Origin of the sequence: Klebsiella sp. CN_Kp091, from assembly GCF_040065095.1 — a bacterium.
Classification (GTDB): Bacteria; Pseudomonadota; Gammaproteobacteria; order Enterobacterales; family Enterobacteriaceae; genus Klebsiella; species Klebsiella aerogenes.
In genome coordinates this window covers 229421-285879 of record NZ_JBEAIO010000005.1, presented here as the reverse complement: position 1 = coordinate 285879, position 56459 = coordinate 229421, and the positions used below count along the sequence as shown (strand labels likewise).

Sequence of the window (56459 nt, the reverse complement as noted above, 5' to 3'; positions counted from 1 at the left end):
CGCCGGTTTTCGCCACGTCGGCGATATTCATCAGCAACCGCGGCGCCATCTGGAAGGGGTTGAAGCCGGCGTCAGGCTCCTGAATGACCTCGCCAGCGATGCGCAGGGTAGCGTCGCCAACATCAATGTTATCGCCGGTTTTTAGATTCAGCAGCGCCATCAGCCTTGGGGCCAGCAGGACGCTGCCGCGCTGCGGTTTTAATCCCGCCGGAGCGGTCTCCAGCGTGCCGTACAGCGGGTAGCTATCATCAACCGCCTTCACGTCCGCCAGCTGCGGGGTATCTACAGCGAAAGTCATGGTGGCGAAGCTCAGCTGTTCGCCCACGGTTAACCCTAGCGTACGCGCCTCGGCGATCCACTCGGCGGGCACTTCGCGCGAACTGCGCAGAGTGCGATCCCCGGCCATAAAATCGCGGCTTTGCTGGCTCAACCCTTTTTCCATACGGTCGCTGATTGAGCCCAGCGCCAGCACGCAGGCCACCGCCATGCTTAATGCCAGCCAGACGATGAGCAGCGAAGGCGAGCGCCATTCGCGCCAGAACCAGCGGGCTATCATACTTCCTCCTGCAACTTGCCATCCACCAGGCGTAAGCGACGATCGCAGCGCGCCGCCAGTAGCGGATCGTGGGTCACCAGAATCAGCGTGGTGCCGTGTTCGCGGTTAAGCGAGAACAGCAGATCGGCGATTTTATCGCCGGTATGACGGTCAAGATTGCCGGTCGGCTCATCGGCAAACAGCAGCGCCGGACGGCCGTTAAAGGCGCGGGCCAGCGCCACCCGCTGCTGCTCGCCGCCGGAAAGCTGGGCCGGCAAATGGTGCAGGCGTTTGCCAAGCCCCAGCTGTTCAAGCAGCGCGCGCGCATCGCCACGGCTCTGGCTATCGCTGGCGCCGCGCAGCAATGCCGGCAGCTCGACGTTCTCAAGGGCGTTTAACGTCGGAATCAACATAAACGATTGAAAGACAAAACCTACGTGCTTTGCGCGTAGCGTCGCCCTCGCCTCTTCATCCATCTGATGCAGCGGTTGCCCCAAAAGAGACACTTCGCCGCTGCTCCCATCATCAAGCCCGGCGAGAATGGCCAGCAACGTGGATTTCCCGGAACCAGACTCGCCAATCAGGGCGATGGTTTGCCCTGGTTTGACAACCAGCTCAACTCCGGTAAGGATGGACAACTGATGCTCTCCCTGACCGACGGATTTCTTAAGATGATGAACTTCAAGTATGTTTTCCGCTGGCATTTGCCTTTCCTGTTTATGGTTCTGTTTACCTGTCGCGCGATGGCGGCGGATACGCTGTTAGTGCTTGGCGATAGCCTGAGCGCCGGCTATCGAATGGCGGCCAATACGGCCTGGCCTGCTCTGCTCAACGACAAGTGGCAGGCCAAAACGACAGTGATCAATGCCAGTATCAGCGGCGACACCTCGCAGCAGGGACTGGCGCGCCTGCCGGCGCTACTGAAGCAGCACCAGCCGCGCTGGGTGCTGGTGGAGCTGGGCGGCAACGACGGGCTGCGCGGTTTCCCGCCGCAGCAAACGGAGCAGACGCTGCGCACCGTTATTCAGGATATCAAAGCGGCGAAGGCCCAGCCGCTGCTGATGCAAATACGCCTGCCCGCTAACTATGGGCGCCGTTATAATGAAGCCTTTAGCGCGATTTATCCGCAACTGGCCAAAGAGTTCGATATTCCTCTGCTGCCCTTTTTTATGGAGGAGGTTTATCTCAAGCCACAATGGATGCAGGACGACGGCATTCATCCTAATCGCGATGCGCAACCGTTTATTGCCGACTGGATGGCAACCCGGTTGGCTCCCTTAGTTAATCATGACTCCTGAACGCCGGGAGTCATTCACAGGTAAAGTTATGCAAAAATCGGTTTTAGTTACAGGATGTTCCAGCGGAATTGGCCTCGAAAGCGCCCTTGATTTAAAGCGCCAGGGCTTCCGCGTACTGGCCGCCTGCCGTAAGGGGGAGGATGTCGCTCGTATGCAGGAACTGGGTCTGACCGGTATTTTGTTGGATCTTGATGACCCGCAAAGCGTCGAAAATGCCGCCGCCGAAGTCATCGCGCTGACCGATAACCGCCTGTATGGCCTGTTCAATAATGCAGGCTACGGCGTCTATGGCCCGCTCACCACCATCAGCCGTCAGCAGATGGAACAGCAGTTTTCCGCCAACTTTTTTGGCGCCCATCAGCTCACCATGCTGTTGCTGCCCGCCATGCAGCCGCACGGCGAAGGCCGCATCGTGATGACCTCTTCGGTGATGGGCCTGATTTCCAGCCCCGGTCGCGGCGCCTATGCCGCCAGTAAATACGCGCTGGAGGCGTGGTCCGATGCGCTGCGTATGGAACTCCGCCACAGCGGCATAAAAGTCAGCCTGATTGAGCCTGGGCCAATCCGCACCCGCTTTACCAACAATGTTAACCAGACCGGCGACAAGACGGTAGAAAATCCCGGTATTGCCGCGCGCTTTACGCTCGGCCCGGAGGCGGTGGTGGAAAAAGTGCGTCATGCCTTCGTCAGCGACAAACCGAAACTGCGCTATCCGGTGACGCTGGTCACCCACGCAGTAGGCTGGTTAAAACGCCTGCTACCGGCCCGTGCGATGGACAAAATTATCCAGGGCTGAGTTGAAGCGCTGAATGTCGCCCCCATCTAAAACAGAAATCGACCAACGAGATAAGCTCATGTCCGAACAGAATATTGTCAATATTACCGAAGCTAATCTGCAGCAGACGCTGCAGCAATCCATGAATGCGCCGGTGCTGTTTTACTTCTGGTCCGCCCGCAGCCAGCACTGCGAACAGCTGACGCCGGTGCTTGAGCGCCTGGCCGCCCAATACCACGGTCAGTTTACGCTGGCGAAAGTAGATTGCGACGCGGAGCAGATGCTGGCCTCGCAGTTTGGTCTGCGCGCGATCCCAACGGTGTATCTGTTCCAGAACGGCCAGCCGGTAGATGGTTTTGAAGGCCCGCAGCCGGAAGAGGCTATCCGCGCCCTGCTGGATAAAGTGCTGCCGCGCGAAGAAGAATTGAAAGCGCAGGAAGCGCTGGCGCTGATGCAGGAAGAAAAATACGCCGACGCGCTGCCGCTGCTGAAAGACGCCTGGCAGTTGTCTAACCAGGATAGCCAGATTGGCCTGCTGCTGGCGGAAACGCTAATTGCCCTGCAGCGTTCCGATGAAGCTGAAAGCGTGCTGAAAACTGTGCCGCTGCAGGATCAGGACACCCGTTATCAGGGGCTGGTGGCACAGATTGAACTGCTTAAGCAGGCCGCTGATACCCCGGAAATCCAGCAACTTCAGCAGCAGGTCGAGCAGAACCCGGACGACGCGGCGCTGGCGTCTCAGTTGGCGTTGCAGCTGCACCAGGTCGGGCGCAACGAAGAAGCGCTGGCGCTGCTCTTCACGCATCTGCAAAAAGATTTAGGCGCCGGCGATGGCCAGGTGCGCAAAATGCTGCAAGAGATCCTCGCGGCGCTCGGCACCGGCGACGCCCTGGCGGCGAAGTACCGCCGCCAGCTGTATTCACTGCTGTATTAATCAGAGGCGCTGACCCGGATAGCGCTACGCTTATCCGGGCTACAGATTACGCCGTGGTAGCCCGGGTAAGGCGTAAGCCGTAACCCGGGAATACTTACGGGCGCTTTTTCAACTGCGTCACCACCAATTGATGGCGGGCATTGAAGAACTTCCGGTAGGTCAGATAACCGGCAATAATCGTCGACAGGCTGGCGGTCGATAGCAACATAAACGTGACCATAATCTGATACTTAATCGCCTTCACCGGGTCAATCCCGGCGAAAATCAGTCCCGACATCATGCCCGGTAAACTCACCAGCCCGACCGTTTTCGCCGAATCTACCGTGGGAATCAACGAAGCGCGTATGCTGTCGCGAATCAGCCGCGCGGAGGCCATCTTCGGCGTCGCGCCGAGGCTTAGCTTCTCCTGAATCTGCTGCTGCTCACTGTTAAAACGCTGGCCCATATTGTTGTAGCACAGTCCTACCGCCACCATAGCGTTACCGGCCACCATGCCGGCAATCGGAATAACCTGCATCGGCACAAAGGCGATCGACCCCGAGAAGACCAGTACCGCCAACGTTAGTCCAGCGCCGGTGGTAATAGCGATAAACGATGAAACAAAAGCTTTGTCGATATATTTACTGCGCTTCTTCGCATTCCACGCCGCGTTGAAGCAGATAAACAGCACCATCAATAGCGTCAACACCGCATGGTTGACGTTAAAGATATATTTCAGCACGTAGCCGACGATAATTAATTGCACTATCGCCCGGCAAATACTCCAGATGATATCTTTTTCCAGCGCTAGCTTTTCCCGATAGCTGACGACGATCGCTACCAGCACCAGCACCATCGAGAGCGCCAGTGATTCGTTAGTAATATTATGCCCGTTCATTTTTCACCTCCTGCATTTTCCCGCCGGCAGGCTGTAGCGTAATAACTTCATCAGCATGGGCAATTTCGTTCTGGTCGTGAGTGACCCACAGAATGGCCATCCCTTTTTCCGTCGCGTAGCGATGAATAATCTCGTTAACGTTGCGCTTATTACTTTCATCCAGCGCGCTGGTAATTTCATCAAGCAGCAAAACCTGCGGTAGAAACTGCAAATTACGAATGAGCGAGACCCGCTGCTTTTCACCGCCGGAAAGCTCATTAATGGATTTCTCCAACGTATTATCCGCCAGCCCGAATCGTTCGAGGTCGGCAATCAGCGCTTTAGGATCCGGCTGTTTGTTGCGGATCTGCCATGGGAAGACCAGGTTGTCATAGACCGAATCGCCGAATAGCGCCGGGGTTTGCGCGCAGTAAGAGACCTGCTGGCGATAGTTTTCTGGCGTCAGCGTAGTGATATCTTTGTCATTGAAAAAAATCACTCCGCTGGTCGGGCTCAGCAGCGAGGCGATAATTTTCAGCAGCGTACTTTTGCCGCATCCGGATGGCCCGGTAATCAACTTAAATTCCCCGGCCGCAATCCGGAGATCGATATTATTCAGGATGACCGCGTCGTCGGTTTTAAAACCAACGCCCTCGAGACGTAAAATCGCGTTATTTTCCTTCATTATATGTCCAGTTTATTTCCTCAAACCCAGACAGTTTACTCCAGTTTTCTTTCACCGGAACAAGGAGAAAGTTATACTCTGTTTAAACATGCGCCATTTCGCTGCGGCGCCCATCAGGCAACAAGACAGGAGGTTTTTGATGCTGATTTTTATCCCCGTTCTTATTTTTGTCGCACTGGTCATTGTGGGGGCGGCAGTAAAAATCGTGCCGCAGGGATATCAATGGACCGTCGAACGCTTTGGCCGCTACACGCAGACGCTGCAGCCGGGCTTAAGTTTAGTGGTGCCGTTTATGGACCGCATCGGCCGTAAAGTGAACATGATGGAGCAGGTGCTGGATATCCCTTCACAGGAGGTCATCTCCCGCGATAACGCCAACGTCACCATTGACGCCGTGTGCTTCATTCAGGTTATCGATGCGCCAAAAGCCGCCTATGAAGTCAGCAATCTTGAGCTGGCGATCGTCAATCTGACGATGACCAATATTCGTACCGTGCTCGGCTCGATGGAGCTGGATGAAATGCTCTCCCAGCGCGATAGCATTAACACCCGCCTGCTGCATATCGTCGACGACGCCACCAATCCTTGGGGGGTAAAAATCACCCGCGTCGAAATCCGCGACGTTCGTCCGCCTGCGGAACTTATCTCCTCAATGAACGCCCAGATGAAAGCCGAGCGAACCAAACGCGCCTACATCCTGGAGGCTGAAGGGGTGCGCCAGGCGGAAATTCTCAAAGCCGAAGGCGAAAAGCAGTCGCAAATCCTCAAAGCCGAAGGTGAACGTCAGTCAGCCTTCCTGCAGGCGGAAGCCCGCGAACGTTCCGCCGAAGCGGAAGCCCGCGCCACCCAGATGGTGTCATCGGCGATTGCCTCAGGGGACATTCAGGCGATTAACTACTTCGTGGCGCAGAAATATACCGACGCGCTGCAGCAGATTGGCGCCGCCAACAACAGCAAAGTGGTACTGATGCCGCTGGATGCCAGCAGCCTGATGGGCTCGATAGCCGGGATCGGCGAACTGTTGAAAGAGAGCAGCGCCGAGCGGAAAAAATCATGATCGCCCTGATCCTCGCCCATCCGCATATTTTCTGGCTGACTCTCGGCGGGCTATTGCTGGCGGCAGAGATGCTCGGAAGCAATGGCTACCTGCTGTGGAGCGGCGTAGCTGGCGTCGTCACCGGCCTGCTGACCTGGGCTATTCCGTTCAGTTGGGAATGGCAAGGGACGCTGTTTGCCGTTCTTACCCTGCTGGCGGCCTGGCTGTGGTCAAAATGGCTGCGTAAACGTATGAGGCAGCAGCGCCCCGCCGACGCGCAGCTTAACCAGCGCGGCCAGCAGCTGGTTGGCCGTCGTTTCACTCTCGACAACGCGCTGGAAAACGGTCGTGGCCACGTCCGCGTCGGCGATAGCTCCTGGCCGGTGATTGCCGATGAGGACCTCGCGGTGGGCAGCAAGGTTGAAGTGGTCGCCATCGAAGGAATTACCTTGCGGGTAAGAGCCGCCGTCCGTTAAGCCTGCGCTTTGCGGTGACAGCAGCCGGAGAGGTTATCCATTATTGGGCAATCCGCGCTGTCATCGCCTGGGCAGGCGTCCGCCAGCGCCAGCAGATGCGCGCGCATGTTTTGCAACTCGCGGATATGGTTCTCAATATCCGCGACTTTCTCCAGCGTTCTTTTTTTCACATCGGCGCTGTGCCGTGACGGATCGTTGAATAACGCCACCAGCTCGCGGCACTCTTCCAGATTAAATCCCACCTGCCGCGCCTGGCGCAGCAGCGTCAGTTCATCCAGATGCTTCTGACTATAGGTACGGTAGCCGTTATCGCTACGCAGCGGCGCCGTCACCAGCCCTTTCTCTTCGTAAAAACGAATCGCTTTGCTGGTTAAGCCGGTTTTTTTCGCCACATCGCTAATATTCATTTTTCCCCCTTGACCTTCCCCTTGCTGGAAGGTTTAACCTTCTTAATACTCGATGAAAGAGTGTGTTCGGTCAATCATTAACCGGAAATTATTCAGGAGTTATTTATGTCTAACACTATCGACCTGACGCTTGATGGCCTCTCTTGCGGCCACTGCGTTAAACGCGTGAAAGAGAGCCTCGAACAACGTCCCGACGTTGAACAGGCTGATGTCACTGTTACCGAAGCCCACGTCACGGGCAGCGCCAGCGCTGAAGCCCTGATTGAGACCATCAAACAAGCCGGATACGGCGCGGAGCTCAGCCACCCAAAGGCTAAACCGCTGGCAGAATCATCAATCCCGTCGGAAGCACTGACAGCGGCCACTCCCGAGCTTCCGGCAGCCCATGACGAGGATGACAGTCAACAGCTGCTGATCAACGGCATGAGCTGCGCCAGTTGCGTTTCCCGAGTACAAAACGCGCTTGCCGCGGTGCCGGGAGTCTCACAGGCGCGGGTAAACCTGGCGGAACGCACGGCGCTGGTAATGGGCAGTGCGTCCGCCGCCGAATTAGTGCAGGCGGTGGAAAAAGCCGGCTACGGCGCGGAGGCTATCGAAGACGATCTCGAACGCCGCGAACGACAGCAGGAAACCGCCATCGCCACCATGAAACGTTTTCGCTGGCAGGCGATTGTCGCCCTGCTGGTCGGCGTACCGGTTATGGTCTGGGGCATGATCGGCGATAACATGATGGTCAGCGACGACAATCGATCGCTGTGGCTGGTCATCGGCCTTATCACCCTCGCGGTGATGGTCTTCGCAGGCGGTCACTTCTACCGCAGCGCCTGGAAAAGCCTGAAAAACGGCACCGCCACCATGGATACGCTGGTCGCCCTGGGGACTGGTGTCGCCTGGCTATATTCAATGAGCGTCAACCTGTGGCCGCAGTGGTTTCCGATGGAAGCGCGCCACCTGTATTACGAAGCCAGCGCAATGATCATTGGTCTTATCAACCTCGGCCATATGCTGGAAGCCCGCGCGCGCCAGCGCTCCTCGAAAGCGCTGGAAAAACTGCTCGACCTGACGCCGCCTTCGGCACGCGTCGTGACGCCTGAAGGCGAGAAAGATCTGCCGCTCGCGGAAGTTGAGGCGGGTATGACGCTGCGCCTGACCACTGGCGATCGCGTTCCGGTTGACGGCGTGATAAGCCAGGGCGAAGCCTGGTTTGATGAAGCCATGCTTACCGGCGAACCGGTACCGCAGCAAAAAGGCGATGGCGACGCCATTCATGCCGGTACCGTGGTGCAGGACGGCAGCGTGCTGTTTACCGCCAGCGCCGTCGGCAGCCAGACCACGCTGGCGCGGATTATTCGCATGGTGCGCCAGGCGCAAAGTAGCAAACCGGAAATCGGCCAACTGGCGGATAAAATCTCGGCGGTATTTGTTCCGGCAGTGGTAGCCATTGCGCTGATTAGCGCCGCTATCTGGTACTTCTTCGGCCCGGCGCCGCAAATCGTCTATACCCTGGTCATTGCCACCACGGTACTGATTATCGCCTGTCCATGCGCGTTAGGCCTGGCAACACCGATGTCGATTATTTCCGGCGTCGGCCGGGCGGCAGAATATGGCGTTCTGGTGCGTGACGCCGATGCTCTGCAGCGCGCCAGCGAACTCGATACGCTGGTGTTTGATAAAACCGGCACCCTGACCGAAGGCAAGCCGCAGGTGGTGGCCGTGAAAACCTTTGCAGGGGTTGATGAAACAACCGCGGTGCGTCTTGCCGCCGCGCTCGAGCAGGGTTCGAGCCATCCGCTGGCGCGGGCGATCCTTGATAAAGCCGCCGACAGCACTTTACCGGAGGTAAGCGGCTTCCGTACCCTGCGCGGGCTCGGCGTCAGCGGTGAAGCGGAAGGCCATCGACTGCTGCTCGGCAACCAGGCGCTGCTTAACGAGCAGCATATCGCCACCGCCGAGCTGGAAAGCGAGATGACGACACAGGCCTCGCGCGGCGCCACGCCGGTACTGCTGGCGATCGATGGTCAGGCCGCCGCGCTGTTCGCCATCCGCGACCCGCTACGTGAAGATAGCATCGACGCGCTGGCGCGCCTGCATCATCAGGGCTACCGGCTGGTGATGCTGACCGGGGATAACCCTACTACCGCCAATGCCATCGCCAAAGAAGCGGGCATTGATGAAGTGATAGCCGGCGTGCTGCCGGACGGCAAAGCCGATGCCATTAAACGTCTGCAGAGCGAAGGACACAAAGTGGCGATGGTCGGCGACGGTATTAACGATGCCCCGGCACTGGCGCAGGCGGATGTCGGTATCGCCATGGGCGGCGGCAGCGATGTCGCCATTGAAACCGCGGCGATCACTCTGATGCGCCATAGTCTTAACGGCGTGGCCGATGCTTTAGCGATTTCGAAGGCGACGTTACGCAATATGAAACAGAACCTGCTGGGCGCATTTGTTTATAACTCGTTAGGCATCCCGATTGCCGCTGGGATCCTCTGGCCGCTGACCGGTACCCTGCTGAACCCGGTGGTCGCCGGCGCGGCAATGGCGCTGTCGTCAATCACCGTGGTGAGTAACGCTAACCGCCTGCTGCGCTTTAAACCGAAAGAATAGGCACAGCCACAGGAAAACGGGCGCTGAGGTTACTCAGCGCCCGTTTATTTATTGGCGGCAATAAAAACCCGCGGGAAAGATGACGGCCACCACCAGATGCGCTAGCATGAATGCCTCACACTTCGGAGCGCGTATGGGCCTGTTAAACCGAATAAAAATGCTGTGGCGAGCCGCCGTCGGCTCGTCTTATTCCTGGCCTGCAATGGATATCGTCCTGCCCGGCGACCGTTATTTACACCTCGTCGGCAGCATCCATATGGGCACCCGCGACATGGCGCCGCCGCCGGCTAAGCTACTGAAAAAGATACGTCAGGCCGACGCCTTAATCGTCGAAGCAGATATCACCGGTAATGAAACGCCTTTCAGTAATCTCCCCTCTTATCCCCCGCTAGCTGAACGTCTGAGCGAAACACAATTAGCAGAATTACGCTCACGCGCCGGCGAACTGGGTTTGTCGGTCGATCTTTTCGATAGCCAGCCGCTATGGCAGGTGGCGATGGTGCTACAAGCCACCCAGGCGCAAAAGCTGGGGTTACGACCCGATTACGGCATTGATTATCAGTTGCTGATGGCTGCCCGCGAGAGCAACATAAGGGTAATGGAGCTGGAAGGCGCCGATAGCCAGATCGCGCTGTTACGCAATCTACCTGACGGCGGTAAGGCGCTGCTGGAAGATACGCTGAGCCACTGGCGCACCAACGCCCGTTTACTGCAGGTCATGATCGGCTGGTGGCTGGAACAACCGCCGTCGCGCGGCGCGGAAACGCTGCCGACGACCTTCAGCCAGTCTTTATATGATGTACTGATGCATCAGCGCAACATAGCCTGGCGCGACACGCTGCTTGCCCTGCCGCCGGGGAGTTACGTCGTCGCCGTCGGCGCGCTGCATCTGTATGGTGAAGGGAACCTGCCGGATATGTTGACGTAAAAAAATGGCCAATATTGCTATTGGCCCGTCAAAGAGGAATTTCATCATTATTATTATCCCGGGATATACATCCCGGATCGTCTGATTGTCGCTCAAAGTGACCATCACTGCCAATACTATTGCGCAAGATGGTACTATTTTTTATACAACCCTCACGCGTATGCTGGTCATACGTTAGGTCGGTTGGTAAGAAGGATTACTATGACTCCCGCCGTTAAATTACTCGAAAAAAACAAAATTACCTTTCAGATCCACAGCTACGAACACGATCCTCAAGAGACCAATTTTGGCGATGAAGTGGTTCGCAAGCTGGGGCTCAATGCGGATCAGGTTTACAAGACGCTATTAGTGGCCGTTAACGGCGATATGAAACATCTGGCGGTCGCCGTCACCCCGGTTGCCGGTCAACTGGATTTGAAAAAAGTGGCCAAAGCGCTGGGCGCCAAGAAGGTAGATATGGCCGACCCAATGGTCGCACAGCGGATCACCGGATATCTGGTCGGCGGCATCAGCCCGCTGGGGCAGAAAAAGCGTCTGCCGACGGTGATTGATGCCCCGGCGCAGGAATTTGCCACCATCTATATTTCCGGCGGCAAACGCGGGCTGGATATTGAACTGGCGGCAAGCGATCTGGCGAAGCTTCTGGACGCGAAGTTCGCCGATATCGCCCGCCGCGATTAAGCACACCGTCCCGGATAGCGGCGCACGCGCCCTATCCGGGCCCCGCTAAGCGATGGCTTACTGCCAGCTGACCTCGCCCTTCGGCTCGTAGGCCACCGCATCCAGCGGCGAGTTCTTCTCGATGTACTCTTTCAGCACCTCGGCATCGATAAAACCGGTATTTACGTATCCCGGTTTATTATCGATGTGCGGGTAGCCGTCACCGCCGGTGGCGTTAAAGCTCAGCGTCGCCATACGGTAAGTTTTCGCCGGATCAACCGGTTCACCTTTGATTTTCAGATCGTTAAGCTTGCCGTCTTTGGCAACGAAACTGACGTTGGCGAACTGCGGATAAGCGCCGGAATCCGGCTTCATCTGCGCGACGGCGGTCAGGTACTCAGTCACCTCTTTACCGCTCATATCGACGTAAGTCAGCACGTTGCCGAACGGCTGCACTTTCATCACGTCTTTATAGGTAATATCACCCGCTTCGATAGAGTCGCGAATACCGCCGCCGCTCATCACCGCGAAATCAGCATTGCTGCGCGCCATCTGCGCCGCCAGCAGCAGACGCCCCATATTGGTTTGTACGAAGCGAACTTTGCTGCGATCGCCTTCAAGATGGCCGTTGACGCTGCCTATTTTCACCTGTAACTGCGCCTTGCCTTTATTCTGGAACGGCGTTAACAGCGAGAGCATCTGAGGGTTTTCAGCAATTTGCGGCGTATACAATACGCGCTCGCTCTGACCGTTATCCCAGGTCACTTTCTTCTTCAGGTTGACCGGGATTAGCTGATAGTGCACCAGCTTCATCTCACCGTTGCGGAATTCAAAATCGGCGCGGCCGACATATTTTCCCCACTCGTGAGCCTGCACGATCCAGATGCCATTCTGGCGATCCGGCGCGCACGGGGTTCCGGGGACATAATCGACCTGCTTTTTATTCTCCGACGCCATGCATACCGGATCCTGCGAGTGGCCGCCGACGATCATCGCCAGCGATCCCGCAGGTAGGCTCCGCGCCATTTCAACGTCGCCCGGCGCGTTAGAGCCGTGATTGCCGTTGTCATAGTGGCCCATGTGGGTGGTCGCCAGAATCACGTCCGGCTTTTCATTTTGCTGTAATTCCTGGATAACCAGCTTGGCTTCTGCCGCCGGATTACGGAATTCGATATCGGTGAAATATTCCGGGTTGCCGATTTTCGCCGTATCATCGGTGGTTAAGCCAATCACCGCAATCTTCAGCCCGCCGCGCTTAAACAGCGCCCAAGGTTTAAACAGGCGTTCGCCGGTGCTTTTCTGATAGATATTGGCCGACAGGAACGGGAACTTCGACCACTTCTCCTGCTGGCGCAGCACGCTGAGTGGGTTATCAAACTCATGGTTGCCGACCGCCATGGCATCGTAACCTATCAGGTTCATGCCGCGAAAATCAGGTTCTGCATCCTGTAAATCGGATTCCGGCACCCCGGTATTGATATCGCCGCCGGACAGCAGCAGGACGCTACCGCCTTCGGCCGCCACCTCTTTGCGGATACCGTCCACCAGCGTCTTCTGCGCCGCAAGGCCATATTCGCCATAATCGTTGCGCCAGAAATGACCGTGGTGGTCGTTGGTGTGCAGGATGGTGATTTTATAGGTTTTGCCCTGCTCATAGGCCTGCGCTGACAGGCTTCCCAGCGATAAGGCGGCGAATAACGCCAGCGCCACGCCGCGTTTTAAATAATGCATGTTTCACTCCCTGACTTAATAACAAGTGCCGAAAGTATAGCGAGTCAGTCGCTTTGACAAATATGTTTTCAGAATTGCGACTTCCTTCAAACCTTAGGGACAGGTATGTTAGTCGGATAATAATTCAACCTGCATTCTCTACAACAAATAGAACTCGCTGAAGTGAACCTATGACAACCAACCAATCCGCTCAGTCCTTACCCGGTACCGGCGCGCCGCCGCAAAAAGCGCGCACCTCATTTGGCATCCTGGGGGCAATCAGCCTCTCCCATCTGCTAAACGACATGATCCAGTCGCTCATCCTGGCGATTTATCCGCTGCTGCAGGCGGAATTCTCGTTAACTTTCGTGCAGATCGGCATGATCACCCTCACCTTCCAGCTGACGTCATCGCTTTTCCAGCCGGTGATTGGCTACATCACCGATAAACGCTCGATGCCGTGGTCATTACCGGTGGGGATGTGTTTCACCCTCTGCGGCTTAATTCTGTTAGCGCTGGCCGGCAGCTTCGGCATGGTGCTGCTGGCCGCTGCGCTTGTCGGCACCGGCTCTTCGGTCTTCCATCCGGAATCCTCACGCGTGGCGCGGATGGCTTCCGGCGGCCGTCACGGTCTGGCGCAATCACTATTCCAGGTTGGCGGCAACTTCGGCAGCTCGCTGGGGCCGCTGCTGGCGGCGGTGATCATCGCTCCCTACGGCAAAGGCAACGTCGCCTGGTTCGTGCTGGCCGCGCTGCTGGCGATCGTCGTGCTGTCGCAAATCAGCCGCTGGTACGCCGCGCAACACCGGATGAATAAAGGCAAACCGAAGCCGGTTATCGTTAATCCGCTGCCGCGTAACAAGGTCATCCTTGCCGTCTGCATCCTGTTAATGCTGATTTTCTCCAAATACTTCTACATGGCGAGCATCAGTAGCTATTACACCTTTTATCTTATGCATAAGTTCGGATTATCGGTGCAAAACGCCCAACTTCACTTGTTCGCCTTCCTGTTTGCAGTAGCCGCAGGTACGGTGATTGGCGGGCCTATTGGCGATAAGATAGGTCGTAAATATGTGATTTGGGGCTCTATCCTCGGTGTGGCGCCATTTACCCTTATTTTACCGTACGCATCGCTGGAATGGACCGGGATCCTGACGGTGATAATTGGTTTTATCCTCGCATCAGCCTTTTCCGCTATCCTGGTCTATGCCCAGGAGCTGTTGCCGGGGAGAATCGGTATGGTTTCCGGCCTGTTCTTCGGATTCGCGTTTGGCATGGGCGGCCTTGGCGCCGCGGTATTGGGGTTGTTAGCCGACCATACCAGTATCGATCTGGTCTATAAAATCTGTGCTTTCCTGCCGCTTCTTGGCATTCTGACGATATTCCTGCCTAATAACCATCAAAAAGCCTGAGTATCTGGCGGCCAAAGTGAAAGTTTGGCCGCCGCAATCCCTTATCCCATCAGCATTACGCCGCCATGACCTGCCGCCATTTTCCTGTCTGTGCTTTTTTCTGCCGTAATTCCAATTTTTCGCAAATTTCAATAATTATTCATAAACAAAACGAGCAAAAGTGTCATAAACTATTAATCGGTTTTTTGCTTTAAGTAGCGAAAATGGATCGGCTCACCACACGCAAGGAGACGGAATGCATCACGCAACACCGCTAATCACCACCATTGTCGGCGGCCTTGTGCTCGCCTTTATTCTCGGCATGATTGCCAATAAGCTACGTATTTCTCCACTGGTAGGATATTTATTAGCGGGCGTGCTGGCCGGTCCATTTACTCCTGGTTTTGTTGCGGATACCAAGCTTGCGCCTGAACTGGCCGAACTTGGCGTCATCTTGCTGATGTTTGGCGTCGGGCTGCACTTTTCGCTGAAAGATCTCATGGCGGTAAAGTCGATAGCCATTCCCGGAGCCATCGCCCAGATAGCCGTGGCGACGCTGCTCGGGATGGCGCTCTCTTCCCTGCTCGGCTGGTCGCTGATGACCGGCATCGTTTTTGGCCTGTGTCTTTCCACCGCCAGCACCGTGGTGTTGCTGCGCGCGCTGGAGGAACGGCAGCTTATTGATAGCCAGCGTGGGCAAATCGCCATCGGCTGGCTGATCGTTGAAGATTTAGTGATGGTACTGACGCTGGTGCTGCTGCCCGCTATCGCAGGAATGGTGGAAAAAGGCGATGTTGGGCTGGTATCGCTGGCGCTCGATATGGGTATTACCATCGGTAAAGTCGTCGCCTTTATTGCCATTATGATGCTGGTGGGCCGCCGTCTGGTGCCGTGGATCATGTCGCGCAGCGCGGCAACCGGCTCTCGCGAACTGTTTACCTTGTCGGTACTGGCGCTGGCGCTCGGCATCGCCTTCGGCGCCGTTGAGCTGTTCGACGTCTCCTTCGCACTGGGCGCATTCTTCGCCGGGATGGTGCTTAACGAATCCGAACTCAGCCACCGCGCCGCTCACGATACGCTGCCGCTGCGCGACGCCTTCGCGGTGCTGTTCTTTGTCTCCGTCGGGATGCTATTTGACCCGATGATCCTGGTCGAACAGCCGCTGGCGGTGCTGGCGACGCTGGCGATTATCATCTTTGGTAAATCCGCCGCCGCTTTCTTCCTGGTACGTATGTTCGGTCACTCGCCGCGTACCGCCCTGACCATCGCCGCCAGCCTGGCGCAAATCGGGGAATTCGCCTTTATTCTTGCCGGTCTCGGCATGGCGCTGGATCTGCTGCCGCAGGCCGGGCAGAACCTGGTGCTGGCCGGGGCGATAATTTCGATTATGCTCAACCCGGTGCTGTTTACCCTGCTGGAAAAATATCTCGATAAAACCGAAACGCTCGACGAACAGACGCTGGAAGAGGTGCTGGAAGACGAAAAACAGGTGCCGGTGGATATCTGCAACCATGCGCTGCTGGTCGGCTTCGGCCGCGTCGGCAGCCTGCTTGGCGAGAAACTGATGGCCCAGGGGATCCCGCTGGTAGTAATTGAAACCTCCCGCACCCGCGTGGATGAGCTGCGTGAGCGCGGCATCAGCGCCGTGTTGGGCAATGCCGCCAACGAAGAGATCATGAATCTGGCGCATCTCGACTGCGCCCGCTGGCTGCTGCTGACCATTCCTAACGGCTATGAAGCCGGTGAAATTGTCGCCTCAGCGCGGGAAAAATGCCCGAACATTGAGATTATCGCCCGCGCCCATTACGACGATGAGGTCGATTATATTACCGAACGCGGAGCCAATCAGGTGGTGATGGGGGAACGCGAAATCGCACGGGCGATGTTACGTCTGCTGGAAACGCCGCCGGCTGGCGAGATTGTTACCGGTTGATACGACGCCCCGCTCGCGGGGCGTACTCTTATCCACGGGATTAACGGTCCCAGTAGGCCTCTTCCAGACTATCTTCCCGCTCCGGCAGGCCGCGCGTTAAACGCGGCGAATGCTGATTCAGCACCTGATAGCTGACGCGGTTGGCGTATTTGCACACCTGCGCCAGCGATGAGTAGGTCAGCCATTTGCATTTATGTTTGCTGGAGTTCGGCACGTTATTACGATGGTAGTTATTGGCGGTGATATCATGCAACAACGCCGCCAGCGCGCCGTCGCCTGCGCCATTGGTGTTCATGATCTTCTCCGGGCCGCCCATATAAGGCGCGATGTGCGAATAGATACGCAGCGGATTAACACAATCCTGATGGCGCATCGCGCGGCTGAATTCATACTGGTTGAACTCGGCTATCGCCCCCGGCAGAAGTGGATGCTGCGTTTTACGCTTCGCTTCCTCTTCGGTGAAGCTCGCCATATAGAGACCCGCCGGTCCTGCGGTACACAGCACCAGGTCGACCCAGTCCAGCGCTTTATCCGCCGCGGTGAGCGGGTCGGCGATACCGGTCAGCGCTTCCGCTTCTTCTTCATTCATCGCCAGAATCGAAACGTGTTCCTTGAGGAACTGCTGCCACCATTGCGGGTTGTCGGCAATCACGTATTTCGTTCCCAGCGTCAGCACCACCGGCACGTCATGCTTTTTGGCATACTCAATGGCTTTCATCGTCGCGTCCGGCATCGGCTCGCCCGGCTTACAGCGCACAAGGTAGGAGGTCAGCACCAGCGCGGAAGCGCCGGCAATCACCTCTTCCGGGATGCTTTCCGGACGCAGCTTGTTCATGTGGCCTGGACTGATGGCAAAGGTACGTTCGCCGCTATCGCTAATCAGCGTAAAACAGCGGCCAATGGCGCCATCGACGCCCTGCAGGTAGTTGAGATCGGTACGGCTGGAAGTATTGCACAGGTAGCGATAAGCGTAGCCGCCGATCTCAATGTTGCTGCACATCACGCCGAGCAGCACCGAGCGGTCGTCCGCCAGCACCGAATAATTGTGCATGGTATTGCCAATGGTGCCGCCGGCAAATTGATGGGTGATCAGGCCGTCGCGTACCAGTTCCTGATACAGCGCTTCGGCGACATCATCTTCAATCACCAGCGAATGACCGGCGCTCAGGCCGTAGCGTACGATAAACGCCTCATCCACTTTCGCTTCGATATCCACCAGCGTCTGGTCGATGCCAACCACCCAGGAGACGTTGGACTCATTTTCTGGCTGAATTTGTTGCAGCAGCGGATCGCGAGCGCTAACGGGGAAATAGTGTTTAGATTTGCGTTTACCGGGAAATTTCATAGTGGCGATTTAATGACAGGGAACAAGCGGGGAATAGTAGCATATTCCCCGCCACGCGCGCGATCAGCGATACGACGCGGTCAGGTTCACCATCATCTCAATATGCGCAGGATCGGCATTAAGCGCCGGAATATACTCATATTGCTTACCGCCGGCCTCAAGGAAAATTTCCCGGTTCTGCACCGCGATTTCTTCCAGCGTTTCCAGACAGTCGGCGGAGAAGCCCGGACAGATAACCTGAACGTGCTTTGTGCCCTTCTCGCCGAGCATTTTTAGCGTTTCGTCGGTGTACGGCGTCAACCAGGGTTCACGGCCAAAGCGCGACTGGAAGGTCATCATCACCCGCTCCGGCGGCAGCCCGAGCACTGAGACCAGCTCGCGGGTCGTTACCCGGCAGCGCTGCGGGTAATCATCACCCTCATGGGCGTAGCGTTGCGGTATACCGTGATAGGAGAGCAGCAGCACATCCGGTTCGCCGTGAACGGCAAACGAAGCGCGCACGCTGGCCGCCAGCGCGTGGATATAGTCAGCGTCATCGGCATAGTCGCGAATAAACGAAACGCCCGGGATGGCGCGCTTTTTCGCGAGGATCCGCGCCAGTTCATCCCATACCGCCGCCACGGTAGAACACGAATATTGCGGATACAGCGGCAATACCACGATATGGTCAACGTCCTGAGCCAATAGCTCATCGACAGCGCTTGCCAGCGACGGCGAGCCATAGCTCATCCCCAGGGCCACCGGGACATCCGGTAATCTGGCCGCCAGCGCCTGCTGCTGCTGACGGCTATACACCATCAACGGCGAGCCTTCCGCCATCCATACGGACTGATAGAGCTTCGCCACGCGGGGAGCGCGAATCGGCAGTATGATGCCGCGCAGCAGCGGCCACCACAGCAGACGAGGCGTATCCACTACCCGTTTGTCGCTAAGAAATTGTCGCAGATAGCGCTTCACCGCATCGGGCGTGGGCGCATCGGGAGTGCCTAAATTGGCTAGCAAAATACCTGTTTTCGTCTGATGCATTACCGCCTCTTAACCATTTGAATCGCTGACAATTGTAGCGTAAATGGCGTTAAACGGAACCAATCATAGCAAAAGGTAGAAATGAGAGGTGTTCTCATCCTGCCGCAGCAGGATGAGAAAGGGCTTAATTAGCCGAGGATTTTTTCCAGATCGGCGCGCACGTCTGCCACCGCTTTGGTGCCGTCGACTTTCGCGTACTGGGTGTTACCCGCTTGCGCTTCTTTCTGATAGTAGCCGATCAGCGGCGCAGTCATCTGATGGTATTCCACCAGACGCTTACGTACGGTCTCTTCCTGATCGTCTTTACGGGTGGTCAGCTCTTCGCCGGTCACATCGTCTTTACCTTCCACCTTCGGCGGGTTGAATTTAATGTGATAGACACGGCCGGAAGCAGCGTGTACGCGGCGGCCTACGATACGATCGACGATCAGTTCGTCCGGTACCGCGAACTCCAGAACGTAGTCAACGGCGATGCCGGCTTCTTTCATGGCGTCAGCCTGCGGGATAGTGCGCGGGAAGCCGTCCAGCAGGAAACCGTTACGGCAATCTTCCTGGGCGATACGCTCTTTCACCAGCGCGATGACCAGCTCATCGGTAACCAGTTTGCCGGCGTCCATAATGTCTTTCGCTTGTTTACCGAGCTCGGAGCCGGATTTTACCGCGGCGCGCAGCATGTCGCCGGTGGAGATTTGCGGAATACCGTATTTCTCCATGATGAACTGAGCCTGAGTTCCTTTACCCGCGCCCGGAGCGCCAAGCAGAATAATACGCATTACGAAAATCCCCTCAAATGTCGTTTCAATTTTTCAAAAAACGCTAAACCATACCACCAGAACGGCCATGGCTCAAGGAAGGCGGTGCGGCTGAAACGGTTAATGGTGAGATATTTTACGGTTGAGGAAGATTAAGGCCCTCACCCCGGCCCTCTCCCGCAGGGAGAGGGAGAAAAGCCCCTCTGCGGCGAGCAGTCCCCTCTCCCTTTAGGGAGAGGGTTAGGGTGAGGGTAAAGCTTAGGATGCCAACAGTTGGTTCATACGACGGATGAACTGGTTAGGATCCTCCAGCGTACCGCGTTCCGCCAGCAGCGCCTGATCCAGCAGCAGCTCAACCCACTCGCCAAACTGCGCGTCGTCCTGGGTATCGGCGGCGCGTTTCACCAGCGGATGCGCCGGGTTCAGCTCGAAGATGTACTTCACTTCCGGCGCCGCCTGACCGGCAGCGGCGAACAGCTTCGCCATCTGGGTGCTCATTTCGTCGGCATCGGTGGTGACAATCGCCGGAGTGTCGGTCAGACGATGCGTCAGACGCACCTCTTTCACGCGCTCGCCAAGCAGACCTTTCACGCGCTCAACGAACGGCTCCAGCGCTTTTTCAGCTTCTTTGGCGGATTCGTCAACTTCGTCCGCCAGTTTCTCCAGCGACTCGTCGGCTTTGGCGACCGACTGGAACGCCTTGCCGTCGAACTCGGTCAGGTAGCTCATCATCCACTCGTCAATGCGATCGGACAGCAGCAGAACTTCGATACCTTTCTTACGCAGCAGCTCGAGATGCGGGCTGCTCTTCGCCGCCGCATAGCTGTCGGCGGTGATGTAGTAGATCTTCTCCTGCCCTTCTTTCATGCGCGAGACGTACTCTTCCAGCGACACGGTCTGCGCGGAAGAATCGGTATGAGTAGTGGCGAAGCGCAGCAGCTTAGCAATGGCTTGCTGGTTGGAGGCATCTTCCGCCGGGCCTTCTTTCAGCACCAGGCCGAACTGTTTCCAGAAGGTCTGATATTTTTCGGCGTCGTCTTTCGCCAGCTTTTCCAGCATCTGCAGCACGCGTTTGGTCAGCGCGGTACGCAGGTTGCGGGTGACGTTGCTATCCTGCAGGATTTCACGCGACACGTTCAGCGGCAGGTCGTTGGAGTCTATCAGGCCGCGCACGAAACGCAGGTAGTTCGGCATAAACTGCTCGGCGTCATCCATGATGAAGACGCGCTGCACGTACAGCTTCAGGCCGTGCTTATGATCGCGGTTCCACATATCCCATGGCGCCTGCGACGGAATATACAGCAGGCTGGTATACTCCTGCTTACCTTCGACGCGGTTGTGGCTCCAGGTCAGCGGATCGCTGAAATCATGGGCAATATGCTTATAGAATTCTTTGTATTCGTCATCGCTGACTTCAGACTTGCTGCGGGTCCACAGCGCCTGCGCCTTGTTGATTTTCTCCCACGAAATAACGGTTTCGCCGTCCACTTCTTCGCGTTTTTCAATCTCAACCGGCAGCGCGATATGATCAGAATATTTGCTGATGATCGAGCGCACGCGCCAGTCGTTGAGGAAGTCGTCTTCGCCTTCACGCAGATGCAGCGTAATTTCAGTTCCGCGATCGGCTTTGGTGATATCGGCAACGGTATATTCGCCTTCGCCAGCGGATTCCCAGAACACGCCGTTCTCCGGCTTGTCGCCCGCGGCGCGGGTGCGCACGGTGACTTTGTCGGCAACGATAAAGGCCGAATAGAAGCCGACGCCGAACTGGCCGATCAGCTGGCTGTCTTTCGCCTGATCGGAGCCCATCGATTCGAGGAACGCCTTGGTGCCGGATTTGGCGATGGTGCCGAGATGGTCAATAACCTCATCGCGGTTCATACCAATACCGTTATCGGCGATAGTCAGCGTGCGGTTGTCTTTATCAAACGATACGCGTACGCGCAGCTCGCCGTCGCCTTCATACAGATCCGGCTGGGACAGCGCGCGGAAACGCAGCTTATCCGCCGCATCCGAGGCGTTAGAAATGAGCTCGCGCAGGAAGATTTCTTTGTTGGAATAAAGAGAATGGATCATCAGGTGCAGAAGCTGTTTCACTTCTGACTGGAAACCACGGGTTTCTTGTCCTTTCATGTAAGTCGACCTCAACAATGCCATTTATTATTAATGGAAATAACGTGTTGGGGAGGAGATGGGGATAGGTGCGAGATTTTTCAAGCGGAGGCGGCGAACGCAGCCTCCATTTGTTCAGAAAATAATCTTGTGACGCCCGGCCAGTGAGTGCGACAGCGTGGTGCCGTCGACCATTTCCAGCTCGCCGCCAACCGGTACGCCGTGGGCGATGCGGCTGGCGTCAACGCCATACTGCGCGCAGAGCTCAGCGATGTAGTTGGCCGTCGCCTCGCCTTCAACCGTTGGGTTGGTGGCGAGGATCAGCTCGCTGATTGACTCGGCTTCAAGACGTTGTTCAAGACGATCGAGCCCGATGTCATCCGGCCCGATGCCGTCAAGCGGCGACAGGTGGCCCATCAGCACGAAGTAGCGGCCGGAATACTGCCCGGTCTGCTCAATGGCGTAGATGTCCGCTGGACTCTCCACCACGCAGATCTGACCGTTTTCCTTGCGACGCGGATTGCTGCAAATATTGCACACCTCCTGCTCGGTGAAGGTGCGGCAATCGGCGCAGTGGCCGATTTCCGACATTGCGCGCGTCAGCGCCTGCGCCAGACGCATACCGCCGCTGCGATCGCGCTGCAGTAGCGTAAACGCCATGCGCTGCGCCGACTTGGGGCCAACGCCCGGCAGACAGCGAAGCGCTTCCATAAGCTGAGTTAACAGCGGGCTGGTTTGCATCAGAACGGCATCTTGAAGCCTGGCGGCAGCTGCATGCCGGCAGAAACGGAGGCCATTTTCTCTTTCTGGGTCTCTTCAATGCGGCGCGCAGCGTCGTTGAACGCAGCAGCCACCAGATCTTCCAGCATCTCTTTGTCGTCTTCCAGCAGGCTTGGGTCGATTTCCACGCGACGGCAGTTATGCGCGCCGTTGATGGTCACTTTTACCAGACCCGCGCCGGACTCACCGGTCACTTCCAGCTGCGCGATCTCTTCCTGCATTTTCTGCATTTTGTCTTGCATCTGCTGGGCCTGTTTCATCAGGTTACCCAGGCCGCCTTTTCCACCAAACATAGGCTTCTCTCTCAGTAAGTCATCGTTAAGGGTACTGAACGCCAGTCAGACTGGCGATCAAATGGGGCGGATACTCTCTTCATCCAGATCGGCGTCGAAGAATCTTCGCAGGGTCTGAACGTTGTTATCCGCAATAATTGCCTCGCGCGCCTGCGCGAGCTTCTCTTCATAAATTGCCTGTCGCCACTCCAGCGGCGTGCGCATCGCCGAATTATCGTCTTCAACGATGGTCAATTCAACCGGCGCGCCGTACAACACGCCCAGCGCTTCGGCCAGTTTTTGCTGCGCGCCGGCGGAGTTGAGATGGCGCTGACTCGGGCGCAGATGCAGGCAAATGCGGTTGCCGTCCTGCTCTTTCCACGCGTTCAGCGCGACCTGCTCAACCAGTTTCGGTACCGCCAATTGGCTCACTTCCGCCGCCCAGCTATCGCGCTCGACCGCTTCCACGGCCAGTTTCGCCGCCAGCTCCGGCGTTTTTTCATGCTCCAGCGCTTTTTTCAACGCTTTTGGCGTGGCGACTTCGACTTTGGTCTCTTCAATCGGAGCCGTCGATTTCCAGCGATAGGCTTCTTTTTTCGCCGGGGCCTGCTCAAGCGCGGCCGCAGCCGGACGAGCCTGTACGCGCTCGGTAATCGAACTCAGTCGTTCCAGCGCAGCGTTATTCACCGGCCGCGCGCGGGATGCGGCTGCCGGTTCACTCTTTTTTGGGGTGGTTGCTCCCGGGGTTCGCTGCAGCCGACTACGCGCCGCCAGCACCTGGCTGGTGCTTTGCGGTAGATTCTGCGGCGGCGCTGATGGCGACGATACGGGCGGTGCCGCTTGTTGTACCGGCGCAGAGGTTGGAACCTGAACGGGCTTCACTTCCGGCTCCGGCAGCGGCTGACGCGGATGGAAAGCCAGCGCGCGCAGCAGCGTCATTTCAACTCCCATACGCCGGTCCGGCGCATAAGGCAGCTCTTTGCGGCCAATCAGCAGCGTCTGATAGTAAAGCTGCACATCAGCCGGCGGTACGGTACGAGCCAGCTCGCGCATTCGTAGCTCGACGGCGGCCATATCCGCCCCCAGCGCCGATGGCGAGAGCTGGACCATCGCGATACGGTGCAGCAGGCTTTGCATTTCCACCAGCAGCGCTTCCCACTCAACGCCGCGCGCGGCGGCGTCGCTGACGCCTGCCATCACGCGCTCGCCGTCGGCGGCCACCAGCGCTTCTATCAAGGATAGCGCCTGATCGTCATCGAGGGTGCCGAGCATTTCGCTGACGGACTGCGCGCTTAAGCGGCCATCGCCGCTGGCGATGGCCTGATCGGTCAGGCTTAACGCATCGCGCAGGCTGCCATCCGCGGCGCGCGACAGCAGCTGCAGCGCGCGCGGCTCAAACGCGATCTGCTCTTCGCCAAGTATGTGTTCAAGCTGATGGCGGATCTGTTCGACATCCAGCGCCTTGAGGTGGAACTGCAGGCAGCGGGATAAAATCGTCACCGGCAGCTTTTGCGGATCGGTGGTCGCCAGCAGGAATTTGACGTGCGCGGGCGGCTCCTCCAGCGTTTTTAATAACGCGTTGAAGCTGTGGCGCGACAGCATATGCACTTCATCGATCAGGTAGACCTTGAAGCGGCCGCGGGCCGGCGCGTACTGGACGTTGTCAAGCAGATCGCGGGTATCTTCCACTTTGGTGCGCGAGGCGGCATCGATCTCGATCAGATCGACAAAGCGGCCTTGTTCTATTTCGCGACAGTTATCGCAGACGCCGCACGGCGTCGCGGTAATACCGCTTTCGCAGTTTAACCCCTTCGCCAACAGCCGGGCGATGGAAGTTTTCCCTACTCCGCGGGTACCGGAAAAGAGATATGCGTGATGGATGCGCCCTAACGATAAGCCGTTCGCCAGTGCGGTCAGCACATGTTCCTGGCCGACGACGTCAGCAAAGGTTTGTGGGCGCCATTTACGGGCTAAGACCTGATAACTCATGGGCTGGCTCTGAAACGCTGGAAGGTGAATTCACGAGGGGGTAATGCTATCACAGCCCCGCCGGATCGGCGAGGCTATGTGTCGGGATTTGCTTAGTGGCCCGGGAAAGGCACCAGGCTAAAGCAATTGATGCCCAGTTTTTCCAGGCGCTGTTCGCCGCCCAGATCGAAAAGATTGATAATAAAAGCGGCATCGTGAACTTCGCCGCCCAGGCGACGAATCAGCTTCACGGTGGCGTCAATGGTGCCGCCGGTCGCCAGCAGGTCATCAACGACCAGCACTTTATCGCCTTTTTTGATGGCATCAACGTGGATTTCCAGCTGATCGGTGCCATATTCAAGCTCATAGCTTTCGGCGATGGTTTCGCGCGGCAACTTGCGCGGCTTACGAACCGGAACAAAGCCAACGCCCAGCGCCAACGCAACCGGGGCGCCGAACAGAAAACCACGCGCTTCGGTCCCCACCACTTTGGTGATACCGGCGTCTTTATAACGCTCGGTTAGCAGTTCAATGCTAAGCGCATAGGCTTTAGGGTCTTCCAGCAAGCTGGTGACATCGCGGAAAAGGATGCCCGGTTTCGGATAATCCTGGACGCTTTGGATGCTGTTTTTCAGATATTCAAGCTGCTGTGCAGTTGCGGTCATAAGTGTATGCCTGATTGAAACGGTGTTACCCACGGGCGTGCAAAATGGGCCAAAGAAACATTTGTTTAACCTTTGACCAGGCTTACCCGCGCTCGAAAACGCCAGAATTTACTGGCTGTCGCCAACAATTGCAACAGGCATTATTGCGCATCAGTGCTTTTGTTGCTTTGCGTCAACCACCGGAATGCGCCACATAAATATCAGCAGGCAGGCGAGGATTGCCAGCAACAGGATGCGCACCCACATAAGCTTAACCAGCCACAGAGAAATGGCAAAGGTCAGTAAAATCATGATAATGGCTCGCGGCTTGGCCCCCGGCGGCATCGCCCGGTACTGCTGCCAGTGGCGAAGATAGCCGCCAAACCACGAGCGATACAGCAGCCAGTGGTGAAAGCGCGGCGACGAGCGGGCAAAACACCATGCGGCGAGCAGGATAAATGGCGTTGTCGGTAACAGCGGTAAGAAGACGCCCAGCGTCCCCAGCACTACCGCCAGCCAGCCAATGATGATTAAAATAATACGTGGCATAATGCGAATCGTTATCAAGCAGATGTCGCTACTGTAGCACAGTTGCTGAGTAGGGAATGGAGGAGTTATTTGAAAACAACCCGGCTTTTACAAACGCTGAAAAGTCAGCTGGCCGAGCTGGCGCTTCAGGTGGCGCCGCTGTCCAGCCACGCTACGCTGAGCCCGCGTTTCGACCGCCAGCTGTTCCGTACCCGCGACACGCAGATGCAGGCGTATCTCGACGAAGCGCGGCACAATCTCGCCGAACTCCAGCATGCCGTTGAGCATCAGCATCTGCCCCAGGTCGCCTGGCTCGCCGAGCGGCTGGTGGCGCAAATTGCCGCCATTAGCCGTGAGACGGCGACCTGGTCGTTACGCCAATGGGACAGCGCCTCGCCGACGCTAAACCGCTGGCAACGCCGCCGCCTGCAGCACCAGGAGTATGAGCGCCGCCTGTTGGCGATGCGCAACGATCGTCAACGTCAGCTGGCGTCGGCAACAACCCTTGCTGAACAGCAACAGCTAACGAAAGAGGTCGAGGCCTATGCCGGGCGCCTGGCCCGCTGTCGCGATGCGCTGGAAAAAATTGAAAACGTACTGGCGCGTTTAACGCGCTAACAGGAGAGGATTATGTCGCTGGAAAATGCACCGGACGAGGTCAAACTGGCCGTCGATTTAATCATGTTGCTGGAGGAAAACCGGGTCAGCGCAAAAACGGTGCTGGGAGCGTTGGATATTATTAAGCGCGACTATGAAAACAAACTGAAAAATGCCCAACCTGACGCGCCTTTGTCAGAAGAATAAAACGAATCGGGGCGGCATATGCCACCCCGATTAGCGATTATACGACGCCTGGCGCCGTATCATCCCCTTTATTATCGCGCTTCACTTCCGTCACTTCATCTCCCTTCTCGTTACGCAGATGAACTTCCAGCTGGTTGAAGGCAATATCGATATTGTTTTCACGGCACAGGCGATCGATCGAGCGGTTAAGTTCGTCCACCGCGTAGCTGCGATCGCGCAGTTCACGCACGTAGAGGCGCAGTTCATGATCCAGCGTGCTGGCGCCGAAGGTGGTAAAGAAGACCGACGGCGCCGGTTCCTGCATCACTTTCGGATGTTCATGCGCCGCCTGCAGCAGCACTTCTTTAACTTTATCGAGATCGGATCCATAAGCCACGCCCAGGCGAATCACCACGCGGGTGATGGTATCGGAGAGCGACCAGTTGATCAGCCGTTCCGTCACGAAGGCCTTGTTCGGAATAATCACCTCTTTGCGATCGAAATCGGTGATGGTCGTCGCGCGGATACGGATCTTACTGACGGTGCCTGAGAAGGTACCGATAGTGACCGTATCGCCGATACGCACCGGGCGTTCGAAGAGAATGATCAGGCCGGAGACGAAGTTACCGAAGATCTCCTGTAAGCCGAAACCTAAACCAACCGACAGCGCCGCGGCCAGCCACTGCAATTTATCCCACGACACGCCTAACGAGCCGAATACCGTCATCGCGCCGATGGCGATAATCGCGTAGTTGAGGATCGTCGTTATCGCATAGGAAGCGCCCTGGCGCATATTAAGACGCGACAGCACCAGCACTTCCAGCAGGCCCGGTAAGTTACGGATCAGCGCCCAGGCGACCATCGAGGCGACAATCGCAAACAGCAGGCTGCCCATGGTCACGCTTTTCACCACGCTGGCCCCGGCTTCAGTGCCGTTGTAGTGCCAGAGCGTAATGCTGTCGAGATAGGCGAACACGGTTATCAGATCGGACCAAATCGCCCAGAACAGCACCGCGAACAGCGCCACCATCACCAGCATGGTGATACGCAGCGTTTGCTGGTTAACCTGTTCGAGCGCGATCGTTGGCTCTTCCTGCGGTTCAGCGCCTTCCGCCCCTTCTTTCACCAGATGCTGGCGACGCGCCAGCGCCCGGCGCCAGGCAATACGTCGCGCCGCTACGCTCAGGCCGCGCAGCACGGTCTGGTACAGCAGGTTCCACATCATTACCAGATAGACGGTCTCAATCCAGCGGCCAGCCAGACGCAGCGTGGTATAGAAGTAACCGGTCGCCGTGAGGACCATCAGCGCGACGGGTACAATCGACAGCACGGTCACCGTCAGCAGGCGTAGGCTGTGCGACTCTTTGTCACGCCAGCTTTCGCGGCACATCGGCCACACCAGCACCGCAATCAGCAGCAGGTTGACGAAGATAACAAACTGCCCAAGTACATCGTCCATCAAATTAAGCGGAGAGAGCTCAGAAACAACCGACCAGAAATTCAGCGGCAGCAGCGCCAGGCTGACGCGGACGATCTGCCGCCGCCAGTGGCTGGTCAGCTGCGCGGGCATATTGAAATGCTTCACCGCCACGCCATCTTTTTCCAGTACCTTCCAGCACAGGCCGAACACCAGCCAGAACATCGCCAGCTTCTTACTGTAAGCCCACAGCAGGTTGCTGACATTCAGCTGCATGGTCAGCAGGATAAGCCCGACGGCGAGGATGAGCAGCACCACCGGCAGCGCTCTGATCAAATCAATCAGGATCGCTTTTGGCGTGTTGAGCTGGGTATCGTTGCGTAACTGACCTACCTGAGAGGCCAGCTTCGCCTGGTAATCACGCAGCCACTGCAGGCGCCAGCGGATGAGACCGGCAATCAGCAGCAGCGGCAGCCCGGCAAGGAACGCGATAAACACCGCCGGCCAGGCTTTTTCCCAGTTGACGGTGATTTTCATCGATTTGAACTGGCCTTTCAGCGCTTCCGGGAAGGATTTAATCCACTCCCAATCCATCGGCTTATTGCTGTTCACCCAGAAAATCTGCTGGGTCAGAATTGATTTCAGATTGCTGGAGACGCTCATCAACTGCTGCTGGTTAATCTGCAGGTTGATGGCCATCATCAGCTGGTTCCCCAGCTGTTTGTTAAACTGGTCGAGCAATTCACGGCGCATGTCCACAACCTCCAACAGGGCGGCGTGAACCTCCGGCGTGACTTCGCTGCTATGGCCCTCTTCCAGTTTTGCCACGAAGGCATCGCTCTGGAATAACGCATCGCGCTGCTGGTTAACTTCAAACTGCTCCAGGCGTAGGTCGGCGATGCGGTTGGTCATATCCTGCAGCTCATCCGCTGATGGCAACGTTTGCTGCTGCTGATAAAGGATACGCGACAGCAGCAGGCTGCCTTTCAATACGGAAATCTGCTCTTTGATATCGCGTTCGGACTGCAGCGCGCGGTCGAGCCAGTTTTTGACTCTGATATTACGCTGCACCAGCTGGTTGCCGTTTTCGGTCGCCTGAATCAGCTTTTCGCTGAGCTGGTGGTTGACATCAAGCTCCTGCTTAACCAGCGGATTATTTTGGATCCGCGTAGTCTCCTCCGGCGAGACCGCTTCCTGAGCGGTTTTCTCGGTGAGCGTCAGTCGCTTGCTGTTCACCGCTTCCTGTAAGAGCTGCAACTGATGTTCCAACCGGTTGCTATGGGCGGTGACGTAGTCGCGCTGTTTCTGCAGCGTATCCTGCAGAACGGTATTGCCTTCCAGGCTCTTACGCTGCTGTTCGATCTCCGCATTCAGTAACGCCTGCTGCGCCAGCAGCAACCCCTGCTGCGTCGGGCGCAACGTCTCTTCGCCCGGCGCGGTGCCGTTGAGGCGGTTACGAATTTGCTGTAATTGCTGAGAGGCAGAATACATCGCGTTCTGCACGCGCTCCGGCTGAGTCTGCAGCGAAACTAATTGGCTGTTGTAGGTCGCCAGATCGTTCTGCGCGCTTTGCAGATCGTCGAGCGCCTGGGACACGCGCGACTCAAGCTGTCGCAGCGACAACGTGCTCAGAGTTTTACGGGTGACTTCATCATCAGGAACGTCGCTCAGCGCATTCAGACTGTCTACCGCCTGACGCATTTTCGCCGGCGCCTGTTCAACCTGCTGACGCAGTTGAACGGTTTCAGACTTTATACGTTCAATCTTATCGAGCGTTTCTAAAGTCTGAGTCAGGTCCTGCTGAACTAATTTTTCCTGCGGCGTGAGTTCTTTTTGCTTATTTAGCGTAGTGAGCTGGCTTTGAATGTCAGAACGGTCAGGTAAATCTGCAGCCTGAACCTGGCTGAAGCTCAGAGTGCCAACTATAAGGACCAGTGCAAAGACAATGGTGGAAATAGCATGAGGCCAACGATTTGTATGCTGCATAGTATTAACATGAATGGTTGCAAATGCCGGAGAATACCGGGGGTCGTCGCAGCGCGCAGAATAGCACTTCTCCCTGCACACGAATAGCGGCAGAGATAAGTAAAATTTACCTTTATTTACTGCTGGTCGTCAGGCCACAATTGCAGACGGGCTACGCAACGATGGACAGGTTTGGTACATCTCAATGAGCGTGTCTACATAAGCGCGGGCTTCCGCATGGAGATTAAAGGTCTCGGGCGCAAAGAGCCAATTTTCCATTAATCCGGAAAGATAACTGCGCATCAGAATTGCCGCACGGCGAGTGAGTAAATTCGCAGGTAATTGTTGAGCAGTGATACACTCTTTTAATGTTTGCTCAATACGATCGTAGCTTTCAAGCCATAAACTGCGCTGTGCTTGTTGGACAACGGCCATTTCTCCGACAAATTCGCATTTATGGAAGATGATTTCCATCATCAGGCGTCTACGTTCCTCTACTACCGTCGCTTCGAGGATATAGACCAGTATTTCGCGAACAACTGACAGTGGATCGTTAGGGAATTTTGCCCGATACTCAACTTCGAGATCGCTAATGCTGGCGTCAGAGAGACTCCATATTTCATTAAACAGATCGGATTTGTTTTTGAAATGCCAGTAAATCGCGCCCCTGGTCACTCCGGCAGCTTTTGCAATCGCGGCCAACGAGGTAGATGATACGCCTTGCTGCGAAAACAAACGCAGGGCAACGTCAAGAATCAGTTGCCGGGTTTCAAGTGCCTGTTGTTTGGTTTTTCGTGCCATAGGTTGATGACTTTACAGAGGTTGCGTTTACATACATTTGTGAATGTATGTACCATAGCATGACCATAATAGAAAGACTGAAGTGGGTTTGTGGACGTTTGAGCCACTGAAAATTTGAAATTGGACACTCGAGGTTTACATATGAACAAAAACAGAGGGTTAACGCCTCTGGCGGTCGTTCTGATGCTCTCAGGCAGCTTAGCGCTAACAGGATGTGACGATAAACCGGCTCAACAAGGAGCCCAGCAAATGCCGGAAGTCGGTATTGTCACGCTCAAATCCGCACCTCTACAAATCACCACTGAACTTCCTGGTCGTACCAATGCTTATCGTGTCGCAGAAGTCCGTCCTCAGGTAAGTGGCATTATTCTGAAACGTAACTTCACTGAAGGCAGCGATATTCAGGCGGGGGTGTCTCTTTATCAGATCGATCCGGCAACCTATCAGGCAAGCTATGAAAGCGCCAAAGGCGACTTAGCGAAAGCCCAGGCCGCCGCAAACATCGCTCAGTTGACGGTTAAACGCTACCAGAAACTGGTTGGTACCAAATACATCAGCCAACAAGAATATGATTCAGCCGTTGCCGATGCTCAGCAAAGCAACGCCGCCGTCGTTGCCGCCAAGGCTGCTGTTGAAACTGCGCGTATCAATCTGGCTTATACTAAAGTGACTTCGCCAATCAGCGGACGCATCGGTAAATCTACGGTCACCGAAGGCGCGCTGGTGCAAAACGGGCAAACCACCGCGCTGGCTACCGTTCAGCAGTTGGATCCTATCTATGTTGACGTTACCCAATCGAGCAACGATTTCCTGCGTCTGAAACAGGAACTGGCGAACGGTAAACTGAAGCAGGAAAACGGTAAGGCCAAAGTCGAACTGGTCACCAATGACGGCCTGAAGTACCCGCAAGAGGGTACGCTGGAATTCTCCGATGTTACCGTTGACCAGACCACCGGTTCTATCACGCTGCGCGCTATCTTCCCGAACCCGGACCACACTCTGCTGCCAGGGATGTTCGTCCGCGCACGTCTGGAAGAAGGTATTAACCCGGATGCGCTGCTGGTTCCACAACAGGGCGTTACCCGTACCCCGCGCGGCGATGCCAGCGTAATGGTGGTCGGCGAAGGCGACAAAGTTGAAGTTCGCCAGGTCACCGCAACTCAGGCTATCGGCGATAAGTGGTTAGTGACCGAGGGTCTGAAATCAGGCGATCGCGTGATCGTCGCTGGCCTGCAAAAAGTCAAACCAGGCGTACAGGTAAAAGCGCAGGAAGTAGCTTCAGACAACCAACAGCAAACCGCCGGCAACGCGAACGCTCAGTCTGAACAAACCAAGTCTTAACTTAAACAGGAGCCGTTAAGACATGCCTAATTTCTTTATCGATCGCCCCATATTTGCATGGGTGATCGCCATAATCATCATGTTGGCCGGGGGGCTTTCAATTATGAAACTCCCCGTGGCGCAATATCCAACGATTGCGCCGCCAGCAGTGACGATCTCGGCCACCTACCCGGGGGCTGATGCGAAAACGGTGCAGGATACCGTGACACAGGTTATCGAACAGAACATGAACGGTATCGATAACCTGATGTACATGTCCTCAAACAGTGACTCCACCGGTACGGTGCAGATCACCCTTACCTTCCAGTCCGGTACTGACGCAGATATCGCCCAGGTACAGGTGCAGAATAAGCTGCAGCTGGCGATGCCGCTGCTGCCGCAGGAAGTACAACAACAGGGCGTGAGCGTGGAGAAATCCTCCAGTAGCTTCCTGATGGTTGTCGGGGTTATCAACACTAACGGCACCATGACGCAGGAGGATATTTCCGACTACGTGGGCGCCAATATGAAGGATGCCATCAGCCGTACCTCCGGCGTCGGCGACGTTCAGCTGTTCGGTTCCCAGTACGCGATGCGTATCTGGATGGACCCGACGAAGCTAAACAACTTCCAGTTGACTCCGGTAGATGTCATCAACGCCATTAAAGCGCAGAACGCCCAGGTCGCGGCAGGTCAGTTAGGCGGTACGCCGCCGGTGAAAGGCCAGCAGTTGAACGCCTCGATCATCGCCCAGACGCGTCTGACTTCCGCTGATGAATTCAGTAAGATTCTGCTGAAAGTCAATCAGGATGGTTCACAGGTTCGTCTGCGCGACGTGGCGAAAGTTGAGCTCGGCGGCGAAAACTACGACATCATCGCGAAGTTTAACGGCCAACCGGCTTCCGGTCTGGGGATTAAACTGGCCACCGGCGCTAACGCCCTGGATACCGCCAACGCCATCCGTGCCGAGCTGGCGAAGATGGAACCGTACTTCCCGTCAGGCCTGAAAATCGTCTACCCGTACGATACTACCCCGTTCGTGAAAATCTCTATTCATGAAGTGGTAAAAACGCTGGTGGAAGCGATCATCCTGGTGTTCCTGGTCATGTATCTGTTCCTGCAGAACTTCCGCGCCACGCTGATCCCGACCATTGCAGTACCGGTGGTATTGCTTGGGACATTCGCCATCCTGGCGGTGTTTGGCTTCTCGATAAACACCCTGACGATGTTCGGGATGGTGCTGGCCATCGGCTTGCTGGTGGATGACGCCATCGTGGTAGTAGAAAACGTCGAGCGCGTGATGGCGGAGGAAGGATTGCCGCCGAAAGAAGCGACCCGTAAGTCGATGGGTCAGATTCAGGGCGCGCTGGTCGGTATCGCGATGGTGCTGTCTGCGGTATTTATCCCGATGGCCTTCTTTGGCGGTTCAACCGGCGCGATTTATCGCCAGTTCTCGATCACTATCGTTTCCGCGATGGCGCTGTCGGTACTGGTAGCGCTGATTCTGACGCCAGCGCTGTGCGCCACCATGCTGAAACCGATTCAGAAAGGCGGCCATGGCGAGCACAAAGGCTTCTTTGGCTGGTTTAACCGCATGTTCGATAAGAGCACGCACCACTACACCGACAGCGTAGGCAACATTCTGCGTAGTACCGGTCGTTACCTGGTGCTGTATCTGATTATCGTCGTCGGTATGGCCTACCTGTTCGTTCGTCTGCCAAGCTCCTTCTTGCCGGACGAAGACCAGGGCGTGTTCTTGAGTATGGCGCAGCTTCCGGCGGGCGCGAGTCAGGAACGTACGCAGAAAGTCCTCGACGAGATGACTGACTACTACCTGACCAAAGAGAAGAACAACGTTGAATCGGTGTTCGCGGTTAACGGTTTTGGTTTTGCAGGTCGCGGTCAGAACACCGGTATCGCCTTCGTGTCGTTAAAAGACTGGAGCGAACGCCCGGGTTCAGAAAACAAAGTTGAAGCGATTACCGGCCGCGCGATGGCCCGTTTCTCGCAGATTAAAGATGCGATGGTCTTCGCCTTTAACCTGCCGGCGATCGTCGAACTGGGTACCGCTACCGGCTTTGACTTCCAGCTTATCGATCAGGGTGGTTTAGGGCATGAGAAATTAACTCAGGCGCGTAACCAGCTGTTTGGTATGGTCGCGCAGCATCCCGATCTGCTGGTCGGCGTGCGTCCTAACGGCCTGGAAGATACGCCGCAGTTCAAGATCGATATCGATCAGGAAAAAGCGCAGGCGCTGGGTGTTTCAATTAGCGACATTAACACCACCCTCGGCGCAGCGTGGGGCGGCAGCTACGTCAACGACTTCATCGACCGCGGTCGTGTGAAGAAAGTGTACGTCATGTCTGAAGCGAAATACCGTATGCTGCCAGAAGATATCGGCAACTGGTATGTCCGCGGCAGCGATGGCCAAATGGTGCCGTTCTCCGCCTTCTCCACTTCCCACTGGGAATATGGTTCACCGCGTCTGGAGCGTTACAACGGTCTGCCATCGATGGAAATCCTCGGTCAGGCAGCCCCGGGCCGCAGTACGGGTGAAGCGATGGCGATGATGGAACAGCTGGCAAGCAAACTGCCTTCTGGCGTCGGCTACGACTGGACCGGTATGTCCTATCAGGAACGCCTGTCAGGCAACCAGGCCCCGGCGCTGTACGCTATCTCGCTTATCGTCGTCTTCCTGTGTCTGGCGGCGTTGTACGAGAGCTGGTCGATTCCGTTCTCCGTCATGCTGGTGGTACCGTTGGGTGTTGTTGGCGCGCTGTTAGCGGCAACCTTCCGCGGGCTGACTAACGACGTTTACTTCCAGGTCGGCCTGCTGACGACCATCGGCCTGTCGGCGAAGAACGCGATACTTATCGTTGAATTCGCCAAAGACCTGATGGAAAAAGAAGGCAAAGGCCTGATTGAAGCGACGCTGGAAGCGGTACGTATGCGTCTGCGCCCAATCCTGATGACTTCTCTGGCGTTTATCCTCGGGGTAATGCCGCTGGTTATCAGCTCAGGCGCAGGTTCCGGCGCGCAGAACGCCGTCGGTACCGGCGTAATGGGCGGGATGGTGACCGCGACGGTTCTGGCGATCTTCTTCGTGCCGGTATTCTTCGTGGTGGTTCGTCGCCGCTTCAGTAAGAAAACTGAAGATATTGAGCATAACCATCCGGTTGAGCATCATTAATCTTGCTTAAGCTAAGGGCCGCGTTTGCGGCCCTTTTTCTTTAGGGGTATTTAAACGCACACATTGTTATTGTTTATTTTACGTTCTGACATATAATATACATTGATGAACGTTGTTCTATCTTTATTAAGATTTCCGTTATCGGCTTCACCATCAGGCTTTATTCAGAATATTCTTAATCACCAACAACTTCCCGACAACCTCTCGCTGCAGGCAGGCGTCAATCAGATAAACTGATGATATATAAGGCTGACGTTCCAGTTTCGCCAAACATAAAAGGAATCCGTATAATAGGATCTGTTTTTTTAAGATAAATTAACCGTATTTATTGTAATTTTTCGTAATAGCACGGTGAAATGTTTTTGAGACTGGATTATAGTTAAATCACAGGATTACAATGTTTGAGCCTGGTCTTCATCCCACAACGGTGTTTGTTAGTCGTCGTTTAAACCACTTACAAGGGGATGTGTTATGGACGAGTACTCGCCAAAAAGACATGATATCGCGCAGCTTAGATTTCTCTGCGAAACCCTGTATCATGACTGTCTTGCAAACCTGGAAGAGAGCAACCGCGGCTGGGTTAACGACCCCACTTCGGCAGTGAATCTTCAATTAAATGAATTGATCGAGCACATAGCAACTTACGCGCTTAATTATAAAATTAAGTATGCTGAGGATAATAAGCTGATTTCTCAGCTTGACGAATACCTGGATGACACTTTTATGCTGTTCAGTAGTTATGGCATAAACACAAGCGATCTCCAAAAATGGCGCAAATCAGGCAATCGCCTATTCCGATGCTTTGTCAACGCCAGCCGGGAGAACCCGGCGAGTCTTTCTTGTTAGAATTATTACATTCAAAAGGTGAAATGATGTCTGGTAAACCATTAACTAAAACAGACTATTTGATGCGTTTACGCCGCTGTCAGACAATTGATACGCTGGAGCGCGTAATTGAAAAGAATAAATATGAACTTTCCGACAATGAATTGGCGGTATTTTACTCAGCAGCCGATCATCGTCTTGCTGAATTGACCATGAATAAGCTATACGACAAAATCCCAACTTCAGTATGGAAATTTATCCGCTAGTTCATTTTCTGTCATTAATACAACGGCACCTCAACAGGGATTGATCAGAATATTAAACGTCTGAGTCCCGTATTGCTGCATATGAAACCGGTTTCGCTTTATACTGTTTCTTCTTTAACCAGGAGAAGACCATGAGCGAAGAGAAAAGGAAAATGATCGCCGGCGAGCCGTATCTGGCTGGAGACGCCACGTTAAAAGCAGACCGCCTGCACGCCAGGCAGGTACTGCACCGTTACAATCACTCTGCGCCGGATGAACGCGAAATACGCGCCACGCTGCTGGCTGAACTTTTTGGCAAGGCGACCGACGCCTATATTGAACCCACTTTCCGCTGCGATTACGGCTATAACATCAGCCTCGGCGCCAATTTTTACGCTAACTTTGACTGCGTGATGCTCGATGTTTGCCCGATCCGGATTGGCGATAACTGTATGCTGGCGCCGGGCGTCCATATCTATACCGCCACCCATCCACTGGATCCGACGGAACGCAATAGCGGTATTGAGTACGGAAAACCGGTGGTTATCGGCCATAACGTGTGGATTGGCGGCCGGGCGGTTATCAACCCCGGCGTAACAATCGGCGACAACGCGGTTATCGCATCCGGCGCCGTGGTGGTGAAAGATGTGCCGGCCAATGCGGTGGTCGGCGGTAATCCTGCAAAAATCATCAAGCAGCTATTAACCGAATAATAGTAACTGTTATGCTTTTCTGTAACTGATCTGTTACTTTAACCCCGGTCTCCGGCAACATAAAATAACTGCCAAACTGAGCCGTAGAGCCTGAAATGCCGGGCTCTACGAAGAATTCGGGGATTAAAATGACAGAAATACAGCGCCTGCTAACTAACACCATTGAGGAACTGAACGAAAAAGAAAAACGCGATAATCGCCCGCGTTTTAGTATCAGTTTTATTCGCAATCACCCGTGGCTATTTGTCGCCATGTACGCCGCCTTTTTGGCCACTCTCGTCGTCATGCTGCGCTCTGAGACGCTGGTTGATTCCGTATGGCTGCTGGTCGTCCTGTTTGTTCTGTTGAACGGCTTTTTCTTCTTTGACGTCTACCCGCGTTACCGTTATGAAGATATCGACGTGCTCGATTTTCGCGTCTGTTATAACGGCGAATGGTATAACACCCGTTTCGTCCCTGAGCAGCTGATTGACGGTATTCTGCAATCGCCGCAGGTCGCTCATGAGCAGAAAGCCCAACTGCAGAAAATGATCGCCACGAAAGGTGAACTCTCGTTCTACGATGTTTTCACCTTGACCCGCGTTGCTGCTTGATTAGCCGGTTCAACGTCCGCAGCGCCGGTACGAAATGCGCCGCTGATGTATTACCATATCCCAACACCAGGCCGCTACGCGCGGTCTGCTGGTTAAGATAAAAGCGGCTTAGCGCCGCTGGCGCCATTTGATAACGTCGCGCCTGCTCGACAATTTGCACATCGTCGATGCCATCAATGGCGACGGTTAAATGCAGCCCGCCCTCTCCGCCCCAAATCTCATTCGCCAGCGCGAATTCGCTTGCGACCGCCTCGCGTAACAGCTGCTGACGCCGACGATACAACCGGCGCATTGAAGCCAGATGGCGCGCATAATGCCCCTCTTCGATGAACAGCGCCAGCGCACGCTGCTCCAGCCGATGGCCGCCGCGCAACAGCGCGCCGATCGCCTCCTGCGCCGCCTCGGCCAGCGCCGGAGGCATTACTGCAAATCCTATCCTAAGTGACGGGAAGAGCGTTTTACTGAAGGTACCAAGGTAAACCACCGGCGCCTGTGCCACCATGCCGAGCATCGCCTGAATGGGTTCGCCGCTGTAGCGAAACTCGCTGTCATAGTCATCTTCAATAATCCACGCATCATGCTGGCGGGCATACTCCAGCAACGCCAGACGGCGCCCGGCGCTCATCACCGCCCCGCTCGGATACTGGTGCGAAGGTGAGGTAAAAATAAGCCTCGGCGCCCGCTCTTCCGCGGTATCTGGCCGCATGCCATCGCTATCAACCGCAATTCCCTTTATTTGCAGACCGGCTTTAATAAACACGCTTTTGGCGCCGAAATAACCGGGCTCTTCGACCCAGGCGGTATCCCCCGCCTCGCTCAGCAGATGCGTGCAAAGATTAACCCCCTCCAGCGCGCCTTCAGTGATCACAATTTGCCGCGCTGTGCAGCGAATGCCCCGGGATAAGGTCAGATGACGGGCAATCGCCTCGCGCAGCGCCGGTTCACCGGCCGCCTCCCCATACCCAAGAATCGTGCTGCCGTCCTCGCGCAGCACCCGATCGAGCAAACGGCGCCAGATAGCCAGCGGGAAGTAGTTCACCGCGGGCATGCCGGTAGTCAACAACAGTGCCGGCGAATCCCGTCGCCCCGGCAGCGGTAATGCGCGCAAGCGCTCAGGTAACACAACCTTTGGCGGCGTCGGTTCGCTTTCCACCAGCGTATTGAGCGCCGCGACATACGTCCCCTGACGACTGCGGATCAGATATCCCTCTATCGCCAGCTGTTCCAGCGCGCTGTTTACGGTATTGCGCGATATGCCAGCACGCTGAGCAATAACGCGCGCCCCCGGCAACCGGCTATGACTGAGTAGCTCGCCCTGTAAAATGGCCTCGCGCAGCGCCTGATAGAGCGCGCGCTGTAGCGTCGCGTCTCCCCGCTGCTGTATCCCCCGCGTCAGCAAGGTAAAAAAAGCATCGTCCGGAATATTCATCATGGCTCCTCGTGGCACCATGAAAAGATACCCTTATGGCCCTTTTTATAGAACCAGTAGACGTTTAATCTCAGGACTCTTCCCGCAAACAGGACTTGACCGATGACGCAATACAACCAATTTAACCAACTCGTTGGCGACGCTTTACCTGACTGGCAGCCGCGTCCCTGGCCGCAGCGCCAGACCTTGCAAGGACAGTCATGCCGCCTGGAACCGCTTGCCGTCAAACACGCGCAAGCGCTGTTCAACGCCTATCGACAGGCGCCTGATACCCGCGCCTGGACCTGGCTTTTGCGTGAACCGGAAAACAGCGTTGCCGAGTTCAGCGCCTGGATTGCCAGCATCAGCGAGCTAAACGATCCGCTTCACTTCGCGGTGATTGATGAACGCAGTGGGCAACCGGTCGGATCGCTAGCACTGATGCGTATTGACGCCAAAAACGGCGTCGTTGAAGTCGGCCATGTTCACTTTTCGCCGCTGCTAAGCCGCAAAGCAATGGCCACCGAAGCACAGTGGCTGCTGATGCGTTATGTCTTTGAGTCGCTCGGCTACCGCCGCTATGAGTGGAAATGCAATAGCCTGAATGAACCATCGCGGCGCGCGGCGCTGCGCTTAGGCTTTCAGTTCGAGGGGCGCTTTCGACAAGCGCTGGTGATAAAAGGCCACAATCGCGATACCGACTGGTTTTCCATTATTGATAGCGAGTGGCCGCAGGTGGATAGCGCAATGCGTCAGTGGCTGGCCGCCGGTAATTTTGATGCCAACGGCCAGCAATATCGCACGCTGGAGAGCTTTCGCAAGCCTACGAATTAACGCCGTTTTTTACGCCCCTGCACCGCTTTAAAGCGCGGGTTACTTTTGCAGATAACGTACAACCGCCCTTTGCGTTTCACTATCTGGCAATCCGGGTGGCGCTGTTTAGCGCTACGCAATGAGTTCAGTACCTGCATATTTAGCTCCTTTTGGCATCAATAAAACCACCGAAGCGCTGACGGAAACGGGCGGCGCTACCTTCGGTGGCATGCGTTTTCTGCTTACCGGTGTAATACGGATGGGATTTAGACGAAACATCTAAGGTGACATACGGATAGGTCACGCCATCCAGTTCAATCTCACGCTCGGTTTTAATGGTGGATCCCACTTTGAAGTACTCGTTCACGCTCGTATCGTGGAAAACGACGGTACGGTAGTGCGGATGAATATTAGCTTTCATGGCGAACCTCAATCAATATGTTATAACATAACAATTAAGGTACACCGTTCATAGCTAAAGATCAACCATACGAAATTAGCGGCTTCAACGAGCACCACGCGGAGCCTCAATGGACGATGATTTGCGGCCCCCTCCCCTCCAAATCGCGGTATTCGCGATCCGAGTCTTTTTTCCGCTTTCGCGTATACTCTGTGCAATCCCCGTTAAAATAAGGACATACCCATGACGACTCGCCATTTAATGAGTCTGGTTACAGGGGTGCTTATTCTCGCTATCGTACTCCCCATCGCCCTAAGCATCTGGCTGGCAATGCGTCAGGCGCAGGCGCAGTTTTATAGCGAGCTCGACCACTACTCAAAGCGTATTGTGATGCGCGTGGAACAGGTCGCCACTCAGGCCAAAGAAGCGTTACAAGAAGCCGATGCTCACAGCGCCACCGCCTGTTCACCAGAACATTTGCTGAATATGCGCCGCATTGCCTACACCCATCGCTACGTGCAGGAGGTACTATGGTTGCGTAATTCGGTACCGATGTGCTCATCACTTGAAGATCATCGGGTTTCAGTGACATTCCCACAACCCGATCACGTGACCGCCGACGGCTACAGTACCTGGCTTACCTCGATCAATGACCTCGGCCTGCAACATCGCATGACCGCCTTCGGCAACAAAAATCATATTGTGATGATCGACCCGATATCATTTATTGATGTTATTGCCAGCGGCCAGGAAAAGATCCATACGATATTATTCGGCACTGAGCACGATCGGGTGGTGATCAGCAGCCAACCTCTCGATCCCGCGGTTTGGGCGCGAATTAAAAACCTCCATAGCGAGACGCTAACGCTGAATGACACCGTCTATCGCGTGCATATTATCCCGGAACTGGGTCTTGGCGTCGCAAGTTGGTCGTCCACGCAGCCCCTGGATGCGCGCCTTCGCCAGCAGCTGCTGTTATGGCTGCCGATAGGGCTCTTTACCAGCCTGTTGACCTCTTTTTTACTTCTACGCCTGCTGCGCAGATTACGTTCGCCACGTTATGGCATGCTGGATGCGCTGCAATCCGATGCCATCCAGGTTTACTATCAGCCGATAGTCTCGCTGGAAGATGGCAAAATCGCCGGCGCAGAAGCGCTGGCCCGCTGGCAGCAGCCGGATGGCACTTTTTTATCACCCGATATCTTTATCCCACTGGCTGAGCAAACCGGGCTTATCACCCGGTTGACCGAAGATATTGTGCGCAAAATCTTCGCCGACCTCGGCCCCTGGCTGCGCCAACATCCGCAGATGCATGTCTCCATAAATCTGTCGGTTGATGACCTGCGCTCGCCTACGTTACCCACGCTACTCAAGGAGCAGCTGGCGCGCTGGGGAGTCAATCCGGAACAGATTCCTCTTGAGCTTACCGAACGCGGTTTTGTCGATCCGCAAACCACCCTGCCGGTAATTATTGGCTATCGCCAGGCGGGACACAGGATCTCGATCGATGATTTCGGCACCGGCTATTCCAGCCTCAGCTACCTGCAGACGCTGGATGTGGATACGCTGAAGATCGACAAGTCATTTGTCGATACGCTGGAATATAAGCCGCTGACGCCGCATATCATTGAGATGGCGAAGGCGCTGAATCTGGCGATTGTCGCCGAAGGGGTGGAAACGCCCGCTCAGCGCGACTGGCTGCGCGCGCATGGCGTCAATTACGCGCAAGGCTGGCTGTATTGTAAGGCGCTACCGAAAGAGGAATTTGTTCAGTGGGCGGAACATAATATTAAAGCGCATTAATTCATGTGCGGCGCGCTGGCAACCAGTCGCGCCGCCGGATTTACTCGTCAAGAATCGGCGCAAACCCACCGAAGATCATACGCTTGCCGTCAAAAGGCAAGCTATCGCTAAGCGCTTTGATCCGCGGGTCGCTCATCATTTTCGCATTGGCCGCATCCCTGATCTCCTTAGACGGGTACTCGATCCAACTGAAAACCACTTCCTCATCCGCCTGCGCTTTAACCGACATGCGGAAATCCGTCAGCTTCCCTTCCGGGACATCATCCGACCAACACTCCACCACGCGCGTGGCGCCAAACTCTTTAAATAGCGGCGCCGATTTTGCTGCCAGTTCGCGGTATGCCTCCTTATTTTCCGCAGGGACGGCAACGACAAAACCATCAACATACTTCATGAGTGAGTCTCCGAAGTGAACAGCGCCGGCGGCATATCCGTCGGCGTCTGAGTGATAAGTTTAGTCGCTGCTATCGCGAACGGCGATTTCAGGACGCCAGCTCCCGGCTTTTCGCCGCCGCGCTGACTAGCCGCGGTTGACGGAACCAGGGTAAAAACAGCTGGATCAGCGGGCCGATAGCAAAGGCGTAAACCACGGTGCCGACCCCTACTTTGCCACCCAGCAGCCAGCCAATTAGCAGCACCGAGACTTCGATGGCGGTACGGATACCACGCAAAGACCAACCGGTTCGCGCATGCAATCCGGTCATCAGGCCATCACGCGGCCCGGGACCAAAACCGGCGCCGATATACATCCCGGTTGCTATCGCATTCATCACTACCGCGCCGGCTAGCAGCAGACTACGCGCGGGCAGCGATTCCAGCGGCGGAAGTACCGCGAGTGTGGCATCGGCAGCAAGGCCAAGCACGATGACATTGCTAATGGTACCGAGACCCGGCATCTGACGCAGCGGGATCCACAGCAGTAGCACCGCGGCGCCGGTCACAATAATCACCGTGCCGAAACTGATATTAAGCTGTTTCGCCACCCCCAGATGAAACACATCCCACGGATCGGCCCCGAGGTTGGCATGGACGAATAACGCCGTCGACACGCCATAGAGAACCAGACCAATATAAAGTTGTAGCAAGCGACGGACCATAAACACCTCAGTATGTATTGCGAATGCCCCCATCATCAGCAAAAATGGATTGGTAATTAATGGCCAGTTTTTTAAAAGTGGATCGCTATGTCAGTACGTCGTTTTGGAACACAATCACTGGTACGCCTGCTCGGCAACTGGCAGTCCCCCTCCTCGCGCGCGCCGCTGTGGCGGCAGCTGGCGGAAGCGCTGCGTCTGTTGATCCTCGATGGACGGCTGGCGCTGGAGACCCGTCTGCCCGGCGAACGAGAACTGGCGACGGCGCTAAATGTTAGCCGCACCACTATCGCCAGCGCGCTGGGGTTATTGCGAGAAGAAGGCTATCTGCAAAGTCGCCAGGGGAGTGGTTCACGCATTGCGCTACCTGCCGGTCCGCTACTTCCCGGCGAGCAGACGCTTTCGGCGCCATCGGTCAATCTCGCCACCGCCGCCCTCAGCGCCGGACCGGAGATTCATCAAGCCTACAGCCACGCGCTGACGCTGATGCCGCAGTATTTGTCCTATACCGGGTACGATCAGCAGGGGTTAGTCGATTTGCGCGCAGTCATTGCCCGCCGCTATAGCGAACGCGGCCTGCCGACGCAGGCGGATGAAGTGATGATTGTGAATGGCGCGCTGAGCGGATTTGCCCTGGTACTGCGTCTGTTAACCGGGCCTGGCGACCGGGTGGTGGTTGACGCGCCCTCTTACCCGATGGCGATTAACGCTATTCGCGGCGCCTCCTGCCGACCGGTAGGCGTCGCCTTACCGGAAAAGGGCTGGGACTGCGACGGCCTGGCGGCGACCATTGCGCAAACTTCGCCGCGGCTGGCCTTTATGATGCCGGATTTTCATAATCCCACCGGTCGCTGCATGGATAGCGAAACCCGGCAACGCGTCGCCGATTTGGCCGCCAGCACGCGAACGACGCTGGTCGCCGACGAAACGATGGTCGATTTATGGTACAACGCCCCGCCGCCGGCGCCGCTGGCGGCTTTCAATCCGGAAGCGCCAATAATCACTATTGGTTCAGCGGGTAAAACGTTCTGGGGAGGACTGCGAATTGGCTGGATCCGCGCCCCGGCGCGGACTATTGCCTCGCTCATCCAGGCGCGGGATACGCTCGATCTCGGTTCGCCGCTGCTGGAACAGCTGGCTTGTTGTTGGCTACTGGAGAACGAACAAACACTGTTGCCGCAACGGCGGGCAATGCTGGCCGCGCGTCGTGATATGTGCGCTGCGTTGATGGCGGAATATTTTCCCCACTGGCGCTTTTCCGTCCCCGAGGGCGGGCTATCGTTTTGGGTGGAGCTGCCGGAGATGTTGGCAACGCAGTTCTCGGTGCGCGCTGAGAATGCCGGCATTCATATTGGCACCGGTACGCGATTCGGTCTGGAAGGTGCCTTCGACCGTTATTTACGTTTGCCTTTCACGCTACCAGATATGGAATTGCGCAACGCCTTCAGCATTTTACAACCGCTGTGGCAAACTCTTACGCAACAGAAAGAAATGGCGAGAACACGTAAAATTATATAATAAAATATCGACGGGCTGCGATCAGCCCGTCAAAAACCACCATCCATGATGAATATGAGATGTTTTATAAAATTGCAGTTCCATCTTGCCCACGCCGCATGTCATTACGATGACAGCGGTGTAGTAATTTCATTAATGCTGGCGCGGAATAGGAAAACCTTTTAGCGAAATAATAAAGCCATCGTCATCTTTTTTAATTTTTGCGCCGGTTTCACACCAGTCGGAAGCAATGCGAAAAAACTCATCACTACCGATATTCCAGTTCAGGCGCACGTGCTTAACGTACCCGGAACGCAGCAGGTCACAGGCTTCACTGTAACTGCTGGCTGTAGAGAATTGTTGTTTCATCTTTTCTTCTTCAGAAGTTTTCGTAATGCTTTGATTTCTTTAGGGGTTAACGGCAACGCTTCCTCTTCGGTATGCTGGTTATCAATATCCTCATGCGAAACCCCCGCCTCGTCTGCTGAATCAATGGCCGCAAGCGCCAATTGCAGCAGCTTCTCCGTAGCCGTGCCTAAATTCTCGTTATTCACTTCCGCATAATGACGCAGTTTATCTTTTAACTCTGCGTCAATTTTCACATTCAGAACTACTGTGGTCATGATCACGCTTCCCGTGCAATAAAATCATCATAATTAATACACGAAGTTAACATCTTGATCCAGAGATATTATTTATCCTTAATAATATCTGGTAATTCCAGGAAATAATTTGCCCATTATATATGACATGAAGATGTCATTAGTATGTCATTATTATTTCACATTTATGACAATGCAAAATTAAGGAATGAAAAAGAGTCGTTTTAATCACGTAAAACAATAAATGAGGTGAAGCTGCCTATAATGGTAGCAGAGAATAAAAGCACATCAAATGAAGGGAAATTAAATCAGGACCGCCAGAATTGGGTGGGGGCCCTGCCAGCTACATCCCGGCACACACGTCGTCTGCTCTGGCTGCTTCCTTCCGGACCTGACCTGGTAAACAGAGTAGCGTTGCGGGAGAACCAACAGAGCCCCCATTGAGAGCGTTGATAACCAACGCGCTGGCGCATTATCCCTATAGCACTCCTGAATTGCAAGCCACTCGCGTCCAGCTGCTGGTTTATTACGCAAAACGTTGGATTTCACAGCAAATAGTGCCTTCACAAGGCCATACGTCCCAGCAATGAAAAAGATTGCGAGCCCCATCGCGGCACACTTTACCGCAACCCGCCATACTTATTCGTCCTGTATCTTTTCAACGTGTAGCCGCTACGGTAATCGCATGACTCAATCGCCACGCCCCACCACCACCTTGCCCATGCCCGCCATTGATGGCGTAACCGTACCCTTTCACGGCATGAATTTTCTACGCCCCGAGCTGCTGCTGGATTTCGTCAGCGTCAGTCCCGCGCCGTTGTTATCAGTGACCCCCGTCGCCCTGCTCTTTTCCACGGTGGGCGTGTTGCAACACGTCGAGCTGCGTAAGCTGCCCGTTGAGGTCAAAGGCAAGGTGGTCTATCCCATTTCATCACTCAAATACCCGACGCTGCGCGGCAAACTGATTATCAATGCGCAATCACAGCGGCTGAAATTTCTTGAAAGCCTGATCGCTACCAGCCCGCATGACAATATTCACGGTATGCAGATCCTCGGGCTGGCGCTGGAATTCACCGTCCTTTGACGGCTGTACAGCACGCGGGCTAGCGCTTATTCTGGGCTTTTCTCACGCGAAGGAGTGATGATGGAGGACGCCCACGACAGCTTTCCCCAGCGGGTCTGGCAGATAGTCGCCTCAATTCCAGAGGGGTATGTCACCACCTATGGCGATGTCGCTCTGCTGGCGGGTTCACCGCGCGCGGCGCGTCAGGTGGGCGGCGTGTTAAAGCGCCTACCGGAAGGCTCAACGCTGCCATGGCACCGGGTGGTGAATCGCCACGGCGATATTTCTCTGACCGGCCCCGACCTTCAGCGCCAACGCCAGGCGCTGCTGGCGGAAGGCGTCCAGGTCTCCGGCAGCGGTCATATCGACCTGCAACGCTATCGCTGGGTATATTAAGGGCAAAAAAATGCCCCTGAACAGGGGCATGAAGACGTTTATTGCGCCATCGGCGCCATATCGTTAGCCACCGGCACTGGCGCATGCTGCACCGGCACCAGCACCAGATCGGCACGATTACCGCCCTGGGTAATCACGGTCTGTACGGTATCGGTAATAAACATCAGTTGGCCATTTACGGTGATCGCCGAACTCAGCAGGATCCGCGCGTTCGGTTTGATATCCGCCTGGTTATACGGCAGAACAAAGTTGAACGGCGCCTGCTTACCTTCTGTGCGGACCGCTTTTTGCGACAATACGCGGGCTGGCGCATCGGCGAGCGACGCATCGGACAACGTCACGGTCAGTACCGCATCCGGCGGTAACGCTACGCGTTGGCGAATATTGATAGTCCCGGAAACATTAGGCTGTTGCTGCGAGGAGCTCAGTGAGGCAATGCCGTAAGGATCGGGTGCCGTCGTCTGATGAGCGGCGTTGCTGTTCGGGTTATTCGCACAGGCGGATAAGGCCGCAGCAACGGCGATAGCACTTAACATATAGGCAAATTTCATTATGTTCTCCTTTTCATCCCTTTAGTCACAGGAGTACGTCCTGCCATCACGATGGCTAAGACATTAGTATCGTGAATAAGTGTGGCACAGATCTCAGAATAATTCCCGGAAAGGGGCATTTATTCAGATTATTACACCCATCGGACCACTTGAGATTCCAGGTTATACTTGCCCTCAATATGCGCTGCGTCAGCGCCGCTATCAATAATTGAGGGTATCTATGAGTCAGGCTCTAACCAATCTGCTGGCATTATTAAATCTGGAAAAAATTGAAGAAGGGCTGTTTCGCGGGCAGAGCGAAGATCTGGGCTTACGTCAGGTCTTCGGCGGCCAGGTGGTCGGTCAGGCGCTGTATGCCGCTAAAGAAACCGTGCCTGAGGGCCGCCTGATTCATTCCTTTCATAGTTACTTCCTGCGTCCTGGCGATAGCCAGAAACCTATCGTTTATGATGTTGAAGTACTACGAGACGGCAACAGCTTCAGCGCTCGCCGGGTGGCGGCTATCCAGCACGGTAAACCCATCTTTTACATGACCGCCTCGTTCCAGGCGCCGGAACCGGGCTACGAACATCAAAAAGCAATGCCGTCAGCGCCTTCACCGGAAGGCCTGCCCTCTGAAACCGATATCGCTCGTAAGCTGGCGCATCTGCTGCCGCCACAGGCGAAAGAGAAGTTTCTCAGCGACAAACCGCTGGAAATTCGCCCGGTTGAGTTCCATAACCCGCTAAAAGGCCACGTTGCCGAACCCACCCGCCAGGTGTGGATCCGCGCCAACGGCGTAGTACCGGATGATATTCGCGTCCATCAGTCGCTGCTGGGCTACGCGTCTGATTTTAATTTCCTGCCGGTGGCGCTGCAGCCACACGGCGTCGGCTTCCTTGAGCCTGGTATGCAGGTCGCCACCATCGACCACTCAATGTGGTTCCACCGCCCGTTTAACATCAACGAATGGCTGCTGTACAGCGTCGAAAGCACTTCCGCCTCCAGCGCCCGTGGCTTTGTTCGCGGCGAATTCTATACCCAGGACGGTATTCTGGTCGCCTCGACGGTGCAGGAAGGTGTCATGCGTAACCGCAATAACTAATTCGCGACGGGCCCACGGCGGGCCCGCTCGCCCCCTAACGGCCAAGCAGTTCGCGAACATCGGCAATAAAATCCCCCAAAAGTCCGTTGCGACTCTGCCGCCGCCAGCACAACGTGAGCGTCGTTACGGCAAAGGTCTCTTCCAGCAGGCAATAACTGACTTCCGACACCAGCATGGCGCTTTGCGTCTCGGGCACCAACGTCACCCCCATCCCCATCGATACCTGGCCAATCGCCGTGGAGACATCGCGCGTGTACTGAATCTTACGGGGCGTAAAACCCGCCTGCCGACAGGCGCTGATGGCTGACCACCCCAATCCGACGCCGCTGGGATCCTGCTGAATGAAAAACGTCTCTTCCGCCAGCGCCGCAAGTGGAATAGCGCGCCGGCTGGCGAGCGCATGATGGCGAGGCACCACCGCTACCAGCGGCCGGGTCGCAATATCCAGCGACTCCAGTTCATCATATTGCGCGCCTGGCGAGCGGATAAACGCCAGATCGACCGTATCGCTTAAGAGCCCGGTTATCAGGTCGTTAACGTTATGCTCTTCAATCAGCAGATCGGCTTCGGGTTTACGTTGACGATAATTTCCAATTAACACGCTCAACGCCGGGTCGAAAATAGCAGAGCCAACGTAGCCAATTTTCAACTGCCCTTTGCGCCCCTGCCGCAAACTGCGCGCATTCTCGCGAAATTTATCGCAGTGGCCGAGGATCATCCGCGCCTCGGCCAGCAAAAATTGCCCCTCGGCGGTCAGCGCGACGTTGCGTCGATCGCGGGTAAATAGCCGCAATTCCAGCGCGTTCTCAAAACTTTTAATCTGCTGCGTCAGCGCCGGTTGCGTGATATGCAGACGCTGCGCCGCCCGGCCAAAGTGCAACTCTTCCGCCAGCACCGTAAATGCCTGTAGTTGTCGATAATCCATCACGTCCTCCCGAAAACACTGATAATAATCTCTTATTAAAATAAGGGGAAATGTGATTGGACTCTTATCGGTATCTGGTGAGAATGAATAGCCATTGCCAGAAACCTGAAGGAAGTATGATGTCTGAACAACAAAAAGTAACCGATCTGCGTTCTGCTTTGGCGCTACTAAGCCAGTACGATGATGAACTTATCTACACCGACGAACCCGTTGACCCCATTGCCGAGCTCTCCGGGGTGTACCGCTATGTCGGCGCCCACGGAACCGTACAGCGCCCGACCCGCATTGGCCCGGCGATGATCTTTAATAAGGTCAAAGGCTACGATGATGTCAGAGTGCTTATTGGCCTGCTGTGTTCACGCCAGCGTGTCGCTCGTCTGTTTGGCACCACGCCGGAAAATCTGGCGTTTATGCTCAAAGACTCCGTGGCGAATCCTATCGCCCCAATCACCATCCCTCGCGACCAGGCGGCCTGCCAGGAGGTGGTACATCTGGCAAGCGATCCTGATTTCGATATTCTCAAAATTTTGCCGGCGCCGACCAACACCCCGGAAGACGCCGGCCCCTACTTTACCCTCGGCATGTGCTACGCCGCGGATCCGGAAACCGGCGATCATGACGTCACCATCCACCGCCTGTGCGTACAGAGCAAAGACGAAATCTCGATGTATTTCGTACCAGGACGTCATCTCGATACTTTCCGGCAAAAAGCCGAGGCGGCCGGGAAAGCGTTGCCTATCTCGATTAGCATCGGTGTGGATCCGGCGATTGAAATTGGCGCCTGCTTTGAGCCGCCGACCACTCCTCTCGGGTTTGATGAGCTCTCCATCGCCGGCGCTCTGCGTAATCAGGCCGTCGAGCTCAGCGAATGCGTGAGCGTCAACGCCCGCGCCATCGCCAATGCCGAAATCGTTATTGAAGGTGAACTACTGCCGGGCGTGCGGGTACGCGAAGATCAGAATACCAACAGCGGGAAAGCGATGCCGGAGTTCCCAGGCTACACCGGTAGCGCTCAGGCGGAAGTGCCGGTGATTAAAGTCAAAGCGATTACCCACCGCCGCCACCCGATTCTGCAAACCTGTATCGGGCCGAGCGATGAGCATACCAATCTTGCCGGGATCCCGACCGAAGCCAGCATTCTGCAAATGGTAGAGCGCGCACTTCCAGGCTTTGTGCAAAACGTCCACTGCCCCTCTCCGGGCACCGGTAAATATCTCGCCGTGCTGCAGGTGAAGAAACGCACCCCCAGCGATGAGGGCCGTCAGCGCCAGGCCGCGCTATTGGCGTTTTCCGCTTTCTCGGAGCTGAAGCACGTGATGCTGGTCGATGAAGACGTCGACGTTTTCGACATCAACGACGTGATGTGGGCGATGACCACCCGCTATCAGGGCGATGTCAGCACCGTGTTTATCCCCGGCGTGCGCTGCCATCCGCTGGATCCGTCATCCGACCCGGCCTTCAGCCCATCGATTCGCGATAACGGTATTGCCTGTAAAACCATTTTCGACTGCACCGTCCCGTGGAATATGAAAGCCCACTTCCAGCGCAGCCAGTTTATGGAAGTGGATGTTGACCGCTTTATCCCTGGCTTCAGTAAGAAATAAATTCCACGCAAAGAAAAAGCCTCCCATGCGGGAGGCTTTGACGCTTATGGAGATTGCTCAATACATCAGGCGTTGTAGGCGTTTTCGCCGTGGCTGTTGACGTCCAGCCCTTCGCGCTCCTGCTCTTCCGGTACCCGCAGGCCGACGGTCATCGCCGCCACTTTGAAGCCGATCCAGGCGACGACGGCGGACCACACCACGGTAATACCGATACTTTCCAGCTGTACCAGCAACTGATGCCCCATCGTTACGCCTTCCGCATAGCCGACGCCGCCAAGGGTGGTAGAGGCGAAGATGCCGGTCAGGATACAACCGATGATACCGCACACGCCGTGAACGCCAAACACATCGCATGGGTCATCGACGCGCAGCCAGCGCTTCAGCACCGTGACGCCCCACAGCCCAGCCAGTCCGGCGATGATACCGATAATCAGCGAACCGCCAACGCCAACATAACCGCACGCCGGAGTAATGCCGACCAGACCGGCAATCGCGCCGGAGCAGGCGCCCAGCAGCGAGGGTTTGCCGCGGGTGGCCCATTCGCCGAAGGTCCAGGCCAGAATCGCGCCAGCGGTCGCCACGACGGTATTAACGAAGGCCAGGGCGGCAATTTCGTTAGCCGCGCTTGCGGAACCGGCGTTAAAGCCGAACCAGCCGACATACAGAATCGCCGTACCGGTAAAGACCATCGGCAGGTTATGCGGTTTAAACGCTTCTTTGCCAAAGCCCACGCGTTTGCCCATCATATACGCGCCCACCAGCCCCGCCACCGCGGCGTTGATGTGTACGACGGTACCACCGGCGAAGTCCAGCGCGCCATGGGTCGCCAGCAAACCGCCGCCCCACACCATATGCGCAATCGGTACGTAGGAAAGCGTTAACCATACCACCACGAAAATCAGTACCGCGGAGAAACGAATACGTTCCGCCAGCGCGCCGACGATCAGGCCTACGGTGATACAGGCGAAAGAGCCCTGGAAAGCGACGTGAATATATTGATAGAACGAGCCCATCAGCGCTTTCAGTTCAATATTCTTCAGCATCACCCAGTCGAAACTGCCGAAGAAGCTACCGCCGCTACCGAAGGCAAGCGTATAGCCATAGATAACCCACAGCACGCAAACCAGGCCAAAAGTCACAATGACCTGAGTGAGCATTGAGAGCACGTTTTTACCGCGAATCAGGCCGCCGTAGAACAACGCAATGCCGGGGATTGTCATAAACAGCACCAGCGCGGTGCAAATCATCATAAAAGCGTTGTCGGCTTTATCCGCCACCGCCGGTTCGGCCGCCAGCGCCAGTCCCGGAAGCAGCGCCAGCGCTCCCAGAGCCGTTTTCATCGTCGTTCTCATCATCTCTTCATCCCCATCGCTGTGTGGTCAGGCAATTACAGTGCCGCTTCGTCGGATTCGCCGGTACGAATACGAATCACGCGCTGCAGTTCGGCGACAAAAATTTTGCCGTCGCCAATTTTTCCGGTCCAGGCGGCCTTGCCTATCACCTCGACAACCTCATCCAGCTGATCGTCGGCAATCGCAATATCAATTTTTACTTTTGGCAGGAAATTGACGCTGTATTCGGCGCCGCGATAGAGCTCGGCGTGGCCTTTCTGGCGGCCGAAGCCTTTCACTTCCGTGACCGTCAGGCCCTGAATGCCGATGGAGGACAACGCTTCGCGAACGTCTTCCAGTTTGAATGGTTTGATTACCACGGTAACCAGCTTCATAAATCCCCTCCAGTCAGTATTTGATAGTGGCCGCAGCTAACACAGGAGATAAAGCAAGGGATATGCCAAAAATGAAAACGGGCCGTGAATCGGCCCGTTTATGGAGAAAAAAACGCGAGGATGTTACTGGCAAGACGGCAAATGGCCGCTAATGCGCAAAAACGCACCAATTCGGTGCACACTCAGTGAGCAAGTTGCACCACTTCACGTCACCCCTGCCCCCATGCCTGCTGATGGTGCATCAGGCGCTCAGTGACTCCTCCTCAACGCTGGCGGCTAGCTCTTCGCCAGCCAGCTGTAGCTGGTACATCTGCCAGTAGCGGCCCTTCGCCGCCAGCAATTGCTGATGGTTCCCGCGTTCGACGGCCTGGCCACGATGCAACACCAGGATTGTATCAGCCTCGACGATAGTCGACAGACGGTGGGCGATGACCACCAGCGTGGTGTGCTCGCGCACTTTCGCCAGCGCCTGCTGGATAGCCTGCTCGGTACCGGAGTCGATGTTCGCTGTCGCTTCATCGAGGATCAGCACCTGCGGCGTCTCGACCAGCACACGGGCCAGCGCCAACAGCTGTTTCTGTCCCACCGATAGGTTATTGCCCTGCTCGCCCAGTTGGGTATAAATCCCGTCGCTCATTTCACGGGCAAGGTCAGCGAGCTGCACCGCTTCCAGCGCTTCCCAGACCTGCTGCTCGCTGATATCGCGGCCCAGCGTCACGTTGGCATAGAAGGTATCGGCTAATACCACCGGATCCTGTTGCACCATCGCGACGCCCCGACGTAAAGCGCTGTGGCTTAACGACGATAGCGGGCGACCATCGAGGCGAATTTCGCCTTTAGTCAACGGGTAGTAGCCCATCATCAGGCTGGCCAGCGTGCTCTTGCCGCTACCGGTATGGCCAACCAGCGCCACAAAACCGCGCGAAGGAATATCCAGATTGATATCCTGCAGCACCAGCCGATCGTCGCGATAGGCAAAAGAGACGTTATCAATCGCCACCGCGCCGCTGCGTAACGGCGCGCTATCGTTACCCCAGCTCTGGCGTGGACGGTCCATCAGCTCAAACACGCGTTCGCCCGCCACCACCGCTTGCTGCAGCATCGACTGCTGAGTGGTGAGTTCGATCAGCGGTTCGTTAAGCCGCCCGAGGTAGCTAATAAAGGCATATAACACGCCGACTTCGATACTTCCGGAAGTGCTAAAACCAAACAGCATCAGCAGGCCGCAGAGGATCAGCGATGAAAACAGACTTAACAGCGGGCGCAGCAGGAAACCATCCAGACGCAGCGTCTGCATGCGCGCCAGATAGTGGCCGTAACTGGCTTCACGCATTCGCTCGCCGAATCGCGCCTGCTGGCGGAATTGCTGAATAACGCCCATACCGTTGATCACTTCGTTGAAGCCATCATTGATATCGGCAAGCCATGCGCGCATGCGACGCACGATCGGCGTGCTGTAACGCTGATAGATAGCCATCACGATCAGCACCGCCGGGAAGATAGCCACCGCCACCAGCGCCATTCGCCAGTCGAGACTAAACATCGCCACCAGCATCGCGCCAATCAGCGCCGCGCTACGCAGCACCGTCGCCACGACCGTCACGTACAGGTCGCGGATCACTTCGGTATCGTTGGTAACGCGTGATATCAACTGGCCGACGGGTTGCGTATCAAACTCGCTTAACGGCTGACGCAGCGCGGCATCCATCACATCGCTGCGCAACTGCTGCACCACGCCGACCGCCGCCCGGTTAAACAGCAGCGCCTGGTTATAGTGCAGCGTAGCGGCAAGGATCTGCAGGCAGATATAGGCCGCCGCCAGGCCGCTGACCAGCTTCACCGGTAGCGACTGTTTCGCCACCATGTTATCAATGAAATAGCTTATCAGCAGCGGGCCGCTGACTTCCGCCGCCGCCGCTATCCACATCATGATAACCGCAATGATAAGCGGCTTACGCCACGGCGAACCGTAGGCCAGCAGACGTTTCAGGGTCGGCCAGAGATCGGCGAAATTACGCATCTGTCGCCTCCTCATCCTGCGGCGCATCGTCGAGCGCCGCTTCCAGTTGCTGATAGCGGTACATGTCGCGATACCATCCCGACTGGGCGGCAAGCTGCTCATGGCGTCCGCGCTGGGCAATATGGCCGTGTTGCAGAACCAAAATTTCACTGGCTTCCGTTAATGCTGAAAGGCGGTGGGCGCTGATAATCACCGTCCGCCCTTCCCCCCACTGCCGCAGGTTATGCAAAATATCATGCTCCGTCCGCCCATCAACCGCCGACAGCGCGTCATCAAGGATCAGGATTTCCGCCTCCAGCAGCAGCGCTCGGGCAATAGAAATACGTTGTTTCTGACCGCCTGAGAGCATGACGCCGCGCTCGCCGACTTCCGTTTCATAGCCCTGCGGCAGGCGCAGAATATCATCATGAACGCTGGCCAGCCGCGCGACGTGCTCGATTTGTTCCCGCGTCGCGTCCGGTTTACCCAAGGCAATGTTATTGGCCACGGTATCGGAGAACAGGAATGGGGTTTGATTGACCACCGCCAGCCGCCCGCGCCAGCTATCAAGCTGCAGGCGAGACAGCGGAATATCATGGAAACGGATCTCACCCTCGGTAACATCAAAATGGCGCTGAATAAGGGATAGAATGGTACTTTTCCCGGCTCCCGTCGGGCCGCAGATACCGAGCATTTGCCCCGGCTGCAGGGTGAAGTTAACCTTCTCCAGCGACGCTTTCGTCGCCTGCGGATAGATAAATTCGCGCACCGCCACGTTTAGCGAACCGCGCCCCTCCGGCACCGTTTCGCTACCATCGTTGACCACCGGCGCTTCTTCCAGCATCGAACGAATACGTCCATAGGCGGCGCTACCTCGCTCAACGATGTTAAACATCCACGCCAGCGCCAGCATTGGCCAAATCATCAGCCCGAGGTACATGACAAAACTGGTTAACTGACCAAGGGTCAGCTCGCCCTGCAACACCAGCCAGCTGCCGCCGCCGATTGCCAGCAGGTTGGCCGCGCCAATGGCAATATAGATTGTCGGGTCGAAACGGGCATCAATACGCGCGACCCGCATGTTCTTCGCTCCGGTATCCGCCGCATCGGCGGCAAACTGCGCCGACTGGCGGTCCTCAAGGCCGAACGCTTTAATCATCCGTATGCTGGTCAGGCTTTCCTGCGTGCGATCGTTGAGGCTGGAAAAAGCCGCCTGCGCCACGCGGAAACGCTCATGCAGGGCATCGCCATTGCGTTTGATCGCCAGCGCCATAAACGGCATCGGCACCAGCGCCAGCAGCGTTAACTGCCAGCTGATTTGCGTCGACATCACAATCAGTACCGCACAGCCCATCACCAGTGAATCCACAAGCGTCAGGACGCCCTCGCCGGCGGCGAAGACGACGCGGTCAACATCGTTAGTCGCGCGGGCAATGAGATCGCCGGTACGGTGACGCAGATAAAAGGCCGGATGTTGGCGGCTGAGCTGGCGGTAGAAGTCTTCACGCAGTTCAACGGCCAATTGATAAGAGGCGCCGAAGAGCAGCACGCGCCAGACATAGCGCAGTAGATAAATCATCACCGCGATAACCACCAGCGCGCCGATCCACATCCACACCTGCTCTGCGGTGTAATGTTCTTTAGTCACGCCATCGACCACAATCCCCACCACTTTCGGCGGGATTAGCTGGAGTACGGCAATAACGGCAAGCAGAGCGACGGCGCCGAGATAGCGGCGCCACTCCCGGCGAAAGTACCAGCTAAGTTGAGCAAATAATCGCAAACGGTAAAATCCTGAATGTATAATTCGTGGCGGCAAAAAGCCGTTAATCAATAGGCAAGGCCGTGGTGTATTTTATCTGTTCCATGGCAAAACTCGAAGTGACATCCGACAGCCCCGGCACGCTGTTCACCAGACGTTTATAAAAGTCGTCATAGCGCTTCATATCCGCGACCTGCACCCTTAGCAGGTAGTCGTACTCTC

56 protein-coding genes, 1 other RNA gene and 1 other annotated feature (2 of these 58 running past the window's edge) are annotated in these 56459 nt (G+C 55.9%); of the genes, 25 read left to right on the top strand and 32 right to left on the bottom strand.

Annotated elements, in window-relative coordinates; all coding sequences use genetic code 11:
- Nucleotides 1-556 carry the start of a putative ABC transporter permease subunit YbbP gene (ybbP, locus tag ABLV17_RS05905; RefSeq protein WP_213317127.1) on the bottom strand. 1859 nt of this gene lie to the left of the window's left edge, so only the first 556 of its 2415 coding nucleotides appear in the window; the start codon lies at nt 554-556; its stop codon lies beyond the left edge, outside the window.
- The gene (ybbA, locus tag ABLV17_RS05900; RefSeq protein ID WP_271032010.1) at nt 553-1239 is read right to left on the bottom strand and encodes a putative ABC transporter ATP-binding protein YbbA; all 687 of its coding nucleotides are present in this window, start codon (nt 1237-1239) and stop codon (nt 553-555) included. Before ybbA ends, ybbP begins: the two co-directional genes overlap by 4 nt.
- Here ybbA and tesA point away from each other — a divergent pair.
- The 3 genes from tesA to ABLV17_RS05885 are packed head-to-tail and all read left to right on the top strand — an operon-like array spanning nt 1207 to nt 3542.
- Nucleotides 1207-1833 carry a multifunctional acyl-CoA thioesterase I/protease I/lysophospholipase L1 gene (gene tesA / locus ABLV17_RS05895; RefSeq protein WP_087860429.1) on the top strand — a complete coding sequence of 209 codons (627 nt, stop codon included), beginning with the start codon at nt 1207-1209 and terminating at the stop codon, nt 1831-1833. The two genes, ybbA and tesA, sit on opposite strands and share 33 nt — an antisense overlap.
- Nucleotides 1823-2629, top strand: a complete 807-nt coding sequence (locus tag ABLV17_RS05890; RefSeq protein WP_162750175.1) for an SDR family oxidoreductase — start codon at nt 1823-1825, stop codon at nt 2627-2629. Before tesA ends, ABLV17_RS05890 begins: the two co-directional genes overlap by 11 nt.
- A 58-nt stretch (nt 2630-2687) precedes the next feature.
- Nucleotides 2688-3542 carry a co-chaperone YbbN gene (locus tag ABLV17_RS05885; RefSeq protein WP_015367889.1) on the top strand — a complete coding sequence of 285 codons (855 nt, stop codon included), beginning with the start codon at nt 2688-2690 and terminating at the stop codon, nt 3540-3542.
- Nucleotides 3543-3636: 94 nt separating this feature from the next.
- Here ABLV17_RS05885 and fetB read toward each other — a convergent pair whose 3' ends face one another.
- Together fetB and fetA are read right to left on the bottom strand one after the other, a co-directional pair.
- The gene (gene fetB, locus ABLV17_RS05880) at nt 3637-4419 is read right to left on the bottom strand and encodes an iron export ABC transporter permease subunit FetB (protein WP_015367890.1); all 783 of its coding nucleotides are present in this window, start codon (nt 4417-4419) and stop codon (nt 3637-3639) included.
- Nucleotides 4406-5083, bottom strand: a complete 678-nt coding sequence (gene fetA, locus ABLV17_RS05875) for an iron ABC transporter ATP-binding protein FetA (RefSeq protein ID WP_271032009.1) — start codon at nt 5081-5083, stop codon at nt 4406-4408. The genes fetB and fetA overlap by 14 nt, the downstream gene beginning before the upstream one ends.
- Nucleotides 5084-5222: 139 nt before the next feature.
- Here fetA and ABLV17_RS05870 point away from each other — a divergent pair, with 139 nt between their 5' ends.
- Nucleotides 5223-6140: an SPFH domain-containing protein gene (locus ABLV17_RS05870; protein WP_020079443.1), complete on the top strand. Its 918-nt coding sequence runs from the start codon at nt 5223-5225 to the stop codon at nt 6138-6140.
- Nucleotides 6137-6595, top strand: a complete 459-nt coding sequence (locus ABLV17_RS05865; protein WP_348854137.1) for an NfeD family protein — start codon at nt 6137-6139, stop codon at nt 6593-6595. The genes ABLV17_RS05870 and ABLV17_RS05865 overlap by 4 nt, the downstream gene beginning before the upstream one ends.
- Here ABLV17_RS05865 and cueR read toward each other — a convergent pair.
- Entirely contained in the window at nt 6592-7002 is a 411-nt protein-coding gene (gene cueR / locus ABLV17_RS05860; RefSeq protein ID WP_087860348.1) for a Cu(I)-responsive transcriptional regulator, read from the bottom strand. The two genes, ABLV17_RS05865 and cueR, sit on opposite strands and share 4 nt — an antisense overlap.
- Nucleotides 7003-7107: 105 nt before the next feature.
- Between cueR and copA the strand changes: the two genes are divergently transcribed.
- The 3 genes from copA (at nt 7108) to ybaK (ending at nt 11218) form a co-directional block, all read left to right on the top strand.
- Complete coding sequence (gene copA, locus ABLV17_RS05855) at nt 7108-9609, top strand: copper-exporting P-type ATPase CopA (protein WP_348854136.1); 2502 nt, start codon at nt 7108-7110, stop codon at nt 9607-9609.
- Nucleotides 9610-9742: 133 nt separating this feature from the next.
- A complete protein-coding gene (locus tag ABLV17_RS05850; protein ID WP_348854135.1) occupies nt 9743-10537 on the top strand; it encodes a TraB/GumN family protein in 795 nt (264 codons plus the stop codon).
- 201 nt (nt 10538-10738) lie between these two features.
- A complete protein-coding gene (ybaK, locus tag ABLV17_RS05845) occupies nt 10739-11218 on the top strand; it encodes a Cys-tRNA(Pro)/Cys-tRNA(Cys) deacylase YbaK (protein ID WP_015367897.1) in 480 nt (159 codons plus the stop codon).
- A 57-nt stretch (nt 11219-11275) separates the two neighbouring features.
- Here the strand turns inward: ybaK and ushA are convergent, their stop codons facing one another.
- Entirely contained in the window at nt 11276-12928 is a 1653-nt protein-coding gene (gene ushA / locus ABLV17_RS05840) for a bifunctional UDP-sugar hydrolase/5'-nucleotidase UshA (RefSeq protein WP_348854134.1), read from the bottom strand.
- Between the two features lie 170 nt (nt 12929-13098).
- Between ushA and ABLV17_RS05835 the strand changes: the two genes are divergently transcribed.
- Nucleotides 13099-14319: an MFS transporter gene (locus ABLV17_RS05835; protein WP_348854133.1), complete on the top strand. Its 1221-nt coding sequence runs from the start codon at nt 13099-13101 to the stop codon at nt 14317-14319.
- Nucleotides 14320-14554: 235 nt separating this feature from the next.
- On the top strand, nt 14555-16231 hold the full coding sequence (gene ybaL, locus ABLV17_RS05830; RefSeq protein ID WP_348854132.1) for a YbaL family putative K(+) efflux transporter: 1677 nt from the start codon (nt 14555-14557) through the stop codon (nt 16229-16231).
- Nucleotides 16232-16271: 40 nt separating this feature from the next.
- Here ybaL and ABLV17_RS05825 read toward each other — a convergent pair whose 3' ends face one another.
- The 9 genes from ABLV17_RS05825 to ABLV17_RS05785 all read right to left on the bottom strand — a co-directional run bounded on the left by ABLV17_RS05825 (nt 16272) and on the right by ABLV17_RS05785 (nt 25679).
- Complete coding sequence (locus ABLV17_RS05825) at nt 16272-17576, bottom strand: inosine/guanosine kinase (RefSeq protein ID WP_015367902.1); 1305 nt, start codon at nt 17574-17576, stop codon at nt 16272-16274.
- A gap of 63 nt (nt 17577-17639) precedes the next feature.
- Nucleotides 17640-18602 (bottom strand): ferrochelatase, encoded by a 963-nt coding sequence (hemH, locus tag ABLV17_RS05820; RefSeq protein WP_087860353.1) that lies wholly within the window; start codon nt 18600-18602, stop codon nt 17640-17642.
- Nucleotides 18603-18730: 128 nt separating this feature from the next.
- Entirely contained in the window at nt 18731-19375 is a 645-nt protein-coding gene (adk, locus tag ABLV17_RS05815; RefSeq protein ID WP_015367904.1) for an adenylate kinase, read from the bottom strand.
- 237 nt (nt 19376-19612) lie between these two features.
- The gene (gene htpG, locus ABLV17_RS05810) at nt 19613-21487 is read right to left on the bottom strand and encodes a molecular chaperone HtpG (protein ID WP_045393519.1); all 1875 of its coding nucleotides are present in this window, start codon (nt 21485-21487) and stop codon (nt 19613-19615) included.
- Between the two features lie 114 nt (nt 21488-21601).
- A complete protein-coding gene (gene recR / locus ABLV17_RS05805; RefSeq protein ID WP_113373763.1) occupies nt 21602-22207 on the bottom strand; it encodes a recombination mediator RecR in 606 nt (201 codons plus the stop codon).
- Complete coding sequence (locus ABLV17_RS05800) at nt 22207-22539, bottom strand: YbaB/EbfC family nucleoid-associated protein (RefSeq protein WP_008805448.1); 333 nt, start codon at nt 22537-22539, stop codon at nt 22207-22209. Before ABLV17_RS05800 ends, recR begins: the two co-directional genes overlap by 1 nt.
- Before the next feature lie 57 nt (nt 22540-22596).
- Entirely contained in the window at nt 22597-24507 is a 1911-nt protein-coding gene (dnaX, locus tag ABLV17_RS05795; RefSeq protein ID WP_213317120.1) for a DNA polymerase III subunit gamma/tau, read from the bottom strand.
- Nucleotides 23200-23264, bottom strand: a sequence feature (DnaX frameshifting element). It overlaps the preceding gene by 65 nt.
- 92 nt (nt 24508-24599) lie before the next feature.
- Complete coding sequence (gene apt, locus ABLV17_RS05790) at nt 24600-25151, bottom strand: adenine phosphoribosyltransferase (protein ID WP_047076200.1); 552 nt, start codon at nt 25149-25151, stop codon at nt 24600-24602.
- Nucleotides 25152-25301: 150 nt separating this feature from the next.
- Nucleotides 25302-25679: a DUF454 family protein gene (locus tag ABLV17_RS05785; RefSeq protein ID WP_015704615.1), complete on the bottom strand. Its 378-nt coding sequence runs from the start codon at nt 25677-25679 to the stop codon at nt 25302-25304.
- A gap of 69 nt (nt 25680-25748) precedes the next feature.
- Between ABLV17_RS05785 and priC the strand changes: the two genes are divergently transcribed.
- A complete protein-coding gene (gene priC / locus ABLV17_RS05780) occupies nt 25749-26276 on the top strand; it encodes a primosomal replication protein N'' (protein ID WP_348854131.1) in 528 nt (175 codons plus the stop codon).
- A gap of 12 nt (nt 26277-26288) precedes the next feature.
- A complete protein-coding gene (gene rsmS, locus ABLV17_RS05775) occupies nt 26289-26462 on the top strand; it encodes a pleiotropic regulatory protein RsmS (RefSeq protein WP_015704613.1) in 174 nt (57 codons plus the stop codon).
- A 37-nt stretch (nt 26463-26499) separates the two neighbouring features.
- Here the strand turns inward: rsmS and mscK are convergent, their stop codons facing one another.
- Both mscK and acrR read right to left on the bottom strand, forming a co-directional pair.
- The gene (gene mscK / locus ABLV17_RS05770; RefSeq protein ID WP_348854130.1) at nt 26500-29844 is read right to left on the bottom strand and encodes a mechanosensitive channel MscK; all 3345 of its coding nucleotides are present in this window, start codon (nt 29842-29844) and stop codon (nt 26500-26502) included.
- Between the two features lie 129 nt (nt 29845-29973).
- Nucleotides 29974-30624: a multidrug efflux transporter transcriptional repressor AcrR gene (gene acrR / locus ABLV17_RS05765; protein WP_045393528.1), complete on the bottom strand. Its 651-nt coding sequence runs from the start codon at nt 30622-30624 to the stop codon at nt 29974-29976.
- A gap of 141 nt (nt 30625-30765) precedes the next feature.
- Between acrR and acrA the strand changes: the two genes are divergently transcribed.
- From acrA to ABLV17_RS05735, 6 genes are all read left to right on the top strand, one after another.
- Nucleotides 30766-31965 (top strand): multidrug efflux RND transporter periplasmic adaptor subunit AcrA, encoded by a 1200-nt coding sequence (gene acrA / locus ABLV17_RS05760; RefSeq protein ID WP_087860356.1) that lies wholly within the window; start codon nt 30766-30768, stop codon nt 31963-31965.
- A gap of 22 nt (nt 31966-31987) precedes the next feature.
- Nucleotides 31988-35134: a multidrug efflux RND transporter permease subunit AcrB gene (gene acrB / locus ABLV17_RS05755; RefSeq protein ID WP_015704610.1), complete on the top strand. Its 3147-nt coding sequence runs from the start codon at nt 31988-31990 to the stop codon at nt 35132-35134.
- Nucleotides 35135-35605: 471 nt separating this feature from the next.
- Nucleotides 35606-35980, top strand: coding sequence for an Hha toxicity modulator TomB (tomB, locus tag ABLV17_RS05750; RefSeq protein ID WP_015367917.1), 375 nt, complete (start codon nt 35606-35608; stop codon nt 35978-35980).
- A gap of 26 nt (nt 35981-36006) precedes the next feature.
- On the top strand, nt 36007-36225 hold the full coding sequence (locus tag ABLV17_RS05745; RefSeq protein WP_015367918.1) for an HHA domain-containing protein: 219 nt from the start codon (nt 36007-36009) through the stop codon (nt 36223-36225).
- Nucleotides 36226-36356: 131 nt separating this feature from the next.
- Nucleotides 36357-36917, top strand: coding sequence for a maltose O-acetyltransferase (maa, locus tag ABLV17_RS05740; protein WP_087860357.1), 561 nt, complete (start codon nt 36357-36359; stop codon nt 36915-36917).
- A 128-nt stretch (nt 36918-37045) separates the two neighbouring features.
- Nucleotides 37046-37510, top strand: coding sequence for a YlaC family protein (locus tag ABLV17_RS05735; protein ID WP_087860358.1), 465 nt, complete (start codon nt 37046-37048; stop codon nt 37508-37510).
- Here ABLV17_RS05735 and ABLV17_RS05730 read toward each other — a convergent pair.
- Entirely contained in the window at nt 37485-38939 is a 1455-nt protein-coding gene (locus ABLV17_RS05730; protein WP_113373760.1) for a PLP-dependent aminotransferase family protein, read from the bottom strand. The two genes, ABLV17_RS05735 and ABLV17_RS05730, sit on opposite strands and share 26 nt — an antisense overlap.
- Nucleotides 38940-39041: 102 nt before the next feature.
- Between ABLV17_RS05730 and ABLV17_RS05725 the strand changes: the two genes are divergently transcribed.
- Nucleotides 39042-39752, top strand: a complete 711-nt coding sequence (locus tag ABLV17_RS05725; protein ID WP_087860360.1) for a GNAT family protein — start codon at nt 39042-39044, stop codon at nt 39750-39752.
- Here the strand turns inward: ABLV17_RS05725 and ykgO are convergent.
- Entirely contained in the window at nt 39749-39889 is a 141-nt protein-coding gene (gene ykgO, locus ABLV17_RS05720; protein WP_003859006.1) for a type B 50S ribosomal protein L36, read from the bottom strand. The genes ABLV17_RS05725 and ykgO overlap by 4 nt on opposite strands.
- Before the next feature lie 2 nt (nt 39890-39891).
- Nucleotides 39892-40152: a type B 50S ribosomal protein L31 gene (locus ABLV17_RS05715; RefSeq protein ID WP_015367923.1), complete on the bottom strand. Its 261-nt coding sequence runs from the start codon at nt 40150-40152 to the stop codon at nt 39892-39894.
- 222 nt (nt 40153-40374) lie between these two features.
- Here ABLV17_RS05715 and ABLV17_RS05710 point away from each other — a divergent pair, with 222 nt between their 5' ends.
- Nucleotides 40375-41934, top strand: a complete 1560-nt coding sequence (locus ABLV17_RS05710; RefSeq protein WP_348854129.1) for an EAL domain-containing protein — start codon at nt 40375-40377, stop codon at nt 41932-41934.
- Between the two features lie 40 nt (nt 41935-41974).
- Here the strand turns inward: ABLV17_RS05710 and ABLV17_RS05705 are convergent, their stop codons facing one another.
- Nucleotides 41975-42328 carry a DUF1428 family protein gene (locus ABLV17_RS05705; protein ID WP_015367925.1) on the bottom strand — a complete coding sequence of 118 codons (354 nt, stop codon included), beginning with the start codon at nt 42326-42328 and terminating at the stop codon, nt 41975-41977.
- An 88-nt stretch (nt 42329-42416) separates the two neighbouring features.
- Nucleotides 42417-43031, bottom strand: coding sequence for a hypothetical protein (locus ABLV17_RS05700; RefSeq protein ID WP_348854128.1), 615 nt, complete (start codon nt 43029-43031; stop codon nt 42417-42419).
- A gap of 87 nt (nt 43032-43118) precedes the next feature.
- Here ABLV17_RS05700 and ABLV17_RS05695 point away from each other — a divergent pair, with 87 nt between their 5' ends.
- Nucleotides 43119-44546: a PLP-dependent aminotransferase family protein gene (locus tag ABLV17_RS05695; protein WP_348854127.1), complete on the top strand. Its 1428-nt coding sequence runs from the start codon at nt 43119-43121 to the stop codon at nt 44544-44546.
- A gap of 132 nt (nt 44547-44678) precedes the next feature.
- On the opposite strand, the gene ABLV17_RS05690 is transcribed toward ABLV17_RS05695, so the two are convergent.
- The 3 genes from ABLV17_RS05690 to ffs form a co-directional block, all read right to left on the bottom strand.
- Nucleotides 44679-44894 (bottom strand): hypothetical protein, encoded by a 216-nt coding sequence (locus ABLV17_RS05690; RefSeq protein WP_015367928.1) that lies wholly within the window; start codon nt 44892-44894, stop codon nt 44679-44681.
- On the bottom strand, nt 44891-45148 hold the full coding sequence (locus tag ABLV17_RS05685; RefSeq protein ID WP_348854126.1) for a hypothetical protein: 258 nt from the start codon (nt 45146-45148) through the stop codon (nt 44891-44893). Before ABLV17_RS05685 ends, ABLV17_RS05690 begins: the two co-directional genes overlap by 4 nt.
- Before the next feature lie 313 nt (nt 45149-45461).
- Nucleotides 45462-45558, bottom strand: an RNA gene (gene ffs, locus ABLV17_RS05680) — signal recognition particle sRNA small type.
- Between the two features lie 254 nt (nt 45559-45812).
- On the opposite strand from ffs, the gene ABLV17_RS05675 reads away from it, so the two are divergent.
- Nucleotides 45813-46211 carry a hypothetical protein gene (locus ABLV17_RS05675; protein WP_032705506.1) on the top strand — a complete coding sequence of 133 codons (399 nt, stop codon included), beginning with the start codon at nt 45813-45815 and terminating at the stop codon, nt 46209-46211.
- Nucleotides 46212-46268: 57 nt separating this feature from the next.
- Entirely contained in the window at nt 46269-46586 is a 318-nt protein-coding gene (locus ABLV17_RS05670; RefSeq protein ID WP_307858946.1) for an MGMT family protein, read from the top strand.
- A gap of 38 nt (nt 46587-46624) precedes the next feature.
- Here the strand turns inward: ABLV17_RS05670 and ABLV17_RS05665 are convergent, their stop codons facing one another.
- Nucleotides 46625-47137: a YbaY family lipoprotein gene (locus tag ABLV17_RS05665; RefSeq protein ID WP_020079459.1), complete on the bottom strand. Its 513-nt coding sequence runs from the start codon at nt 47135-47137 to the stop codon at nt 46625-46627.
- Nucleotides 47138-47357: 220 nt separating this feature from the next.
- Here ABLV17_RS05665 and tesB point away from each other — a divergent pair, with 220 nt between their 5' ends.
- Nucleotides 47358-48221 carry an acyl-CoA thioesterase II gene (gene tesB, locus ABLV17_RS05660; protein WP_087860366.1) on the top strand — a complete coding sequence of 288 codons (864 nt, stop codon included), beginning with the start codon at nt 47358-47360 and terminating at the stop codon, nt 48219-48221.
- Between the two features lie 34 nt (nt 48222-48255).
- On the opposite strand, the gene ABLV17_RS05655 is transcribed toward tesB, so the two are convergent.
- Nucleotides 48256-49146, bottom strand: a complete 891-nt coding sequence (locus ABLV17_RS05655; protein WP_213317112.1) for a LysR substrate-binding domain-containing protein — start codon at nt 49144-49146, stop codon at nt 48256-48258.
- Between the two features lie 119 nt (nt 49147-49265).
- Between ABLV17_RS05655 and ABLV17_RS05650 the strand changes: the two genes are divergently transcribed.
- Nucleotides 49266-50750 carry a UbiD family decarboxylase gene (locus tag ABLV17_RS05650; protein ID WP_348854125.1) on the top strand — a complete coding sequence of 495 codons (1485 nt, stop codon included), beginning with the start codon at nt 49266-49268 and terminating at the stop codon, nt 50748-50750.
- A 65-nt stretch (nt 50751-50815) separates the two neighbouring features.
- Here ABLV17_RS05650 and amtB read toward each other — a convergent pair whose 3' ends face one another.
- From amtB to ABLV17_RS05625, 5 genes are all read right to left on the bottom strand, one after another.
- Nucleotides 50816-52105, bottom strand: coding sequence for an ammonium transporter AmtB (gene amtB, locus ABLV17_RS05645; protein ID WP_020079462.1), 1290 nt, complete (start codon nt 52103-52105; stop codon nt 50816-50818).
- Nucleotides 52106-52137: 32 nt separating this feature from the next.
- Entirely contained in the window at nt 52138-52476 is a 339-nt protein-coding gene (gene glnK, locus ABLV17_RS05640) for a P-II family nitrogen regulator (RefSeq protein ID WP_015367937.1), read from the bottom strand.
- A 241-nt stretch (nt 52477-52717) separates the two neighbouring features.
- The gene (locus ABLV17_RS05635) at nt 52718-54496 is read right to left on the bottom strand and encodes a SmdB family multidrug efflux ABC transporter permease/ATP-binding protein (RefSeq protein WP_348854124.1); all 1779 of its coding nucleotides are present in this window, start codon (nt 54494-54496) and stop codon (nt 52718-52720) included.
- Nucleotides 54489-56258 (bottom strand): SmdA family multidrug ABC transporter permease/ATP-binding protein, encoded by a 1770-nt coding sequence (locus ABLV17_RS05630; RefSeq protein ID WP_087860370.1) that lies wholly within the window; start codon nt 56256-56258, stop codon nt 54489-54491. Before ABLV17_RS05630 ends, ABLV17_RS05635 begins: the two co-directional genes overlap by 8 nt.
- Nucleotides 56259-56301: 43 nt before the next feature.
- On the bottom strand, nt 56302-56459 hold the 3' portion of the coding sequence (locus ABLV17_RS05625) for an Lrp/AsnC family transcriptional regulator (RefSeq protein ID WP_015367940.1). The gene runs 301 nt beyond the window's last position; 158 of the gene's 459 nt are visible here — the last part of the coding sequence; the start codon falls outside the window, past its right edge; the stop codon is at nt 56302-56304.

Excerpts from the sequence above, each read along its gene's own strand:
- ybbA (WP_271032010.1), bottom strand. The coding sequence starts at position 1,239 with ATGCCAGCGGAAAACATACTTGAAGTTCATCATCTTAAGAAATCCGTC.
- ABLV17_RS05670 (WP_307858946.1), top strand. The coding sequence starts at position 46,269 with ATGATGGAGGACGCCCACGACAGCTTTCCCCAGCGGGTCTGGCAGATA.
- tomB (WP_015367917.1), top strand. The coding sequence starts at position 35,606 with ATGGACGAGTACTCGCCAAAAAGACATGATATCGCGCAGCTTAGATTT.
- ABLV17_RS05825 (WP_015367902.1), bottom strand. The coding sequence starts at position 17,576 with ATGAAATTTCCCGGTAAACGCAAATCTAAACACTATTTCCCCGTTAGC.
- ABLV17_RS05685 (WP_348854126.1), bottom strand. The coding sequence starts at position 45,148 with ATGACCACAGTAGTTCTGAATGTGAAAATTGACGCAGAGTTAAAAGAT.
- ABLV17_RS05715 (WP_015367923.1), bottom strand. The coding sequence starts at position 40,152 with ATGAAAGCTAATATTCATCCGCACTACCGTACCGTCGTTTTCCACGAT.
- ABLV17_RS05710 (WP_348854129.1), top strand. The coding sequence starts at position 40,375 with ATGACGACTCGCCATTTAATGAGTCTGGTTACAGGGGTGCTTATTCTC.
- recR (WP_113373763.1), bottom strand. The coding sequence starts at position 22,207 with ATGCAAACCAGCCCGCTGTTAACTCAGCTTATGGAAGCGCTTCGCTGT.
- ABLV17_RS05785 (WP_015704615.1), bottom strand. The coding sequence starts at position 25,679 with ATGCCACGTATTATTTTAATCATCATTGGCTGGCTGGCGGTAGTGCTG.
- copA (WP_348854136.1), top strand. The coding sequence starts at position 7,108 with ATGTCTAACACTATCGACCTGACGCTTGATGGCCTCTCTTGCGGCCAC.
- ABLV17_RS05690 (WP_015367928.1), bottom strand. The coding sequence starts at position 44,894 with ATGAAACAACAATTCTCTACAGCCAGCAGTTACAGTGAAGCCTGTGAC.
- ABLV17_RS05865 (WP_348854137.1), top strand. The coding sequence starts at position 6,137 with ATGATCGCCCTGATCCTCGCCCATCCGCATATTTTCTGGCTGACTCTC.
- glnK (WP_015367937.1), bottom strand. The coding sequence starts at position 52,476 with ATGAAGCTGGTTACCGTGGTAATCAAACCATTCAAACTGGAAGACGTT.
- ABLV17_RS05735 (WP_087860358.1), top strand. The coding sequence starts at position 37,046 with ATGACAGAAATACAGCGCCTGCTAACTAACACCATTGAGGAACTGAAC.
- ABLV17_RS05635 (WP_348854124.1), bottom strand. The coding sequence starts at position 54,496 with ATGCGTAATTTCGCCGATCTCTGGCCGACCCTGAAACGTCTGCTGGCC.
- hemH (WP_087860353.1), bottom strand. The coding sequence starts at position 18,602 with ATGCATCAGACGAAAACAGGTATTTTGCTAGCCAATTTAGGCACTCCC.
- ABLV17_RS05665 (WP_020079459.1), bottom strand. The coding sequence starts at position 47,137 with ATGAAATTTGCCTATATGTTAAGTGCTATCGCCGTTGCTGCGGCCTTA.
- ABLV17_RS05800 (WP_008805448.1), bottom strand. The coding sequence starts at position 22,539 with ATGTTTGGTGGAAAAGGCGGCCTGGGTAACCTGATGAAACAGGCCCAG.
- acrA (WP_087860356.1), top strand. The coding sequence starts at position 30,766 with ATGAACAAAAACAGAGGGTTAACGCCTCTGGCGGTCGTTCTGATGCTC.
- htpG (WP_045393519.1), bottom strand. The coding sequence starts at position 21,487 with ATGAAAGGACAAGAAACCCGTGGTTTCCAGTCAGAAGTGAAACAGCTT.
- apt (WP_047076200.1), bottom strand. The coding sequence starts at position 25,151 with ATGACCGCAACTGCACAGCAGCTTGAATATCTGAAAAACAGCATCCAA.
- tesB (WP_087860366.1), top strand. The coding sequence starts at position 47,358 with ATGAGTCAGGCTCTAACCAATCTGCTGGCATTATTAAATCTGGAAAAA.
- amtB (WP_020079462.1), bottom strand. The coding sequence starts at position 52,105 with ATGATGAGAACGACGATGAAAACGGCTCTGGGAGCGCTGGCGCTGCTT.
- cueR (WP_087860348.1), bottom strand. The coding sequence starts at position 7,002 with ATGAATATTAGCGATGTGGCGAAAAAAACCGGCTTAACCAGCAAAGCG.
- ABLV17_RS05675 (WP_032705506.1), top strand. The coding sequence starts at position 45,813 with ATGACTCAATCGCCACGCCCCACCACCACCTTGCCCATGCCCGCCATT.
- ABLV17_RS05835 (WP_348854133.1), top strand. The coding sequence starts at position 13,099 with ATGACAACCAACCAATCCGCTCAGTCCTTACCCGGTACCGGCGCGCCG.
- maa (WP_087860357.1), top strand. The coding sequence starts at position 36,357 with ATGAGCGAAGAGAAAAGGAAAATGATCGCCGGCGAGCCGTATCTGGCT.
- adk (WP_015367904.1), bottom strand. The coding sequence starts at position 19,375 with ATGCGTATTATTCTGCTTGGCGCTCCGGGCGCGGGTAAAGGAACTCAG.
- acrR (WP_045393528.1), bottom strand. The coding sequence starts at position 30,624 with ATGGCACGAAAAACCAAACAACAGGCACTTGAAACCCGGCAACTGATT.
- fetB (WP_015367890.1), bottom strand. The coding sequence starts at position 4,419 with ATGAACGGGCATAATATTACTAACGAATCACTGGCGCTCTCGATGGTG.
- ykgO (WP_003859006.1), bottom strand. The coding sequence starts at position 39,889 with ATGCAGGTACTGAACTCATTGCGTAGCGCTAAACAGCGCCACCCGGAT.
- acrB (WP_015704610.1), top strand. The coding sequence starts at position 31,988 with ATGCCTAATTTCTTTATCGATCGCCCCATATTTGCATGGGTGATCGCC.
- mscK (WP_348854130.1), bottom strand. The coding sequence starts at position 29,844 with ATGCAGCATACAAATCGTTGGCCTCATGCTATTTCCACCATTGTCTTT.
- ABLV17_RS05705 (WP_015367925.1), bottom strand. The coding sequence starts at position 42,328 with ATGAAGTATGTTGATGGTTTTGTCGTTGCCGTCCCTGCGGAAAATAAG.
- ABLV17_RS05730 (WP_113373760.1), bottom strand. The coding sequence starts at position 38,939 with ATGAATATTCCGGACGATGCTTTTTTTACCTTGCTGACGCGGGGGATA.
- ABLV17_RS05650 (WP_348854125.1), top strand. The coding sequence starts at position 49,266 with ATGTCTGAACAACAAAAAGTAACCGATCTGCGTTCTGCTTTGGCGCTA.
- ABLV17_RS05655 (WP_213317112.1), bottom strand. The coding sequence starts at position 49,146 with ATGGATTATCGACAACTACAGGCATTTACGGTGCTGGCGGAAGAGTTG.
- ABLV17_RS05695 (WP_348854127.1), top strand. The coding sequence starts at position 43,119 with ATGTCAGTACGTCGTTTTGGAACACAATCACTGGTACGCCTGCTCGGC.
- ABLV17_RS05890 (WP_162750175.1), top strand. The coding sequence starts at position 1,823 with ATGACTCCTGAACGCCGGGAGTCATTCACAGGTAAAGTTATGCAAAAA.
- ABLV17_RS05745 (WP_015367918.1), top strand. The coding sequence starts at position 36,007 with ATGTCTGGTAAACCATTAACTAAAACAGACTATTTGATGCGTTTACGC.
- ybaL (WP_348854132.1), top strand. The coding sequence starts at position 14,555 with ATGCATCACGCAACACCGCTAATCACCACCATTGTCGGCGGCCTTGTG.
- ABLV17_RS05885 (WP_015367889.1), top strand. The coding sequence starts at position 2,688 with ATGTCCGAACAGAATATTGTCAATATTACCGAAGCTAATCTGCAGCAG.
- fetA (WP_271032009.1), bottom strand. The coding sequence starts at position 5,083 with ATGAAGGAAAATAACGCGATTTTACGTCTCGAGGGCGTTGGTTTTAAA.
- ybaK (WP_015367897.1), top strand. The coding sequence starts at position 10,739 with ATGACTCCCGCCGTTAAATTACTCGAAAAAAACAAAATTACCTTTCAG.
- ABLV17_RS05870 (WP_020079443.1), top strand. The coding sequence starts at position 5,223 with ATGCTGATTTTTATCCCCGTTCTTATTTTTGTCGCACTGGTCATTGTG.
- rsmS (WP_015704613.1), top strand. The coding sequence starts at position 26,289 with ATGTCGCTGGAAAATGCACCGGACGAGGTCAAACTGGCCGTCGATTTA.
- dnaX (WP_213317120.1), bottom strand. The coding sequence starts at position 24,507 with ATGAGTTATCAGGTCTTAGCCCGTAAATGGCGCCCACAAACCTTTGCT.
- ABLV17_RS05850 (WP_348854135.1), top strand. The coding sequence starts at position 9,743 with ATGGGCCTGTTAAACCGAATAAAAATGCTGTGGCGAGCCGCCGTCGGC.
- tesA (WP_087860429.1), top strand. The coding sequence starts at position 1,207 with ATGATGAACTTCAAGTATGTTTTCCGCTGGCATTTGCCTTTCCTGTTT.
- ABLV17_RS05725 (WP_087860360.1), top strand. The coding sequence starts at position 39,042 with ATGACGCAATACAACCAATTTAACCAACTCGTTGGCGACGCTTTACCT.
- ABLV17_RS05700 (WP_348854128.1), bottom strand. The coding sequence starts at position 43,031 with ATGGTCCGTCGCTTGCTACAACTTTATATTGGTCTGGTTCTCTATGGC.
- ushA (WP_348854134.1), bottom strand. The coding sequence starts at position 12,928 with ATGCATTATTTAAAACGCGGCGTGGCGCTGGCGTTATTCGCCGCCTTA.